Raw genomic sequence first — 54,660 nt, forward strand, 5'->3', positions numbered from 1 at the left:
GGCGGGGCAGCGCGGGAGCCCGCCCGAGGTGGGCGCCGAGCCCGCGTTCGTGGTGCAGATCCACGACGCGAGCACCATGCACTTCGACTTCCGCCTGGAGGTCGACGGCGTCCTGAGATCCTGGTCGGTCCCCAAGGGCCCCTCCACCAACCCGCAGGACAAGCGCCTCGCGCTCCCCACCGAGGACCACCCCCTGGAGTACGCGGACTTCGAGGGCGTGATCCCCGAGGGCGAGTACGGCGGGGGCACCGTCATCGTCTGGGACCGCGGCACGTACCGGCCGACCAGTCACGACGGGAAGAACCGGCCGGTGCCGTTCGCGGAGTCCCTGGAGCACGGCCACGCCACGTTCGCCCTGCACGGCGAGAAGCTCCGCAGGCAGTACGCGCTTACCCGCTTCCACGGCCGCGAGGAGAGGGGCGGCGGGTCCGGCGGGTCCGCGCGGAAGCCGACGTGGCTGCTCGTGCGGACCAAGTCCGGGCCAGGCACCCCCCTCGTACGGAACAGGTCCGGGCGCGGCCCGTCGGGCGGCGGCACACCCGACCCGCGGCGGGCCCGCTCCGCGCTCAGCGGCCGCACGCTGCGCCAGGTCGCTGAGGCCTCCGACGCCCCGACGTGGGACCCCGAGGGCGGGGGCGGGGGCAGCGAGCAGAACGGTGCGCGCAGCTGACCGGGCTTCTCGACGCACTGCGGCCCGGCCTTGAGGGGGGTGGCTCGGCGCCACCTGCCCGGAGACCGCTGCCGTCCGGCCTTGAGAGGCGGCGGCCCGACATCACCTGCCCAAAGACCACTGCCCCCCGGCCCTGACGGGCGATGGCTCGGCGCCACATGCCCAAAGACCACTGCCCCCCAACCCTGACAGGCGACGGCTCGACGCCACCTGCCCGGAGACCGCCGACCCGCTCGCCCGCGCAGCACTGCGCGGGCTCCGCGGTCGACGGCGGGACCGTACGCGTACACGGACGACCGGGGCCGCCCACGGCTCTCCCCTCCCCCGGCGTCAGCCGGCGCCCACCTCCAGGCGTGGCCAGTCGGCGAGGTCCCGCAGCAGTTGCCGGTCGTGCGTCGCGACCACGACGGCGGCGCTCGTGGCGCGGAGCGCGTCCGTCACCTCGTCGACCAGGGTCGACGACAGGTGGTTGGTCGGCTCGTCGAGCAGGACGAGACCGGGCCGCCCGGCCAGCGCGAGCGCGAGGTCGAGGCGGCGCCGCTGCCCCTGCGACATCCGCCCGACGGGGGTGCGCAGCGCCTCGGGGTCCAGGAGACCGAGCGCGCCGAGGGGTACGGCGTCGGCGTCACGGAGTGCTCCGTGGGCCACCAGGCGTCCCACGTGGCGGGCGTGGACCTCGCGGGCGGTGAGTGCGGGGTCCTGCTCGGGGGTCTCCTGGGTGACCCGGACGACCCGCGCCCCCGCAGCGTTCCTGACGTACCCCTCCGTGGGTTCGAGCGCACCGGCGAGCACCGCGAGCAGCGTGGACTTCCCCGCGCCGTTCGGGCCCGTGACGAGCAGCCGGTCACCGCCGTCGAGGGTGAGGTCGACGGGAGCGGCGAGGCGTCCGGCGACCGCGACGCCGTGGGCCCGCAGCTGCGGTGCGCCGGGCCGCACGCCGAGGTCGGGCCACCGCAGCGCGGGCGGCGGCTGCGGCACGTCGATCCGGTGCGCCTCCAGCGCGTCCTGCTGTCGCTTCAGGGCCTGCACGACGCCCGGCGCCCGGGACTGGCGCTGGTGCTTGCCGGTCCCCTTGTCGGGCCGCCACCCGGTGGACAGCCGGTCGCGGGCCCTGGACGCGGCCTCCCCGAGCCGCCGGTGCTCCGCCTGCTGTTCCTCGTGGTCCTGCTCCCAGCGCTCGCGCTCGCGGCGGCGGGCGTCCTGCCAGGCGTCGTAGCCGCCGGCGTACAGGCGCGGCGCGCCGTCGCGGGTCGGGTCCAGGTCGAGGAACTTGTCCGCGACGTCGCGCAGCAGCGCCCGGTCGTGGCTGACGAGGGCGAGGCCGCCCTCGTGTGCGCGCAGCCTGCGGGTGAGGAAGTCGAGGCCGTCTGCGTCGAGGTGGTTGGTCGGCTCGTCCAGGAGCAGGACGTCGTGGTGCGCGCCGAGCAGGCAGGCGAGCCGGACCCGGTAGCGCCGGCCGACCGAGAGGGTCGACAGCGGACGGTCGCGGTCGGTGCAGGCTCCGAGGGCCCCCAGGGCGACGTCGACGCGGCGCTCGGCGTCCCACGCGTCGAGCCGCGTCGCGGCGTCGAGCGCGGCGGCGTAGCGGTCGTCGGCGCCGGGGGCGCCCTCGGCCAGGGCGCGGGTGGCCTCGTCGAGTGCGGCGAGCGCCGCGAGGGACGCGGCGAGCGCCTCGGACGTCAGCGTGCCGACGGTCGCGCCGTCGCGCGCGGACAGTTCCTGGCGGGCCAGACCGATCGTGCCGGTCCGGTGCACGGTGCCCGCGTCGGGTTCGACGAGCCCGGCCAGGGCGTGCAGCAGTGTCGTCTTGCCCCTGCCGTTCTCGCCGACGACGGCGATCCGTGACCGCGCGGAGACGGTGACCGAGAGGTCGCTCAGGACCCGCAGGGAGCCGCGGGTGACGGTGATGCCTTCGGCGCGGACGTGGGCGCTGCCGCCCGCCTCGGCGGGCAGGGATGTGGCGTACGGGGTGGTCGGGGTGGTGTTCAACGGTGCTCCGCAGCTCGCAGTGGAGCCGGGCAGCGGCAACCGCCGCCCGGCGGGAACCGGAACGGCGAGCGCGATTCAGCAGAGAGAAGGCGCCGCCGTCAGCGGGCGGATCGGACCTTCTGCGACCAGATACCTCGTGCCATGTCGTTCATGCTACCTCCGCACGGTCGGGGGTGTCCGGTTTTATCGCGGGGGCGGGAGGGGCGCAGGAGGTGTGGGGCCCCGGCCTGTCAGCGCCCGTGTGCCCGCCGCGCAGCTCTCCCTCAGCTCGGCCAGTTCCGCGGCCGACAGGTCTCGGCGGGCGGCGCCGCGGCGGCTGCCGTCGAGCAGGGTGCTCGCGCGGTCCAGCCACCGTGGTGACGGCTCGACGCCGGCGAACGCGGCGAGGCGGGCCAGTTCCGTACGGGGGGCGTCGAGCAGGTCCTCGTAGGCGAGTGTCATGCGCTGGGGGGCGGGGAGGGTGTCGAGGAACCGGGCGCCCTGGACGACGAGTTCCGACCAGAGGGTGCCGAACCGGTGGAGGGGCATGTCCCGGTCGCGTACGAGGGCGGGGTCGAAGCGGTCGCCCAGCAGGGGCGCCAGATCCGGCGGCAGGGACCGTATGTGGTCGTCCGTCAGATCGCGGAGGCTGTCGACGCCGGTCCGTTCCTTGATCTCGCGCAGCAGGTTGATCGCCCGGAACCCGGGGTGGCGGCTCATGGACAGGGCGCAGTCCGGTCCGTCCCGGAACAGGTGCACGAACCTGGCGTAGGGGAAAGCGGTCCGCAGGCCCGGCGCCCGGCCCGTGGAGTAGCCGGAGCGCTCCACCACGGCGGTGCGCCCGAACCGGGCACGGAGCCAGGCGAAGAGCGCCTCGTGGTGCGCGGGCGCGGCATCGACGGGCCGGTCGAGGAGAGCTGTACGGATCTCGTCGAGGAGGCCGTCCGGATCGTCGCTGAGGTGGGGCAGCACCATGTGGGAGAGCGCGGGGATGCCGGTGGTCTCCGGTGTGTACCGGCCGGGGCGGCGGGTGTAGAGGAACTCCGGCAGCGGCAGACCGCTGCGGACCATGCGCTCGAAGTGCGGCGCGGGCCGGAACAGCGCGTCCCAGAACTCGGCGCCGGACAGCGGGCTTTCAGGGAAGGACGCGTCGCCGACCGAGGCCATGTACTCGTTGAGGCTCAGCACGTCGGGGTGGGTGTTCAGGATGCGGGAGAGAGCGGTGGAACCGCTGCGGCCCGTACCGATGACGAAGGTCAGGGGGCTCGGGGTCAAGGTCACCTTCCAGGGGGTTCGACGCGGTGGCGAGGTCCTCCCGGCCCCGGGGGGCCGGTGCGGCACGTCATGCCGTGGAGCCGGGGCCGTTGCGGTACCGGCTCAAGGTACGGGCGCACCAGCCGATGACGGAGGCGTTGACGAGGGCACCGACGGCGACGGAGACGATGAACATGGCGCTGTGGTCCGGCAGTACGAGGAGGACCAGGCTGGCGGGAGCGGTGGCGAGCAGCGGGATCACTCCGGCCATGGAGGCATCCGGGGTGTCCACGGAGCTGACGATCAGCGCCCAGACGAGCAGGCCCGCGCAGACGGCCAGGTAGCCGAGGGCGAAGGGGTTGGTCAGTACGGTGCGGTGCGTCCGGGGCGTCCGGGTCCTTGGCATGGTGGTCGGTTCCTTGGGTGTGGTGCGCACGGTGCGGTGGCCCTTCCGAACGGCGATCGGTGACAGGTGGGGCGGGCGGGGTCAGTCGTGGGGGCCCGGCGGATCGGCACGGGCGAGGCCGAGGTCGTAGGCGAGGATCGTGGCCTGCACGCGGTCGCGCAGGCCGAGCTTGCGCAGCAGCGCGTTGATGTGGGACTTGACGGTGCCGACGGTGATGTCGAGGTCGGCGGAGATCTCGGCGTTGTTCAGGCCGGCGGCGACCAGGGCGAGGACGTGCCGCTCCCGGGCGGTGAGCGCGTCGAGGGCGGCGGGGCCGGGGTTCGCGGGATGCGGTCCGGCGGCGTAGTGGCTGATGAGGCGGCGGGTCGCGGAGGGCGCGAGGATGCTGTCGCCCGCGGCGAGGGTGCGGATGGCCTGGAGCAGTTCGGGTGCGTGGACGTCTTTCAGGAGGAAGCCGGAGGCGCCGGCCCGCAGCGCGCCGAAGACGTAGGTGTCGAGGTCGAACGTGGTCAGGACCAGGACGCGGGGCGCGTCGGGGCGGCCGGTGAGGATGCGGGTCGCGGCGATGCCGTCGAGTTCGGGCATGCGGACGTCCATGACGACGACGTCGGGCCGGTGTTCCGCGGCGAGGCGTACCGCCGCGGCACCGTCCTCGGCCTCCGCCACGACGCTCATGTCGGGGGCGGCGTCGATGACGGCGGCGAAGGCGGCGCGGACGACGTGCTGGTCGTCGGCGACCATCACCCTGAGGGTCATCGGGGTACCTCCTTGCCGCGTGTCCCTGCGGTGTGCGGCGTCGGGTGGTGCGGCAGCCGGATCTCGACCGTGTCCGGTCGTGGCGTGGTGAGGGTGCCGCCGAGCGCGGCGGCCCGGGCGGTCAGGCGTTGGCGGGCCGGGGGCCGGGTCGCGCGGGGGACGCCGGTGGCGGTGAGGGTCAGGACGTCGTCCGTACGGTCGAGGGCGAGGGTGGCGGGCTCGTCACCACATGTTTCCAGGATGATCTCGGCGGCACGGTAGGTCGCGAGGTCGACCTCCGGTGACAGGGTCGCGGGGAAGCGGTCGGCGATGTGGACGTCGACCTGGCGGCCGGTGGCCCGGTACTGGTGCAGGAGCAGGTCGAGGGCCTGGAGGGTCGGCTGGGGCCGCAGGCTGCCGCTCGGCTCCTCGCCCTCTTCGCCGTTCCTGACGGTGTCGAGCAGGGCGCGCATGGCGGTCAGGGCGTGCCGGGCCCGCTCCGCCGTCTGCGGGAGGTGTCCGGCCTCGGCCTGCTCGACGACCTCGGCGGTACGGGCGAGCACGGTGGTCTCCAGACCGACGGTGATGCGGCGGCGCTCGGCGAAGGCGTGCCGGACGGCCTCGTGCGTCCAGGCGGTGAGGCTGTCCTCGTCCGCGGCCCGGGCCTGCCGGCGGCGGAGGCCGTGCCAGGTGCCGAGGATCCAGGCGGCGGCGGTGACGAGCGCCGTGCCCGCGCCGGCGGCGCCCACGACGACGGCGCCCGGTGCCGGTGAGGTGCGGGTGAGCAGGACGCCGGACACCGTGACGGCGTGCACGGCCGCGGCCGCCGCCGGGACGGTCCAGCGCGGGATGGCCCGTACGGTCTCGTACGCTGCTGACCCTCCCGGCGGGACGAGGGCGAGGGTGGGTCCGTCGGACGCGGTGTGTGCCGCGGCGGCGACGAGCGCCGCGCAGGTGGCGAGCATGCCGAGGGCGGCGGGCAGGACCGCGGGGCCGGTGTAGGGGGCTGCGGCCGTGGCCGCGGGCCACAGCACACCGAGGACGAGGAGCGCCGTCAGGGCGGTGCGCGGTGCGCGGCGCAGCCAGATCAGCGTGGTCGCCTGCGCGGTGGCGAGGAGGGCGAAGAGCACGCCGACGGAGACGTCCGCGCCCGCGGAGGCGGCGTGGTCGCGGATGACGACGGTGGGCAGCAGCGGTTGCAGGCACAGCCCGGCGGCGGCGACGCACTGCGCGAGGCGGTAGCCGCGGGGCACGCTCGCCGCCGGTCCCGCACCGGTCCGTCCGGGAAGCACGGCGTGGACGCGCCAGCCGCCCTCGGGGGTGGGGCCGGTGGTGAGGGTGCCGCCCGCTTCGCGGGCACGGCCGCGCAGGAGGTTCTGGCCGCGCCCGCCGCCCAGGCCCGCGGCCGGTGCCGCGGGGGTGCCCGCGGCCGTGGGCGGGGGCTCGTTGGTGACGGTGATCTCGGTGTGCGTGTCGCCGTAGACGCACGTCACGGTGGTCGGGGTGCCGAAGGCGTGGCGTACGGCGTTGGTCAGGGCCTCGCGGACGATGCCGTACGCGGCGTCGGCGGTGGTGCCGTCGGGCGGTGCCTGGATGTCGCAGGTGAGCGGCTGGCCCAGGGCGCGGAAGCCGGCCACGAGGCTCTCCAGACGCTCCTGGGGTGCGGGCTGCTCCTGCGGGGAGTGCGGGGCGGGGGTCTTCACCGCGCTCAGGGCGCGGGTGACCTCACGGCCGGTCTCCGCGGCGAACTCCGCTGCTTCGACCGCCAGTTCGGGGCGCTTCTCGCGGAGTTCGATGGCGGCCTCCACGGTCACGACGACCGCGGTGAGGTGGTGTGCGCTGATGTCGTGCAGTTCCCGTTCCATCCGGCGCCGCTCGGCCGCGGGCAGGCGGTGGCGTTCGGCCCTGGTACGGCGCAGGCGCTGCTCGGCGGCGTGCCGGGCGGCCCTGACGCGGCGCGCATACACGCCGGTGGCCGTGGCGGTCGCGTACAGCAGGACGGTGACCGCCAGGTCGAGGCCGTCGCGGTCGCTCAGTCCGTGCAGGCTGAGCTGGTGCAGGGCCTGCCACGCGGCGAGCGTCCCCGTGCACAGCAGGGCGGTGGGGGTGTCGCGCTCGGCGGCGACGGTGTGCAGGGCGAGGGCGACACCGGCGGTGCCGATGACGGCCACCGCGGGGGCGGGCAGGGCCTGGGCCACCGTCGCGCAGGCGGCCGCGACCAGGACGAGGGCGGGCACGGGGTGGGTGCGGCGGGTGGCGAGGGCAGCGGTGGCCAGACCGTCCGCGAGCGCGGCCGCGAGGAGTTCGGTGGCGGTGGGCGGCCGCCCTGCGACGAGCGCCGTGCCCGGCCACAGCGCGGCCTGGACGGCGAGCAGCAGGACCGGCACGTACCGGTCGTTCAGTCGTTCCATGGTGTGCCCAGGCTAGGGGTGTGACCTGGGCAGGAGCATCGGGCTTGAGGGGGAGGGGGACGTCTAACCAGAGATGGAGCCGACCGCCCGGCCGTGTCGCTGCCCCTGTCACGGCGCCCCGGGCCGGGGGCTCTGCGGGGAAGCCGGGTGCCGGTCACCGCAGAGCGCCGTCCGCACGGCGGCCCTCATGTCGTCGCTCTGCGCGTCCGTGCCGCCGGGGTCGACGTTCACCACGACGGTGGCCTGCCGCCGGCCGTCGGCGGTCGTCCCCGCCGCTGTCTCGTACCCGAGCATGTCGCCGGTGTGACCCCAGTAGCGGCCGCCGCACGGGAGGGGCCTGCTCTCCAGTCCGAGGCCGTAGGCCCGGCCGTCGGGGTTGCCCGTCGGCCGGGTCCGCGTCAGCTCCCGCTGCTGGGCGGGGTGCAGCAGCCTGCCGCGTACGAGTGCTCGCAGGAAGCGGTTCATGTCGGTTCCGCTGGAGATCATCGAGCCGCCGGGGCCCGCGACCGTCGGGTTGATCGCGGTGATGTCCACGAGCGGCGCGTCCTTGCCCGGCCGTGCGTATCCGCGTGGGTGCGGTCCCGGGATGTGCGGGGAGTCGCCCGGTACGTGGGTCGCGCGCAGGCCGAGGGGTTTGATGACGCGCCGGTGGATCTCCGTGCCGTAGGCGCGTCCCGTCACCTTCTCGATGACCATGCCGAGCAGCAGATAGCCGGTGTTGGAGTAGCGCCAGCCGGTGCCCGGCTCGAAGGTCGGGGGGTGGGCGAGCGCGATGTCCACGAGGTCACGGATGTCGTGGTGGGCCAGCGGGTCCTCCATGATGTCCCCCGGAGCGAGGTGGTCCAGGACGTCGGGCAGGCCGCTGGTGTGCTGGAGCAGCTGACGGACGGTGATCTTCCGGCCGTCGTTGCCGTGCCCGCGGACGACACCGGGCAGATAGCGCTCCACCGGCGCGTCCAGGACCACGCGGCGCTCCCCCACCAGTTGGAGCACGACGGTCGCCAGGAACGGCTTGGTCATGCTGCCGATCCGGAATCGGCTGTTGGGGTGCACCGGCGCTTGCGTCCGCATGTTCGCCACCCCGCTGGTCAGCACCGCGCTGCCGCGTCTCCCCCGCACTTCGAGCAGCGCTCCGGGTCCGCCGTCGACCGTCGTCAGCCGGTGCAGGAGTGCGCGCAACCGGGCGTGGTCGCCGCCGTGGGCTCGCTCCGCCGCGGCGTCGCGGTGCGCCGGGGCGCCCCCGGGCGGCGCGCCCGCCGTGAGGCCGATCACGACCGCCAGGGTGAGTGCGCCGCCCATCGCACGCCGCTTGTGCTGGGTCACGTGTGTCCCCTCGATCGTGAGGCAGGGATCTCGGGACGCGCGGTGCCCGCGGCGCGCCCCCGTGAGAGCACTCGGGCCGCGTCGCACCCGAAGGTGGACGCGGCCCGACTGCCCCCGTGCCTCCTACGATGCCGGTCGCGTGCGGGGCGGAGCGATGGGGCGGGCCCGAGGGCCGGTGGTGGGGTTGTCCCCCGTGCGGGGCGGCACCCGTGCCACCGGTTCCGCTCAGTCGGCTTCCGGTCCCCGGTACTGGTACAGCTCGGGCACCGACACCTTGATCGGCTCCTGCGTGGTGCGGGCGATCACGACGACCACCGGCTCGTCGGGGTCGGGGTTCTCCTCGCGGTGCGGGACGAACGGGGGCACGAGGACGAAGTCGCCGGGGTCCGCGGTGATCCGCACCTCTTGGGTGCCGTCGTGGAAGACGAACACGGGGTGACCGCTGACCACGAAGATCCCGGCCTCGGACGCTCCGTGGTGGTGGTTGTCCGTCGCGCTCAGCGGCGGATTCTCGACGCGGCCCATCCACAGCCTCTGCGAGCCGACCGTGGAGCCGCTGATGGCTGCGTAGCCGTCCAACTCGTCGGACCGGACGTGCCGTACCCGGTTGACCAAGGGTGGGTCACCGGCCGCGGCCGGTACGGTGCCGACGTTCTCCAGGGTGTTCATGCGTGGCCTCCTGAGTCGGTTGCGAGGGCCTCCCGGCCGCCGGACATCAGGGTGCGACGGACGCGGCCGTTCCGACAACCGAAGTTGCCGAATCGGCAACGTACGAACTGTTGGTGACCGGGCGTCAGGGCTGCTGCCGCGGGCGGCTTGGCGGCCAGGTCGGTCCGCGCCCGCGCCACCCGCCGGGGGTCACGGGATGCGGGCGACTGCCCCGTAGCCGACGTCCTCGCGGGTGGGGGTGGTGCTGCCGTCCGGGCGCCATTCGGGCATGGGCACCAGGCCGGGATCGACCAGGTGCAGGCCTTCGAAGAAGGCGGCGATCTGCTCGGTGGGACGCAGCCGGTAGCCGAGGCCGCCGGTTTCCGCGTACTGGTCTGCGGCGGCGGACAGGCGGGGGCTGGGGGCCGAGTGGCTGAGGATGAGCACGCTGCCCGGGGCCGCGTGCTCCACCAGGCGGCGGACCAGAGCGTGGGCTTCGGCGTCGTCGTGGACGTGGCCGAGGACGTCGGAGAGGACCAGGGCGACGGGCTGGTCGAAGTCGAGGACGGCGGAGGTCCGGTGCACGATGCGGTCGGTGTCGCGCATGTCCGCGTCCAGGTAGGAGGTGCGGCCCTGAGGCGTGCTGTCGAGGTAGGCGTGCTGGTACAGCAGGACCATGGGGTCGTTGTCCACGTAGACGACGCGGGCGTCGGGGTGGGCGCGCTGGGCGAGTTCGTGGACGTTGGGTTCGGCGGGCAGACCGGCGCCGAGGTCGAGGTACTGGCGCAGGCCCTCCTGCTCGGCGGCGAAGCGCACGGAGCGCCACAGGAACTCGCGGCTGGAGCGGGCCAGGTCCTGGATCTCGGGCACCATGCGGGCGAACTGGTCCGCCGCCTGCTTGTCGGCGGGATACCAGTACGGGCCGCCCTGGAGGTAGTTCCACCAGCGCGCGCTGTGCGGGACGGTGGGGTCGACGCCGGTGGGGGCGGTGCGGGGGTCAGCCATGCCGGTTCTCCTCCGGGGGCAGGTGGGGTGCGAGGGTGGTGGGCCAGGTGGCGGCGGCCGCGGTGTGGTCCAGGGCCAGGCGCCAGCGGGCGACGGTGTCCTCGTCGTCGGTGACGGTGGTGGCGGCGGGCCGGTGTTCCACGACATGGTCGGGGATGTCGGCGTCCACGCGCAGATGGCGCACCGGCGGCGCGCTCAGGAGCGGGTGCGCCCCGGCGGCCAGGGGCAGGATCTGCAAGGCGGTGCGCGGCTCGCCGAGGGCCGCTTCGAGGGCTCGGTGCTGGGCGCGGCGCACGGAGGGGCCGCCGATGGCCGGGTGCAGGGCGGCTCCGGACAGGATGGTCCACAGCCGGGCCCCGCGTTCGCGCCTGCGCCGCTGCCGCTCCTGGACGAGCTCCACGGCGAGCTCGACGTGGGCGGCGGGCGCGTCGGGGTGCAGCGCGCGGTACAGGGCCGCGGTGTAGGCGGGGATCTGCAAAAGGCCGGGCACGTGGCCAGGGGCCCACAGACGGATCGCGGACGACGCGCTCTCCAGCGCGATCCAGTGCTGGTAAGGCGCCGTCATGACCTTTTGGTACCGGAGGTGCCACCAGCCCGGCTCGGCCGCCTCCCGGGTCTGCTCGAGCAGCGCCCGGAGTTCGTTCCCGCGCAAGCCGTAGGCCCGCAGCAACCGCTCGATCCGGTCGGGGTCGATGCGGGTCGCCGCGCTCTCGATGCGGCGGATGGTCATATGGGTCGTCCCCACGAGGGCCGCGGCCTGCGCGGGGCTGAGGCGGGCCTGTTCGACGCGCACCCGCTGCATACGCCGGGCGAGCACCCGGTGCGCCACCGTCGGACTCGCGCGCGGCGCCTGTGCCACCGTCCGCCTCCCGTCCTGGTCACCGGCTGATTCTTGCCGCGGTTTCGCGGTTTTCGCTGCCACCAGATTGCCATGCGCGTGAATCACACGCATGGTGGAGAGGTGCGCGCCCCGCGCGGCGCTGCCGCCATCGGCAACCGCACGGGGCCCGCACGCCAGGAATCGGCTGCGCGTGGTGCGCGGCACCGCGCGGTGCGCGGTGCGCGGTGCGCGGTGCGCGGTGCGCAGTACGGCGACATGCGGTACGCGGTGCGCAGCGACATGCCGTACGCGGTGCGCAGTGCGCAGCACGGCAACACGCATCACCGCAACACGCATCACGGCAGCACGAGCACGGCAACACGCACAACGAGCTAGGCAGCAAGGCAGCAAGGCAGCACCAACCCTGAGGTTGATCATGCTCATCCCCTGCACCGCCCTCCCCCCACGACCGACCGCCGGCCCGCACCCACCCCGGTGTGCCGGGGGAGGCACGCGCGGATGACTTCCGGCCCTCCCCTCGACGCGGTCCTGCCGCTCGACGACGAACCCACCGCCGCCCCCTTCGCCCGCAGCTACACCATCGCCGTCCTCGACCGGTGGCTCGGCGGCGGGACCGGGCACGCCGACGTCGTCGACGCCGCCGCGCTGATCACGACAGAGCTGGTCACCAACGCCCTGCGGCACAGCACACCCGACGCCCTCCGCCTCCAGCTGCGGGACGCCTCCGTGCTGATCACCGTCACGGACACCAACACCCACCTGCCGGTACTGCGCACACCGTCACCGGGCGACGTGGGCGGTCGCGGCCTGGAACTCGTCACCGCGTTCGCGACGCGCTTCGGCTGCCGGTGCTTCACCGGCCACAAGGCGGTGTGGGCGGAGTTGAACCTCCGTCCGGGTTCCACGGCAGCCTGCGGCCGGTGAAGAGGCGCGGCGGCGGCCGTCGCGTCACCGCCGCGCCGCGTCCTGGGGCGGCCGGTTCCTGCCCCGCGGGCGGTCAGTCGCCGCCGCCACCGCCGCCGTCCCCTCCCCCGCCGTCTCCTCCGCCGCCCCCGCCGCCGTCTCCGCCCTCGCCGCCGTCGGAGCCCCAGCCGTCCCCGCCGCCGGACTCGTTGTCGTCGCTCCCCCAGCCGAGGTTGGTGAACCAGGGGTTGTCCCACTCGATCACCACCGGCTCCCCGCTGTGCCCGTCCCGGCGCGGCGGCAGGGGGCGGAAGCGACAGGTGCCCGTGGTGTCGCCGAGGCCGAAGGCGACGGCGCAGGTGTGCGCCATGACCGCGTCCAGCGGGTCGGGGCTGTCGTGGTGGACCTGGGCGAGCGGCAGCAGGACCGAACCGTCCTGCGGCCTGCGCCTGTGCCTCGGGCGGGTCAGGAGGGCGACGCGGTAGCCGTCGCGCAGCAGTTCCGACGACAGGGTGCTCGTCCGGCGCAGCTCCCAGCGGCCCTGCGCGCTGTGCACGGTCACGGAACTGCGGGACTTGCGCCAGACCTTGGTCAGGGTCAGCGTCGCCGTGACCTCGCCCACCGTCAGGACGAGTCCGCGGCTCGGTGACCGGTCGGCGGCGAAGAGGCCGTACGGCGCGCGGATGCGTACGACGGGCGCGGCAGGGCCCCACACGTCCACGCGGAACAGCCGCCGCTCGACGGCCACGGTGACCGGCCCCGCGGGCCCGGGGGCGAACCGCCGCGCCTGCCACAGCGGCACGCCCTCCGCCGCCGCCCGCGCGGCCAGCGCGGCGACCTGTTCGGGGCCGCCGCACTGCCGGACGGCCAACTCGCCGAGGCGATGCGCGAACTCGGCGGCCCTGCGGACCTTGACCGGCCTGGTCGTCCCTGTGACCCGGGTGACCGGCACGACGCCGGGCCCTTCCGGCAGCTCCGCGAGGCCGCGCTCCGTGCCACCACCGCCCAGCCAGCCGCCGCGCACGAACGCGTCCGCCATCGCGGGCAGATGCAGTTCGCTCAGCGGCGTCGTACGTCCCCTGTTGCGCAGTCCCGCGGTGCTCAACTCCACCACCTGGGCGAATGGGTTGCGGGACCTCTCGGCATAGATCACCTGGCGCACGCTTCTCCCCCGTCGTGTCCTGGATGTCATGACTCGCGTTCCGGACGTCGCGCGGCGTCGTGTCCTGGACGTCGCGCGTCGTGTCCTGAACGTCACGAAGGGCCCATTTTCGCATGGGGCCGTCGCCTGGCCCGCGCCGACGGGGCGGAGGCGGTGCGCCGCGTCGACCAGCGGTACGCGTCGGCCGACGGCAGGGCACGCGTCGCCGCGCGGTCGGCGTACGTACCGCTGGGCCGCGGAGCCTGAGCGCCCCCGCCGCCGGATCTCAGGCCGGGTCGTCGGGTGCGAGGTCGGGGCGGAGGCGGTGCCACACCGGCTGGCGCAGGAGGCCGGTGCGGGTGCGGGTGGAGTAGCGGATCTCGGCCACCAGGCGCGGAAGCACCCAGTGGGCCTCGGGGACGGGCGGGGGCGGGGTGAAGGGACAGGTGTCGTCGGCGGCCACGCCGAGGAGCCGGGCGAGGGTGACCCGTTCGTGTTCGCTCCACCCCGTGCCGACGTTGCCCAGGTAGCGCAGCGCCCCGTCGACGTGCTCGCCCACGAGGACCGCTCCCGGCAGGCCCGTGAGCCGTCCGAGGCCGGGTTGCCAGCCGCCGATGACCGCGTCCACCGTACGGACGTTCCTGATCTTCAGCCAGGAGCGGGAGCGCACCCCCGGCTCGTACACCGAGTCGAGGCGCTTGAGGACGATGCCCTCGAGGCCCCGGGCGCGGGTGAGGTCCAGGGCGGCGCGGCTGTGTCCGGGGACCGCGGTCGGCACGGACCAGCGCGGCCCGGCCGCCACCAGGTTCCTCAGGTGGTCGCGGCGCGCGGTGTACGGCAGGCCGGTGAGCTGGCGCCCGGCGAGGAACATGATGTCGAACAGGACCAGGTGCGCGGGGTCCCCGGCGGCCAGGCGGGCGGCGCGCGCCGGGGCGGCGGCCAGGCCCATGCGGGGCTGGAGCCGTGCGAAGTCCGGGCGGCCCTGCTCGTCGAGGACCACGATCTCGCCGTCCAGGACGGCGGGAGCGTGCACGTGCGCGCCGAGGGCTGCGAGTTCGGGGTAGGCGGCGGTGATGTCGGCCCCGGAGCGGGAGCGCAGCAGCATCGAGCCGTTGCCGCCCAGGTAGACGATCGCCCGCTGCCCGTCGTACTTGGTCTCCGCGCTCCACAGGGCGTCGGCACGGGCCGGCGGCAGGGGCCCCGGGGAGGCGAGTATGGGTGCGATCCGCGGCAGGACAGCCATGATCCACCCCTCACCCGCACCCCCGGGGTTCATACCCGGTCCGCGCCGCTGTCGCCCGGACAGTCCAACAGCTCACCGAACCCGCCCGGCCCCCCAGCCCTCACCCCGTCAGTCGCACCGGCCCGCCGCTTCGGGGAGCGCGTCGAGGAGCGCGTCGAGGAATTCGCCGGTCGGCGAGGCGACGCGGGGGCGCGGCGCCGCGTGCGGGCAGCCGCCGTGCGGGGCCGTCCGGTGCCGGGCGGTCACGCGGAGGCCGCGGGGGCGGGGCGCAGGCGGACGGGGAGCGTCTGGTGGCCGTTGGTGATCAGGGACGGCAGGGGTTGCAGCTCCTCGGCGGGGACGGCGAGTTCGATGCCGGGGAAGCGCGCGAACAGCGCCCGGAGCACGGCGGTGACCTCGATCCTGGCCAGTGGGGCGCCGAGGCAGAAGTGGACGCCGTACCCGAAGGAGAGGTGCTCCTTGGTGACGCGGGTGACGTCGAAGGCGTCGGCGTCCGGGCCGTGCCAGTCGGGGTGGCGGTTGGCGGCCGCGTACGAGGCGAGGATGGCCTCGCCCTTGGCGATGATGCGGCCGTCGGGCAGGGGGATGTCGGTGACGGCGTAGCGCAGCGGCAGGTGCGAGACGGGCCCTTCGCTGCGGAGGGTCTCCTCGACGGCGTCCTCCCACGTGCCGCGCCCCGCCCGGATGTGGGCGAGTTGCTCGGGGTGGCTGAGCAGGGCGGCGACGGCCTGGTCGATGACGTTCGCGGTCGTCTCGTACCCGGCGCTGAGCATGAGCAGCAGGGTGTCGCGCAGTTCGGCGTCGGTCAGGCTGCTGCCGTCGCCCTCGTCGTCGCGGACGCTGACGAGGAGCGAGGTCATGTCGTCGCCGGGCTCGGCGCGCTTGGCGGCGATGAGGCCGTCGAGCAGGACGTACAGGCGTTCGGTGTTGGCCGCCGCCTGCTCGGCGGTGAGGGTGGTGTCGAAGACCCCGTCGACGGTGGCGCCGAAGTCCGAGCGCTGTGCGGCGGGTACGCCCATGAGGTGGCTGATGACCGCGACGGGCAGCGGCCGGGCGAGCGCGGCGCGCAGGTCGACGGTCTCTCCGGCGGGGCGGGCCGCGAGGTCGTCGAGGAGCCGTCCGACGATGTCGTCGACGGTCGGCTTGAGTGCCTGTACGCGGCGCGCGCTGAAGGCGGGGGCGATCATCCGGCGCAGCCGCCGGTGCTCGGCTCCGTAGGCGGTGAACATGTTCTCCACGGCCACCCACAGGATCAGCGGCCAGCCGCCCAGGGCGTCCTGGAAGCCCGGCCAGTGCGCCCTGGCGTCCTTGGAGACGTCGGGGCTGGCGAGGAGCGTCCTGAGCAGTTCGGGGTCGGTGACGGACCAGGCCGGCACACCGAGTACGTCCACCTGGGCCGTGCTTCCCTGGGCGCGCAGCAGGCGGTGTTCCGCGTGCCGGTCGGCGCCGGTGGGGTCGAGGACTATCCGTGGAGTGGACGAGGTCATTGCAGACTCCTCCAGGCACTGTGCCACCCAGGCCCCGGGTGGCAGCGGATACGGGTCCTTGGCAGCATGCCAGCAACAACGGGCGGAAAGGGGGCTCCGCTTGTGAACGACTGCACTCCCCAATCACCCCCGCCCTGGACGCGGGCCGGTGCACAGCGCGGACCCGGCCCGTTCGGGCACCTTCACGAACTGGACACAAAGTCGACGATTGGGTGTCCGGACCGTGCGCGGAGGAGGCCGTGCGCGTCGCAGATCCCGCCCGGGGGGTCCATGGGGGCGGGCATCGCGAGGTCTCTGGCGGCAAGCACCGCCGGGTCCCTGGGGGCAGGCAGCGCGAGGTCCCTGGCGGGGGCGGCACCGCGACGCCCCCGCGGCGCCGCTCCAGCCGCACCGCCCGGGCGCCCCCGGACACCTGCCGCCGCACCTTCCGCGAACGCCGGGGCCCGCAGGCCAGGGCCCGGGCCGGACGGCGGACGGCACCGCCGGGGCCGTGGCGGGCGCGGGCCGGAGTGTGACCATCGCAAAGTTCACTCGTTTGACGGAGGGCAGCTGACGGCGTCATCAGCCTTCGGGAGGCGGCTCTCTCCATGCCCACGTCCCCACGTCGCACCTCGGGCCCCGTCGAACGGGTCTCGCTCGGCCAAGCCGAGACCGCCCTCGTCGACCAGTACACCGGTCTGGTGCGGCTCGCCTATCTGATCCTGCCCGTCACGCTCTCCCGGCACCGACGCGTCCTGGTCGCGCACGCCCTCGTACAACGTGCGCTGCCCGGCCTGTGGCGGTGCAGCGGGCGGGACACGACGGCCCGGGTACCGGCGCAGCGCGGGGGCGGTGGCGCGTCCGGTTCCGGCTGGCTGCTGCTGCGCGTGCTCCGCGCGGCCCTCGCCTACGAGCGGCGCCCGCGCGGCTGGCCGAAGCGGCTGCCGCCGCCGCGGGCGCTGCGGGTGATGCTCCCGGCGGTGTGGGGGCTGCGCCTGTTCCCGCTGGCGGGCGGCGTCGACGAGGTCACGCTCGGCCAGGCCTGCGGCCAAGCCCGCCCCGCGGCCCGCGCCGCCTTCGTGCTGCGGCGCCTCGACGGTCTGACGGACCCCCGGATCGAGGAACTCCTGACCGCCGCGGGCGCGGAGCAGCCGCAGGAAGCGGTGCGCGCCTCCCACCGGCTCGAAGCGGTGGCGGGCAAGGCGGGGCAAGCGCTGCTGCGCTCACGGGAGTTCGACGCCTGCACCGTGCAGACGCGCCCCACCGACCTGCTGCGGCGCAGGCGCCGGGTGCGGCTCGTCTGGATCGCCGTGGGTCTGATCGTCCTCAGCGCGACGGTCCTGACCGGCCTCGAAGCCAAGGGCGGGCGGTCGGCGCCCTCGACGGGACCTGCGACCACCCGAGCGGGCGACCTGGTCAGGGCCCCCGCCCAGGAGTGGTCCGACACCGCACGCGTCGACTTCACCGCCTGGCCCGCACGCGGCGCACGGACCACCGACCGCGAGCTGCTCAACCGCGCCCTGTCCGCCTGGGCCTCGCCACCGCGCGGCGTCCGCGTCACCTCGGCCCCGGCCACGAGCACCGGACCGCCGGGCCGCGCACCGCGGTTGCTGTACGCGGGCGACGTCGACGGCCGTGCCGTCGTCCTCCTCCACGACGGTGAGCGCGTCGTCCACTACGGCGAACCGCTCTCCGGGGACCGTGGCGCGCCACGCTCCGTACACTTCGCCCGTGCCGACAACGCCGGCGTGACCACCGCCGCGGCCCTGGCCCTGCGCCGTGACGACGGCCGCATCCGATATCTGACAGCTCCATGGATCGCCAGGACGCAGACGCGGGACCTGCTCCGGCCCGACGCCCCGAACCGCCCTCTGAAGGTGTCGCCCGACGGCCTCACAGCCCCCGTACGGGGTCCCGTCGCCGGTGGCAGCTGCGACACCTGGCCGGTGCTGTGGCTGCGCTCCTCGTCGCGCATCGTCGAGAAACACGCGTTCCTCGTCAGCGACCTGGGCGACCTGCTGCCCGTCCATCTGACCTACACCCCGCTGCCCGGCTCCGGCGCCCCCGCACGCCAGCCGCGCGAGGTGATCAGCCCGCGGGCACTGCGCGGTTGGGCCCGCACCGCCTGCCGGCTGCCCGAACTGGGCACCGGCGCCCGGTCCGTCAACGTCTGGGACTTCGCCGAGCAGAACCTCCCCGAGTCGGCGGGCCGGGCCGTGTGGTCCTGCGCCCGCGCCACCACCTGGCGCGGCCCCGGCCGGGTGCTTCTCCAGCTCACGGCACCGGCGACCGGGGACGGCGGGGCGACCCGCGTGGTGGCACGGGCCCGGTCCACCGCCGCGTGCGGCCGGTTCGGCCAGCACGTCGTCGCGAGCACCACCTGGCGTGCGGACTCCGGCAGGAGGTACGTCCTGGCCGCGGGGAGCCGCGAGGTCACCGGCATCGACGCCTCCGGGGACGTGAGCGCGTCGGGGTCGGGCCGGACCTTCGCGGAACCGGCGCCGCGGGGCGCCCGGGTCCAGGTGCGGGCGCGGCTCAGCGGGGGCGGGACGCTGGCTCCGGTGGGGGCGGGGCCGGGCGCGGCCCGGTGAGGGGCCCGGAGGGCACCTTCCCAGGTGACGTGCCCCACGGCCCGGACGCCGGTCCCGTGCCCCGGGCGGGCGCTGAACCCATGGCCGGGACGTCGTACACGGCCGCGGGGCGACACCCTGAGGTGTCGCCCCGCTCCCTAGTGCCGCCCTGCCGCCCGGGTACGCCCGGGACGAAGCTCCAGGCTTCTCAGGACTGCGGACGGCTGCCGTGGTTCGCGCCGTTCTTGCGGCGGGCCTTCTTCTTACGGCGTCGCTTCGAGGACATCGCTACCTCCCAGGGGTGTGCTGTCGCGTACGGTTGTCGTTCTCCCCGGATGCATGAATGTCCAGGTGAGCTCCCGGCCGCCTACCCCGCCGAGCCTACGCAATCACGTGTCGTACGTCACATTGGCCACGTACGCCACCGCGGGGCCCGGAGCCTTCCGGCGCTGCCGGTGCTTTCCGGCCCGCCCCCTCGGAACGCGGCTTGTCCGTGCCTCGATCTCGTGTGCCGACTGCTTCTAGGGTGGTCCGCCGTGTGCGTACCGGCGGTTCTTCCAGGACTTGGGCGGACAGGGGGACGATGGATCAGCGGGGCGGACGCGAGGGCGGGGAGGCCGGTCCTCCGGTCGGACGAGGTGTGCTCGAAGGGGCGTTCGACCTCCTGGAAGAGCTTGCGCGGGCGGGTGAAGCGGGACTTGCCGAGTTGACGGCGAGCACCGGCCTGCCGAAGACGACGGTCCATCGGCTGCTGCGCCAGCTCAGCGCCCTCGGCGCGGTGGAACAGCTTCGGGGCCGCTACCGGGTGGGGGTGACGGTCGCCCGCCTGGGACGGTCCTGGACGCCCCTCCACCAGTGGGAGAGGACGGCGGCGGCGCCGTTGCGGCATCTGACCGTGGAGACCCGGGCCACCGTGTGCGTCGCCGTGCCCGCGGCCGGTTGCACGACGGTCGTCACCGGCATCGCGGCGGCCGCCCGGGAGTACTTCCCGCACCTGCCGGGGCAGACCCTGCCCCCCGACAGCGCGGCCGACGTCGTCTTCGCCGCGGCGGGGCCACCGGCAGACCCGCCCTTCGACCACACCCCGAACCAGTGGGCCCGCCGGCTGCGCAGGGCCCGGGAGCACGGCGCCGACCTCCACCAGTACGAATGGGGCGGCGAGCGACTGTGCTTGGCGGTGCCCGTGCACGCCGCCTCGGGCGAGGTCGTCGCGGCGGTCGGTGTCGCCGTGCCGGACCCGCGCCGCATCGAGCAGACCACGGAAGCCGCACGGCGCAGCGCCCGGATGCTCAGCGACACCCTCCAGCACCCGCCGCGCCCCCGCCGCGCCTGACCTCGGCCGGGACGGCGCTGTCGGCAGGCGTCCGCGGGCGGTGCGCCCGACCGTGCTCACCAAGGCGGCGCGCCCGGAACGTGTGGCGACACATCGGGTGATCAACACATCCCCGCCACCCGTACGTAACCGGCGGCGCCTTGGATGGCCCGCGCCGGTGCCTGATCCAGCCGGCGCGACCCCCACCCCCCAGGGAGAACCTCCCATGCCCCACCCCACGCCGCGTACGTACACGGTCGGCGCCGCCTCCGTGGCCCTCGCCCTGACGGCCGCCCTCGCCGCGACGGCGCCCACCGCCTCTGCCGCACCCGCCGCCGAGGCGACGCCGCGCCTGGAGGTGCTGACTTACAACGCCTTTCTGTTCAGCAAGACGCTCTACCCGAACTGGGGCCAGGACCACCGCGCCAAGGCGATCCCCGCGGCCCCGTTCTTCCGGGGCCATGACGTGGCCGTCGTGCAGGAGGCCTTCGACAACTCCTCCTCCGAGGTGCTCCAGCAGCACGCCAAGGGGGACTACCCGCACCAGACCCCGGTCATGGGGCGGTCCAAGAGCGGGTGGGACGCCACCGGTGGCGCGTACTCCGCGCTCACGCCGGAGGACGGCGGTGTGACGGTGCTGAGCAAGTGGCCGATCGTGCGCAAGGAGCAGTACGTCTACAAGGACGCCTGCGGCTCCGACGTGTACTCCAACAAGGGCTTCGTGTACGCCGTCCTCGACGTACGCGGCACCAGGGTGCACGTGGTCGGGACGCACGCGCAGTCGACCGACCCCGGCTGCGGCGCGGGCGAGGCGGCCGCCACCCGGGCCGGGCAGTTCAAGGAACTCGACGCCTTCCTGGACGCCAAGAGGATCCCGGCCGGTGAACAGGTCCTGGTGGCAGGCGACTTCAACGTCGACGGGCACAGCGGCGAGTACGCCTCGATGCTCGCCGACGCGGGGCTCGCGCCCGCGGACTCCCGCACGGGGCACCCGTACTCCTTCGACACCAAGGACAACTCGATCGCCTCCGAGCGCTACCCCGACGACCCGCGCGAGGACCTCGACCACGTCCTGCACCGCAAGGGCCACGCCCGCCCCGCAGGCTGGCGCAACGACGTGGTCAAGGAGACCAGCGCCCCCTGGACGGTGTCGAGCTGGGGCAAGGAGTACACGTACACGAACCTGTCCGATCACTATCCGGTGCTCGCTCGGTAGGACACCGAGCCGGTGCCGGTGCCGGAGCCGGTGCCGGAGCCGGAGCCGGTGCCCGCGCCTCCCCGCCTCCCCGCCTCCCCGCCTCCCCGCCTCCCCGCCTCCCCGCCTCCCCGCCTCCCCGCCTCCCCGCCTCCCATTGTCAGGGTCCCTTGACACCCTCTCGGCTGTCAGGGCACCCTGACGGCATGGGAGTTGAGGAGACACCGGCCTCGCTGGCCGGGCAGGTCACCGACAAGGACCCCGAGGTCGGACTCCAGGCCGTCGTCGCTCTGCGCCGCCTGCTGGAGGAGCTGGAACGGGTCCATGTCGACAACGCCCGCGACCAGAACTGGTCGTGGCAGAGCATCGCCGCGTCGCTGAACGTCAGCCGTCAGTCGGTGCACGAGAAACATGCGGGCAGGCGCAGGGCCGAAGGCAAGGAGAAGTAGATGTTCGAGCTTTTCACCGAGCGTGCGCGGCACGCCGTGACGCTGTCCCAGGACGAGGCGATCGCCCTCGGACACGACTTCATCGGTACGGAACACCTCCTGCTCGGCCTGGTCGGCACCGAACGGAGCACGGCTGGGGACGTGTTGCGCGAGCAGGGTGTCGAGCACACACGGGCCAGGCGGGAGACCGTGCGCGTCCTGGAGGCCGCCGGAGTCGCCGCGACCGGAGGGCGGGAGGCGAAGGACGCCCTGTCCTCCCTCGGCATCGATGTCGCGGAGATCAAGCGCAAGGCCGACGACAACTTCGGCCCCGGCGCCTTCCAGTACCCGCGGCCCGCCTACGCCGAGGACGCCAAGAAGGCGCTCGAGCAGACCCTGAGCGAGGCGCGCGCCCTCGGCCGGGAGACCTTCGGCACCGAACACATCCTGCTCGGTCTGCTGGCCGCGGGAGAGGGGCGCGGCCTGGACGTGCTCGCGGCCCTCGACGTCGACGCCGCCGGGCTGCGCGAGGCGGTACTGGCCCGCGTGGCCGAGGACGCCTCGTAGCACCGGCGGCGCGTACGCGGTGCCGCCCGGCTTCCCTGCCGGGCGGCACGGCCGTTTCCGGGTCCTGCCGCGGATCGGCGCGTCGCGGGGCGGGGTGCGTACGAAGGCCCCGCGGGACACGCGCCGTCAGACGACGGTGACCCGCACCCCCACCGAGGCGATCGCCGACAGCTCGGCCTCAGGCGCCTCCCCGTCCGTGATGAGGGTGTCCACGTCGGCCACCGGGCAGATCTTCGCGAACGTCGTCCGGCCGATCTTGGAGTGGTCGGCGACCACGACGGAGCGGGTGCTGTGCAAGGCGAAGGCGCGGTCGGTGGCGGCCTCCAACTGGTCGTGGGTGGTGCAGCCGTGGGCGGCGCTGATGCCGTCCACGCCGAGGAACGCGATGTCGGTGTGGTGATCGGCGAGGGTCTTCTCGGCGATGGGCCCGACCAGTTCGTAGCTCTCGCTGCGGGCCGTGCCGCCAATCACGATCAGGGTGACGGTCGACCGCAGGACGAGGGCCGCCGCGATGTTGACGGCGTTGGTGACGATGGTGACCGGGCCCCGGTCGGCGAGCAGCCGGGCCACCTCCGTGGTGGTGGTGCCCCCGGTCAGACCGACCACCGCGCCGTCGGGGACGAGGTCGGCTGCGGCCCGGGCGATGGCCTGTTTCTGCGGGGAGCGCTGATCCGCACGGTGCTGCAACGGCAGCTCGATGCTCAGAGCGCCGACCACCGCGCCACCGTGGGTGCGCTCCAGCAACCGCTGCTCGCTCAGATGCTGGAGATCGCGGCGCACGGTGGCCTGGGAGACCCCGAGCAGCAGGGACAGCTGGGTCACGTCGGCACTGCCCCGCGCGGCGACGTGGTCGAGTATCTGCACATGGCGGTCGCTTCTCAGCACTCGGGGAGCATAACCCCAGCGAGCAGATTCACTCAGGGATCGCGCAGAGAACGCGCAATATCGTGCCTGGTTGTGCGTGAGTTGACGGATGTTCCCTCAGTTCCGAACCCTTGACATGGTCGAACGCGCTCGATTTACTCCCTGGCAACGCCGATGTCGAGCACTCGGCGCAGAGGTACGCCTAGCCGGTAGTTGGCCTCCGCCACGAGCCCGGACCGAGTCGCCAGGACCGCACCGGGTCCGAGGCGGGGACGTGCCCTCCGACAGCTGGAGCTCACCGATGAGCCTCGATCGTGTGGTGCGCGGGAGTACGGCCGCCACCGTGACCTGTACGGCCGCAGTGGCAGCCCGCCTGCTCGCACCCTCGACGGCAGCGGCAGGACCGGCCGCGCCCGCGCTGCCCCCGGCCGAGGCCGGCTTCGACCACCGGGTCGGCGGCGCCTACACCCCGCCCTCCGGGGTGAAGGTCGTCAGCGGCGACCACGGGGCCGCCCCCGCGCCCGGCCTGTACGACCTCTGCTGTGTCCACGCCTTCCTGAGCATCGTGCGCCGTGACGTCGGCGTCTCGCCCGTGGGCAGCAGCGAGTACTTCCGCCGGGCCTGCTGACGGACCGCCGGGCCTCGGTCCCCGGTGCGCCGTCGCGGCGCAGCGTGCCGCGCGTCGGCGGGGCCGGAACGCTGGTGGCGGCCGGTGGCGCGGTGGCCGCCTGCGCCCCGGGGCCAGCCCTCCCTGCGCACCACCCTCGGCGACCCCGCCCGACCCGCCCGACCCGCCTGATCCGACCGACCCGCCTGACCCCACCGACCCGCCTGATCCGTCTGACCCACCCTCACCGAACCCGTCCCAAAACCCTCACGAAGATCGGGAAGCAGCACCTCATGTCACTCACGAGCCAGGAGATCGCCAGCCAGCCGCAGTGCTGGCAGGACGTACTAGGCCAACTGCCCGCCCACTCCCCCGCGCTGCCCGCCAAGGGCGAACACGTCGCCGTGATCGGCTGCGGCACGTCGTGGTTCATGGCCCAGGCCTACGCCCAGCTGCGCGAGGACAGCGGGCACGGGCCGACCGACGCCTACCCCGCTTCGGCGGCCCGGCTGCGCCGCCGCTACGACCGGATCATCGCCCTGACCCGCTCCGGCACCACCACCGAGGTCCTCACCGCCCTCGCGTCGGCCGACCCCACCACCCGGGTCACCACGATCACCGCGGTGGCGGACTCCCCCGCCGCCCGGGCGGCCCACGACGTGATCGTGCTCGCCGGCGCGGACGAGCAGTCCGTCGTCCAGACCCGCTACCCCACCACCCAACTCGTGCTGCTCCTCGCCCACTTGGGCCACTCCGTCGAGCAGGCCCGAGCGGACCTCGGCACCGCCCTCGACGCGCCGCTCGACCCTGAGCTGCTGCGGGCGGAGCAGATCACGTTCCTCGGCGAGGGCTGGCACGCGGGGCTCGCCCACGAGGCCGCGCTCAAGGTGCGCGAGGCGGCGGCCCGGTGGACCGAGTCGTACCTGGTCATGGAGTACCGGCACGGGCCCATCGCCGTGGCGGGCCCCGGCCGGGCCGTGTGGAGCCTGTCCCCGCTGCCCGCCGAACTCGCCGACCGCATCGAGGCCACCGGCGCCCATCTGCGCCGGGCGCGGCTCGACCCGCTGGCGGAGCTGGTGCTCGCCCAGCGGGTCGCGGTGCGGCTCGCCGAGGACGCGGGGCGCGACCCGGACCGGCCCGCGCACCTGACACGGTCCGTCGTCCTCCCCTAGGACGCGTCCACCGGAGGGCCCTCGAAGACTCCCGGCCCGTCATCCTCGCCTAGGACGCCTCCACCGGACCGCCCTGGGAAAGGTCCTGGCCCGTCGTCCGCACACGACGGGCCGGGGCCCCCTGCCACCTCCCGCCGGGAACGCCCAGCGCTCACCCGGGCCGTGCCGACCCCTGGAACGCAAGCCATGCCCCTGGACACCCCGCACGACATGCTCCGCACCACGACTGCCGCGGTGGGTGCCTTCAACGGTGCTCTCATCGAGCAGTTGGAGGCCGTACTGACCGGCGCCGAGCAGGCCCGGCTGCCCGTGATCCTCCAGATCAGTGAGAACGCGGTCGCCCACCACGGCGCCCTGGCGCCGCTCGCCGCGGCCGCCCGCTCCGCCGCCACGGCCGCCGCCGTCCCCGTCGCCCTGCACCTGGACCACGCGACGCGCCCCGACCTCGTCGAGGAAGCCGTCGCGCTCGGCTTCACCTCCGTGATGTACGACGGCGCCCGTCTGCCCTGGGAGGAGAACGTCGCCCGCACCCGCGCGATCGCCGACCACTGCCGGTCCCGCGGCGTGTTCGTCGAGGCGGAACTCGGCGAGATCGGTGGCAAGAACGGCGCGCACGCCCCCGGGGTGCGCACGGACCCCGGCGAGGCGGCCCGCTTCGTGGCCGACACCGGCGTCGACGCGCTGGCCGTCGCCGTCGGCACCTCGCACCACATGACCGAACGCACCGCCCGCGTCGACCTGGACCTGGTCCGCGCCCTGCGCGCCGCCGTACGGGTGCCCCTGGTCCTGCACGGTTCGTCGGGGGCCGACGACGCCACGCTGGCCGCCGCGGCGGCCGCGGGCATCCGGAAGATCAATATCTCCACGCACCTCAACACCGTCTTCACCGCTGCCGTGCGCGCCGTCCTCGACGCCGACCCCGCCGTCGTCGACCCCCGGCGCTACGTCGGCCGGGGCCGGGAGGCGATGGCCGTCGAGGTCGCCCGGCTGCTGCGCCTGTTCGCCGCCGTCGAGCCCGCGGAGCCCGCCATGTCCGCCTCGTAGCAGCGCGTGCGCGGCGGACGGCCGAGCGTTGGACGGTTCCCGCCATCCGGGACCAGTAGGATTTCAGCCGTCCGCCGCGCAACCGGGAGGCGCCGATGTCCGCGCAGGAGAAGCCCCGCCTGCTGGTCTCCTTCGACCAGTACGTCCCCCTCGTGTCCGCCGAGCAGACCGGCGCGCTGTGGAAGCTCGCGGAGGAGCGCAGACAACTCGACGCCAACCTGCTCAGGCTGCCCCCGGGGGGCGTTGTGGCGGAGCACGAGGAGAACGCCCTGGACGTCCTCCTGGTCGTGGTCGCGGGCGACGGCTTCCTGGACAGCGAGGGCCAGGAGCTCGCGCTGTCGTCCGGGGCGGTGGTGTGGCTGCCGCGCGGGTCCCGGCGCGGGCTGCGCGCGGGTCCGCAGGGCCTGGTCCATCTGACCGTGCACGGGCGCCGCCCCGGCATGAGCATCGCTGGTTCGGCGCCGCCGCGGACAGACGTCCAGGAGGGCGGCGAGGCGGCGTGCGCGCTCGACCGGGTGTGCCCCGAGTGCGGCAAGATGCGGGCCGATGCCTCGGCGCCCTTCTGCGGTTGGTGCGGTGAGCGGCTGTCCCCGGAGGGCGGCCGATGAGGCCGATGAGTGGTGTGCCCGCACACCGGACCGTCGGCTACCAGGCCGCCTCGCTCAACCTCCCGCCCGCCGTCTGGGACCGGTTGCGTACGTGGCGGGACGCGCGAGGGAACCGTTGCGACGACCTCCTGAGCACTGCGGCACGTCCACACCGAGCGGGAGATCGACCGGATCCGCTCCGCGGCGCGCTTGTCCGACACGGCCATGGCCGCCGGTCTCGCCGCGGCCACCGCCGGCGCCCGGGAGAACGAGATCGCCGCCGCGGTGCACGACGCCATGCTGCGCGCGGGCGGCGACCTGCCCGCCTTCGCCCCCCTCGTCCGCAGCACCGAGCGGCTGCGACAGGAACACACGGACTGAGCCCCCGTCCGGCCAGGGTCCGGGTCGCTCAGGCGCCCAGGGCGTCGGCGTTCGGCACGACGGTGCCGAACAGGTCCGTCACGGTGGTCAGGGCCGCCGTGCGGAGAGCCGCGGCGGGCAGGACGGTGCCGTCCGGGGTGCCGAGTGGCCGGGTGGCGGTGGTGTCGGCGACGACGGTGGGACGGTAACCGCGGTTGAAGGCGCCCTGGGCGGTGAAGGTCACGCACATGTGCGTCATGAGTCCCGCGAGGACGAGATCGCGGCCACCGCCCGGTGCGAAGCCGCGGTCCCGCAGCACCTGCTCCAGGTCGGTGGCGTGGAAGGAGTCGGGGAACTGCTTGACCACGACCGGCTCCCCGTCCACCGGGGCCACCTCGTCGCTGATCGCCCCTATGTGGGCGCGGATGTCGTACGGAGTGCCCTCACCGCCGTCGTTGATGACGTGGACAACCGTGGTGCCGGCGGCGCGAGCGCGTTCCAGGAGGCGGGCGCCCGCCGCGACGGCCTCCTCCGCGCCCTCCAGGGCCATGACACCGGTGCGGTAGGTGTTCTGGTAGTCGATCAGGATCAGGGCGGACTCGCTCAGCCGAGGCGGCTCGTTGTCCAGGCCGATCACGTCGCGCAGGGTGGTGGAGGCGTGGTTCGTGGTCATGGTGTGCCTTTCGTGGCGATGGCTGTACGTGGATATGGCTGTGCGTGGATATGGCTGTGCGTGGATATGGCTGTGCGTGCTGCGCGCGGGCATGGCTGCACGCGGACGCGGTTGTTCGCGGACGTGGCTGTGAGTGGTCCCCGCTGTGCGTGGTCTTCGCCGTACGTGGTGACGGCTGTGCGGGAACGGGTCAGGCCGACCGGGTGCGGAAGCGGCGGCGGTAGGCCGCCGGTGTGGTGGCGAGCTGTCGTCGGAACGCCCGGTGCAGGGTCTCCACCGAGCCGAGGCCCGAGCTGCTCGCGACCTCGTCGAGCGGGCCGTCGGTGGTCTCCAGGAGGCGCCGGGCGACCTCGATCCTGGCCGCCTCGACGTAGGCGGCCGGGCTGGTGCCCGTCTCCTGCGCGAAGACGCGGGCGAAGTGCCGCTCGCTCAGGCACATCCGGGCCGCCATGGCCCCGGTGGACAGGTCGCCGTCGAGGTGGTCGGCGATCCACCGGCGCAGCTCGTCGATGTCCCTGCGGTTGGTCGCCGAGCGGCGCAGCGGTACGGAGAACTGGCTCTGGCCGCCCTGCCGTTTGAGGTAGACGACCAGCTGCCGGGCCACCGTCAGGGCGGTCTCCTCGCCCTGGTCCTCGGCGACCAGGGCGAGGGCGAGGTCCAGGCAGGCGCTGATGCCTGCCCCGGTCCACAGCCTGCCGCGGTCGGTGCGGACGAAGATGGGGTCCGGGTCGACCGTGACGCCGGGGTGGTCGGCGGCGAGCTGGGCGGCGGTCGACCAGTGCGTGGTCGCCGTCCTGCCGTCGAGGAGTCCGGCCGCCGCGAGGACGTGCGCCCCCACGCAGACCGACGCCACCCTCCGGGCGTGCGGGGCTGTCGCCTTCACCCACGCCACGACGTCGGCGTCGATCCTGGCCCGGGGCCCGTCGTCGGTCATGTCGACGGCGCCGGGCACCAGCAGGGTGTCGACCTGGTCGCCGACGTCGTCGAAGGCGACGTCGGTGAGCAGCCGCACACCGGCCGACGTCCTGACCGCGCCGGCGGCCGGTCCGGCGAGGACCACGTGGTAGCCGGCGCGGTCGGCGGTCACCCGGTTGGCGAGGGAGAAGACCTCGGCGGGTCCCGTGACGTCGAGGAGGTCGACATCGGGGAAGACCGCGATGACGACCCGGTGCGGAAGGGGCATGCCTTCATGGTGGCCGCCGCGACGAATGGCCGCAATGACGATTCCCTGTCACATCCGGACACGCCGACGCGGACGGGGAACTTGCGAGTGCAACCGCATGCGTCATCATTCTGCGCATGAGCCACCCCGACCCCGCAAAGCTCGCAGGCAAGGGCGGCCTCGCCCACAGCCGGACGCCGATGACCGGCCGCGACCCGCGGGAACACGGCCGGGTGTCCACCCCCCTCGAGCTGCTGTTCGACCTGACCTTTGTGGTCGCGGTCGGCACCGCGGCCTCCCGGTTCGCCGAGATGGTCGCGGAGGGACATCCCGGCCAGGGGGTCGTCGCGTTCGCCCTCGCGATGTTCGCGATCAGCGTCGCGTGGATCAGCTTCAGCTGGTTCGCCTCGGCGTTCGGCACGGACGACTGGCTCTACCGCGTGCTGACGATGGTGCAGATGATGGGTGTCGTCGTGTTCGCCCTCGGCCTGCCCGCGATGTTCCACTCCGTGGAGGAGGGCGGCCACCTCGAACTGCGCGCCATGGTCACCGGGTACGTGGTGATGCGGATCGCGATGGTGTCGCAGTGGCGGCGCGCGGCCAGGGAGTCCCCGTCGTTCCACGCCGTGGGCACGGCGAACATCCGCTGGACGGTGATCGCCCAGGTCGGCTGGGCCGTGGTCGGCTTCGCCGACCTGCCACCGGCAGCCGTGTTCGCCGCCTTCGTCGTCCTGGCGATCCTGGAACTGGTCCTTCCGGTCCTCACCCAGGGCAGCGCGGGCGGCACGCCCTGGCATCCGCACCATGTCGCCGAGCGGTACGGCCTGTTCGCCATCATCACGCTCGGCGAGGGGGTGGTCGGCACCGTTGCTTCGTCCGGTGACCTCCTCGGCGGAGGGGACGGGACGCACTGGACCGGGAACGCGGTCGCCGTCGTCGTCGCCGGGGTCGGGCTGACCTTCGGGATGTGGTGGGTGTACTTCGCGACGCCCTTCGGCGACATCCTCGTACACCGCCGCCGTCGCGGTTATCTCTTCGGCTACGGGCACATCCCGCTGTTCATGGGGATCGCCGCCGCGGGTGCCGGGCTGCACGTGGCAGGGCTGCATCTGGAGCACCACACGAAGATCGGCGAGGTCGCCGTGGTGCTGTCCCTCGCCCTGCCGGTCGGCGTCTACCTGCTGATGGTCTATCTGCTGCACACGCTGCTGCTGTCCGCGGTCGACCGTCCGCACCTGCTGCTCATCTCCGCCACGCTCGCGGTCCTTGCCGTCGCGGTGCTGCTGTCCGCCGCCGGTGTCGCCACCGCGGTGTGCCTGCTCGTGGTGATGCTCTCCCCCTTCGTCACGGTGATCGGTTACGAGACCGTCGGCCACCGTCACCAGCAGCGGATGCTGGCGGACCTGCGTACGGGCTGAGAGCCGCCCGCCCAACCGTGGCAGGCGGCTCGCCCCCTACTGACCCGCGTCCACGTCCCTCTCCACCGGCAGCCACAGCTCGGCGTCGGCCTCGGCACCGCCGGGCGCCGTGCGGGTGCGCAGGATCTCCGGCCCCGGCCTGCTGCGGTACGGGTTGGACGGGAACCATTCGGTGAACACGTCACGCCACAGTTCCTGGATGGCCCGCGGTACGGGACCGGAGGTGGTGAAGACCGCCCAGGTGCCGGCCGGGACCGGCAGGACGGACATGCCCTCCGGGGCCTCGCGGACGGCGGACGACGTGATCACGCCCTGGTAGTAGTCGAGTTCCGTGCCCTCGGCGCGGCTCGGGTCCAGGTCGTCGCAGACCGCGACGACGCCCCGCGGCTCCTGGTCCGACAGTTCCTCCAGGCGCTCCAGGGTCTCCGGTCCGACGGCGCGGACGAAGTCGATGATCGCCTGATTGGGGCCCGAGTGCACGAGTGGCACCCGGGTCTTGGGACCCACGACCGTGAAAGCCGTCCTGTCGACCACGCGGTAGCGCATGCTGCTGCTCCCTTCGACGGTGAGGCGGAAGGTCAGCCGGGCCTGGGACACGAGCGCCGTGCCCTTGCGGCGGGCCTCGCCGGGGCCGACGCCGTGCATGGCGCGGAAGGCCCTGGCGAACGCCTCGCCCGAGCCGTACCCGTAGCGCACCGCGATGGCCAGGAGCGACTCGCGTCCCGCGAGCACCTCGGCACCGGCGACGGTGAGCCGACGGCGTCGGACGTACTCCGACAGCGGCATCCCCGCGAGGGCGGAGAACATGCGGCGCAGGTGGTACTCCGACGTGGCCGCGCGGCGCGCCACCTCGGCCACGTCGAGGACCTGGTCGAGGTGGTCCTCGATGTGCTCCATGCTCTGGTTCAGACGGTCGAGCACGCCCGGCCTCCTTCCTCGTTGACGCTCCTCACGCTAGGCAGCGCGCACCGTGCCCGACCCGACATCCTGTGCCCGATCCGGTCGGGTGGACCGCCGTCACTCCAAGGAATCCCGACGCCGCCGCCGGCGACGGCGGTCAGGGGTGAAGGCTACGGCTCCCGCGCGGGCTCGACCTTGACGACGACGGTGTCGTCCGGGGTCACGACGCGGCCGTCCGCCGCCTGTACCCGCAGCAGCCCCAGGGGGCGTTCGTGGCGGCGGTCCACCAGGCGTGAGTGCGGTTCGCCGGGGCGGAAGGAGTGCGCCTCGCCCCACTGCCGGAGTGCGACGACGACCGGGAAGAGGTCCTGGCCCCTGGGGGTGAGGACGTACTCCCGGTAGGCGCTGCCGTCGGACGCGGGCACCTGGTCGAGGATGCCGCCCGCGACGAGGGCCCGCAGCCGGGTGGTGAGGATGTTCTTCGCGACCCCCAGGCTGCGCTGGAACTCACCGAAGCGCCGCTTGCCGTCGAAGGCGTCGCGCACGATCAGGAGGGACCACCAGTCCCCCACGGCGTCGACCGAGCGGGCCACCGGACACTCGCTGTCGTCGAAGCTGGTCCGCTTCACCATGCCGCCACCGCCTTCCTCCCCGACCTCGCCCCGACCAGGACACCCGACCAGGACCACCACATTCGGTTGCAACATGCTACCAGCCTGGCCTACGGTCACGTGGTAGCAACTTGCAACCACTTTGAGGGGCGGGGTACGGATGGCTGCGGACTGTCGTAAGGCGCGGCACGCGGACGGCGGCGGGGCCGGTGCCAGGGGTGACACCGGCACCGGTAGTGGGGTCAGCGCCGCCGCAACGTCGCGGACCGGCGCCGGGAGGGCGCCGGGGACCGGCACCGGCCGACCGGAGCCCTCGCGCGGCACGGTCCTGCTGTTCGCCCTCGCCGGCGGATCGGCCGTGGCTAACGTGTACTTCGCCCAGCCCCTCCTGGCCACCCTCGGCCGGAGCTTCGGGGTCGGGCAGGGTGCCGTCGGCGCCGTGGTGACGGTCACGCAGATCGGTTACGGCCTCGGCCTGTTCCTGCTCGTGCCGCTCGGCGACAGGCTGGACCGCAGAAGGCTCATCACCACGCAGTCGGCACTGCTCGCGGCCGCTCTCGTGGCGCTGGGGACGGCGAGCGGCATCCCCACGCTGCTCGCGTCGGCCGCCGCGGTCGGCTTCCTCGCCGTGGTCACCCAGTCCCTGGTCGCCTACGCCGCGGCCCTCGCCGGTCCCGACCGGCGCGGTACGGTCGTGGGCCAGGTCACGAGCGGCGTCGTCCTCGGCATCCTGCTCGCCCGCACCGTCTCGGGGCTGCTGTCCGACCTCGCGGGCTGGCGCTCCGTCTACCTGGGCTCGGCCGCGGTGACCCTGCTCCTGACCACGGCCCTGCACCGCGCGCTGCCGCGGGACGGCGCGCCGCGCGCCCGCGTGCCCTACCGCGATCTCCTGCGTTCCACGGTCACGCTGTTCCTGCGCGAACCGGTCCCGCGCACCCGGGCGCTGTACGCCTTCCTCGTCTTCGCCGCGTTCAGCACGCTGTGGAGCTGCGTGGCCCTGCCGCTGAGCGAGGCACCGTACGCGTTGTCGCACACGGCCATCGGCGCCTTCGGCCTCGTCGGCGCGGCGGGCGCGCTCGCGGCGGCGCCCGCCGGCCGGCTGCACGACCGCGGACACGCCCGCGCGACCACGGGCGCCGCCCTCGCCCTCCTCGTCCTGTCCTGGATACCCCTCGCCCTCACCGGCCGCTCCCTGTGGGCGCTGGCCGCGGGCGCGATCGTGCTCGACCTGGCCGTGCAGGCCGTCCACGTCACCAACCAGAGCGTCATCTACGCCCACAGGCCCGACGCGGGAAGCCGGGTGATCGGCGGCTACATGATGTTCTACTCCACGGGCAGCGCCCTCGGAGCACTCGCCTCGACGAGCCTGTACGCGGCGGCGGGCTGGGGCGCGGTGTGTGTGCTCGGCGCGGGCTTCAGCGCGCTGGCGCTCGCACTGTGGGGCCTGACGGCGGCGTGACCCCGCGGCGGGCGGACGCCACCGGGGCCGGGACGGCCGCGCCGCACGCACCGCCACCGCCCACTAACGCTGGGCGCCGAGCCAGTCCTCGTAGCGGGTGGGAGCCAGGCGGGCACCGGGGCTCGCGATCAGGACGTCGCCCTCGACCGCCGCGAACATGCCCGCCGTGGCGTCGGTGACGACGGCGCGGTCGTCCTTGCGGGCCGCCAGCGTGCGGCGGCCCAGCTCGTCGAGGGGGAGGACGTCGGGCCCCGCGACCTCCAGGGTGCCGTTGAGGGGCTGGCCGGTGGCGACGTCGGCGAGGGCCTCGACCACCTCGGCCGCCGCGACGGGCTGGACGGGGGTGGCCGGGAGCCGGACGGTGCTTTCGTCCGCGGTCCAGGACATGACGGCGTCCATGAACTCGAAGAACTGAGTGGCGCGCACGATCGAGTACGGCGTCGCCCCCCGCTTCAGGAGGTCTTCCTGAAGGGTCTTGGCACGGTAGTAGTCCAGTTGCGGCACCCGGTCGACCCCGACGATGGAGAGGACGACCTGGTGGCGGACGCCCGCGTGCTCCCCCGCGGACAGCAGGTTCCCCGAGGTGACGCGGAAGAAGTCGAGGGACGCCTCGTCGAAGGTGGGCGAGTTGGTGACGTTGACGACCGCGTCCGCGCCGGTGAGTACGCCGTCGAGCCCCGCGCCGCTGAGCAGGTCGACCCCGCTCGACAGGGAAGCGGGGACCACCTCGTGCCCCGCGGCGCCGAGGCGCGTGACGAGCTGGGAACCGATGAGTCCGGTGGCTCCGATGACCGTGATCTTCATGATCGTGCCCTTCCGTCCGTAACCGAGTGGCGCTTCCGTACCTGAATGGCGCTTCCGTATCCGAGCAGCGCTTCCGTGCCTGGATGGCGCTGCCATATCCGAGTGCCGCTTCGCCGCTCCCTCTGTTGTTGCCACACCGTCGCCCCGGGTGCCACTGGGCGGCCACGGACACGGTCCTGGTGCGGGCCGTCCAGGGCAAGACTCCACTTTGCGCAGAAAATCGAACATACGATCTACTGGCGTCATGGACCGGCACACCTTCCCCTCCGACCTGCTGGCATACCAGACGGCCTGGTACGTCACCTACGGACAACTGGCAGCGGCGCCCGCCGAGAGCGGTGGCGCCGCGCGGCGGCGCCGGCTGCTGCGCCTCTCGCGGGTCATCGCCGCCCATCCCTACTGGCAGACGCGCGCGGGGACGCCCGCCGCCCGGGTCGCACTGAAGGAAGCGGCGTACGCGCGGGCCGCCGGGGGCGGGGTGGACGGGGCGACGCCTCCGGCGGAGCCGGGCGGCGAAAACCGCTTCGGCGGCCCCCCGGCCCTCCAGTAGCGTGTCGCCATGATCACTGACTCAGCGGCCGACGAGGGCGGCTTCGTCGGGCGTGTCCTTGCATGGGCCAGGAACCAGCCGGACGTCGAGGCCGTGCCCACGGCTCCGGCGAGGCCCGCGGCTCCGGCGGCCCCCTGAGGGCGGGCGGAGGGAGACCGCTCAGGGGCGACCCGGGGAAACTACTACCCGCCAGTAACCACGGCGGCGGAGGTGCGGTATAACCTCCGGTAACCCCTCGGGTCCCGCCCGTACCGCAGAAGGAGTCCCCATGGCCCTCAACCCCGCCCGGTCCCTCGCCCGCGTCCTCGGCGGCATGGGGGCGCTGCACTTCCTCGCGCCCAAGCCCTTCGACGCGATCGTGCCGCGGCAGCTGCCGGGCGGCGCCCGCGCCTACACGTACGCGAGCGGCGTCGCCGAGCTCGCCGTGGCCGCCGCCCTGGCCTGCCCCCGCACGCGCCGCGTCGGCGGCTTCGCCGCTGCCGGCCTCGTCGCGGCGGTGTTCCCCGCGAACGTGCAGATGGCGTACGACTGGCGGCACCGCCCGGCGCCGCTCAAGGCCCTCGCCTACGGGCGCCTTCCGCTGCAAGTCCCGCTCCTCGCGTGGGCGTTGCTCGCGGCACGGCAGGGCGCCAGGGAGCAGTCGGCGGCCCCGGCGCCCGGGACCGCCGGGCCCGGCCCTCGCGCCTGACGGGGCCCGGGCCTTCCCCGCCGCCGCGCCCGCGCCCGCGACCGGGGATAATTTCGGCAGGCCGGGGAACCGGTGTGCGAACTGCCGACGACGGGGCCGAGGAGGCGTACGCCATGGGGACTGGACCCGAGAATCCGCAGCGCGGGCGACGGGGGGAGGTCCGCGGGGACGCCCGGCGGGCCTCCGACGACCTGGGGCTCCTCGACGATCTGTCCGTGGACTGGTCGAGACCCGAGCAGCCCATACTCCTCGATCAGGACGGCCACCCCCTCGACACCTGGCGGGAGAACTACCCGTACGACCACAAGCTGCGCCGCAAGGAGTACGAACGCGCCAAGCGCGTGCTACAGATCGAGCTGCTCAAGCTCCAGAAGTGGGTCAGGGAGACGGGGCAGCGGGTCGTCGTGATCTGCGAGGGCCGGGACGCGGCCGGCAAGGGCGGCACGATCAAGCGCTTCACCGAGCGCCTCAATCCGCGCGGGGCGCGGGTCGTGGCCCTGGACAAGCCGACCGAGCGGGAGAGCGGCCAGTGGTACTTCCAGCGCTATGTGACCCAGCTGCCGTCGGCCGGTGAGATCGTCTTCTTCGACCGCTCCTGGTACAACCGCGCCGGTGTCGAACGCGTCATGGGCTTCTGCACGCCCGAGCAGCACCGGCACTTCCTGGCCCAGGCCCCGGTGTTCGAGGAGATGCTGGTGCAGGACGGCGTGCTCCTGGTGAAGTTCTGGTTCTCGGTGTCCCGCAGCGAGCAGCGCACCCGGTTCGCCATCCGCCAGGTGGATCCGGTGCGGCAGTGGAAGCTGTCGCCGACGGACATCGCCTCCCTGGACCTGTGGGACGCGTACACCGCCGCGAAGGTCGACATGTTCCGTGCGACCGACACGGTGTCCGCGCCCTGGACGGTGGTGAAGTCCAACGACAAGCGGCGCGGACGTCTCGAGGCGATGCGGCACCTGCTGGCGCGCTGCGACTACCCCGCCAAGGACAAGGACAGCGCGGGCAGCCCCGACCCGCTCATCGTCGGAGCCGCGGACACCCTCCTCGAACCGGGCGAGGAACTCACCGACCTCTCCCCCACGCCGCTGGCCGACCGTTCCGAAGGACCCGGGATCCACCCGACCGACGCGGCGTAGCCGTGTACCGGCGCCCGCCCCGGGCGGGCGCCGGTCACCGCGTCACCTGCTCCGGGGGTGTTGGTGGGCGGCGAAGTGCCGTGCCACGGCGTGGAAGGACTCCTTCGGCTCCCAGTGCCACGCGGCCGTGGGGTCGTCATCCGCCCGCCACAGGGGCTTGACCAGGCCGTAGCTCGCGATGTCGTAGTCGTATCGGCGTTCACCGCGGTGCGGCGCGTCCGGCGTGACGAACTGGTACACCATCGCCGCGTGCAGATCCATCCGCTCGAACACGTCCAGGACCTCGGTCAGATACCGGGCCTGAACGTGCTCGCTGCGCCGCACGCCGGGGCGCACCTCCGGCCTGGGCTTGTCGTAGTCGACGGCGTCCCAGCCCATGCCGCCCGCCTCGGGGGCACCCTCGAAGGTGCAGGTGCCGCACTCCGTGATCGCGACGGGCTTGCCCCACTTGCGGTAGGGGCTCAGCTCCTCCACGTATCCCCGGGGGTCGGCGAAGTACGAGTAGTAGTTGACGCTGACGAGGTCGAACAGGTCCCAGTCCACCTTGTCGCCGAACGCGGCACCATAGGTCAGCGGCCCGCGGAACACCCGGCGGCCCGTCTCCGCGGCCAGAGCGACGAACCGGTCGAGCTTGCGCTGCGCCCGCTCGGGGTCCCAGTTCCCGGCCAGCATGTTCTGTACGCGCTCCACCGCGTTGTCGCCGGGGACGATGCCGGGCACGAACAGGATGAACTCGCACCCCACGCTCAGGTACACCCGTGCGCCCTGCGCGCGCAGCCGCTCCGCCTCGCGGCCCGTCTCCGCCAGGTGGTCGAGGATCTGCCGCTCGGGGAGGTCGGCGAGGCGCGGCTGGAGCCATACGTGCAGTCCGCGCCCGGCGGCCTCGCTCGCGGTGGCGGCGAGGCGCTCCACGCCGGTGCCGAAGGCGACGACGGAGTTCGCGTGCAGATCGCACGCGACGGCCCGCAGGTCGGACCGCATCCGTGTACGGTCCCAGCCCGTGTGCGGTGTCTCCCCGTCCTGGCACTCGTACATCACACCGCGGTACGTGAGCCCGCGCGCGGCCCGACCGGCCCGCCCGACCCGTTCACCCACCACCGGCACCGCCGCCACCGCCCGCCCCGCACCCACCAGCGCCCCGACCCCCGCCGCCGCGGCCCCGGCCACGAAACTCCCTCGCGTCATCGACGTCTTCCACATCCACCGCTCCCACCGTTGTCGATCGCCAACCGGACTCCTCCAGGGTCGACGCCGGGCGGGGGCAGGTTCATCGGCCATCGGTCGCGGCGACGGTAACCAAAGTCGCGGGCGTCCCGTTCGCGCGACCACTCGGGACGGGTCGAAGGACACGGCGTCCGTGGGTGTGTGCCCTGCCTCATTCGTGACGCCGCGCTCGGGTCTTCGCGGTTTCTGGTCGTGGCGTGCGCGCCCATGTGGTTGCGTGCCGTGGAGCGGTCGTTCTCAAGGGATGTGTGTGATGTCTGATGTGTGTCTGGATGCTGCGCGCCGTGTGTGCGAGGTGGCTGCTGGTGGCTCGTTGCTGCCCGGCACTTCGGAGGTCGAGGTGGAGGCTCGGGGTGTCGAGGCCGTACTGGCCGTCCGACTTGACGTCGCGGAGGTGGAGCGTCGAGCGGGAGAGGATGTGCCGCCGCTGCTGGACATGGGTGTTCTGGAGAGCCTGTTGCACCTGCCGGCCGGCTTGCCGGTGCCGGTTGCGTCTCTCACGGCGCGGGAGCGTGCGCGGCTGCGCCGGTGCCCGAAAGGTGTGCTGGAGCGGAGCGACGGGCACGTGATGCGACGCCTGGTGCGGCCACTCGACGTGGATGTGGTGGTGGTGCGGACGGCGAGACCTGTGCGGAGCGCGCTGCTGCGGGCAGGCCGGTTCGGCGCGTATGCCGCGTCGGTGGTGTGGCTGGACGACTGCGCGGACAGCACGGAGCTGTTGGTGATGGAGGCCGGCGTGTACGGTCTCGGCGTGGTGCGGACCCGCGCGGATGAGGCGCCGCAGTTGCTGGTGGCGCCTCGGCCGTCGTCGCGGTTCGGACACACGTCCGCCGGGTGGCTGTTCGCCGAGCAGGTGTACGCACAGCTGCTGGGAGCTAGTCGGGGCCTCCTGCCCACTCGTTGAGCCAGCGCGGGACTTCGAGAGCTCCGGGGTCGGAGATCTCCTCGCGGAGCCGCTGATGGGCTTCGCGGGCGTCGTGACAGAGCTGTTCCCACACAGAGCGCCGGTCGGAGCCCGCCGTGGTGCGCTGGAGATCGTCGGCCCAGGGCAGCCAGGTGGCGATGTTGTGGCGGTTGGCTTCCTCCTGGTCGCTGTGGTTGTGGTCGAAACGGACCAGGCTGCGGCCTCGGCAGACGGAGCAGTGGCAGAGCGGGGCGGGCACCCTGCCGTAGAGGTCTCGCAGCTTGTCGGCCTTGAAGTAGCCCATGAGCTGCGGGTGCAGGACCATCGTCGTGACGTTGCTGCCTTTGGGCAACGGTGGCGGCACGCTGCCGGGCTGCCGGACGTGCCTCATTGCGGTTTGCATGCCGATCGAGGCGAAGAGGGCTCCGTGCGCGTAGGCGTCGAGTCCGGCGAGGTCGGTGCGGATGAGGGCGACTCGTTCCAGGCTGGTGATCAGGTGGCGCAGCGCGGTGACGGTGCCCTTGGCGGCGAGGGGATTCTTTGCGGCGCCGAGAGCGATGCCCTTGATGTGCGGCAGGTCGGCCAGCCGGCTGATCAGGTACTCGAGGTCGTCGGGCTCGCGCAGCCATCTGTGGTCGAGTGGCAGGGTGAGGATGGTCGTGTGCGCCTCGAGGCTTCGGGCGGCCTGAACTGCGGCGGTCACCGCTCGCCGATCCCCGGCGCGGATGTATCGGGTGGGGGTGAGGCCTGCGGCGGCGCCGTTGCTCAGCTGTCCTTGTTGGAGGGCACGGAGCTCTTGTGTGTCGTCTTCTTCGAACAGGGACTGTTGGCCGTTCCTGTTGTGGCTTGCGAGCCTGAAGGGTTCCTCGGCGGTGGCGAAGTCGCCGTAGCTGTCCGGGTCGACGAGTTGGAGTTGTCTGCCTGGCGCCTGACGGTGGAAGGTGCCGGCCGCCGGGAGCGCGTCAGCACCGCAGAGGATGATTCCGTCGTGGTCCTTCGCGGACAGTGCTGGGCTCGTACCGTTCCTGGTACTGGCCCTGGTATGTACGAGGATCCTGTCTTGCAGGACTTTCCAGGCGGGTTCTGTTCGGCGTAAATGATCGCCGGGTCGCTCTGTCATCCGGCCCTCCCCCGGTCACGGATCCCGATGTCCCCACTTCAAAGAGTGCAAGCGCCAAGAAGGGGCGACAAGGGGGCGTACCCGCGGCGCGCGCCGGTCGACGTGCCTGTAGCGCGCCCCTTTGGACCGCGCAGTGCACCGCTCGGCAGAATGGTGACCGTCACGGCGCCGTTCGTCGTCGGGCAGGGTGGGTGGTCGTGACTGCTGACTGGGAGTGGGACGAGACGTTGTTCGCGGGGAGCGCCGCGTACTACCGGCGGGGGCGTCTGCCGTATGCCCCCGGGCTCGCGGAGGTGCTGGGCGCGGCCCTCGGGCTCGACGGGTGCGGGCGTCTTGTCGACGTGGGGTGCGGTCCGGGGACGCTCGCTCTGCTGCTCGTGGAGTTGTTCGGCGAGGTCGTCGGCGTCGATCCGGACGGTGGGATGATCGCCGAGGCCGAGCGTGCGGCCGCCGCCCAGGGGGTTTCCGGGAAGGCGCGCTGGGTGCGGGCGCGGGCCGAGGAACTGCCCAGGGGTCTGGGCACGTTCACGGTCGCCGCTTTCGCGCAGTCCTTCCACTGGATGGACCGTGACCTGGTGGCGACGACGGTGCGGGGCATGCTGCGGCCCGGCGGGGCACTGGTGCACGTGTCGGATCTGAAGTCGCGGACGCCCACCGCGGAGGGGCTCCCACACCCCGTGGTCCCCGACGCGGCGGTCGGGGACCTGGTGCGGCGCTACCTGGGGGAGGTGCGGCGGGCGGGAGCCGGGACGCTGCGGCACGGTACCCCGGGCGGGGAGGCGGCGGTGCTGCTGCGGGCGGGGTTCGTCGGGCCCGAGCGTCATGTCGTGCCCGGTGGGCGGGTCCTTGAGCGGTCGGAGGACGACGTCGTCGCCGGGGTGTTCTCGATGTCGTTCTCCGCACCGCACCTGTTCGGCGCCCGGCGGGACGCCTTCGAGGCGGAGTTGCGGGGCCTGCTGCGTACGGTCTCGCCGTCCGGATTGTTCTCCGCGCGGCAGCCGGGCACGGAGGTGTGCGTGTGGCGGGCGGGGCGGCCGGACTGAGCCGCTCCGCCGGTCCGCACCGCGCCCGCGCCCGCGGCGACGATGAGGGCGACGGCCAGGCACTGCGGACCCGAGAGTGTCTGGCCGAGTACCAGGAACCCGGCCAGGGCCGCGATCGCCGGGGCCAGGCTCGTCAGCACGGCGAAGGTCGCCGCGGGCAGTCTGCGCAGGGCGAGGAGCTCCAGCGCGTACGGGACCCCCGACGAAAGGAGCGCCACGCCGAGGCCGAGCGCGAGCACCTCGGGCTCCAGGAGTGCGCTGCCCGCCGAGGCCCAGCCGAGGGGCAGGCTCACCAGCGCGGCCACCGCCATCGCCACGGCGAGGCCGTCGAGGCGCGGGAAGCGGGCCCCCGCCCGGGAGCTGAGGACGATGTACGCGGCCCACATGGCGCCCGCGCCGAGCGCGAACCCGGCGCCCGTCCAGTTGAGCGCGCCGAGGCTGCCACGGCCGAGCAGGAACACCCCCGCGAACGCCAGCCCGGCCCACGCCAGGCTGGCCGCCCGGCGAGCGACGGCGACGGAGAGCAGCAGCGGCCCGAGGACTTCCAACGTCACCGCCGGGCCCAGCGGGATACGGTCGATCGCCTGGTAGAAGAGGATGTTCATGCCGCCGAGCGCCAGCCCGTACGCGACGGCTACGGCCCAGTCCCTACGGTTGTGGCCGCGCAGCCGGGGGCGGCAGACGAGGAGCAGCAGCACGGCTGCGAGCGTCACGCGCAGCGCCACCACGCCGAGGGCGCCCGCGCGGGGGAAGAGCAGCGCCGCGACGGCGGAGCCGAACTGCACGGACAGCGCGCCTGCCAGCACCAGGCCGACGCCCCGGAGGCTGCCGCCCCCGGCGGACCCGGCCACAGCCCTCGCCCTTGCGGGTGCCGCGCCCGGCCCGGGGGCGGACGTTCCCGGCCTTGCGGTCAGCGCTGCTGGGCCTGTGGCGGACGTTTCCGACTCGGCGGCCAAGACTCCCGGCCCTGTGACAGGCGTTCCCGACCCGGCAGCCAGCCCCACCGGCCCTGCGGCGGACGTTCCCGACCCGGCAGCCAGCCCTACCAGCCCTACGGCAGGCATTCCCGACCTGGCCGCCAAGGCCCCCGACCCTGCGGCCGACGCCCCCGCCCCCGCGCCGACCGCGCCCACCTCGTCCCCGGTGTATGTCATGCCCCCACGCTAGGAAGCGGTGCGCGCCGTGTGAAATGCCTGTCGGGCGGTGGTTATGCTCGCTGGGCATGACCATGGAACTGCGCCATCTGCGGGCCTTCCTCGCCATCGCCGAGGAGGGCGCGATCACGCGCGCCGCAACCCGGCTGCACATCGGTCAGCCCGCGCTCTCCCGCACGTTGCGCCAGCTGGAGACCCATCTCGGCGTCCGCCTGGTCGACCGCTCCACGCACCACCTCGAACTCACGGCGGCGGGCCGTACGTTCCGTGACCGGGCCGCCGCGGCCCTCGCGGCCGTGGATAGGGCGTTCGACCCCGGGTCGCTCGCCGCGCTGCCGCTGCGTCTCGGGCACTCCTGGGCCGCGCTCGGGGATCTGACCCTGCCGCTGCTGCGCCGTTGGGACGAGGAGCATCCCGACGTGCCCCTGGAGCTGCGCCGCGTGGACGACCGTACGGCAGGACTCGCCAGGGGCGTCGTCGATGTGGCGCTGCTGCGCGGGGAGGTGGCCGAGCCGGGCCTGGTCACGGAGTTGCTGCTCGAGGAGGAGCGGGTGGCGGTGGTGCCCGCGGGCAGCGGCCTGGCCGCGCGCGACACCCTGACCCTCGCCGACCTCGCGTCGTGGCCGGTCGCCCTCAACACGGTGGCGGGGACGACCACGTTGGACCTGTGGCCCGCCTCCGGCCGCCCCACCGGGACGGTCGAGGTCGCCAACACGGACGAGTGGCTCACGGCCGTCGCGGTGGGCCGCGCGGTGGGCATCTCGACGTCGGCGACACCCCGTCTGCACACGCACCCCGCGATCGTCTACCGCCCGCTGACGGACGCGCCGCCGGTGCCCCTGGTCCTGGCCTGGCGCTCCGGCACCCCCACCCATCCGGCGATCGGGGCCTTGGTCCGGCTGGCCAGGGACCTGGTCGCCGGGCACTGAAACCCGAACGGTGCACGGCGGGCCGCGCGGACGTGGCAACCGCGCGAACGGGCGGAACCCCGTCGGACGCCCGAGCGGACGCCCTCTCAGATCTGCTCGGGCCTTGCTCCGGCATGCTCGGGCATGCGCAACGACGAAGCCCCGCACATCTGTCAGATGTGCGGGGCTTCGCTCCTGGAGCGCCCGGCAGGCCTTGCACCTACATTTCCCATCGGATGATGGACGTCTTTCCTTGGACCACAGACGCGTGACTCCCGTGTCCTGCACCGGAGTTGCACCCTGAGCCTACACCAGCTCCGACCTCACCCCGACCACCACGAGCCACCCCGGCGCCGTTCCCCGTTCACATGGCGGCAGTCGCGCCCCCGCACCCGCAGCTCCGCCGCTGGATCAGCTCGGACTCGGGCTCGGGCAGCGACCAGGGGGCAAACGCTGATCGAAGCGGCCGCTCGGCTCAAACGCGTCCCAGCGCGTAAGCCACCCCCTCGTCCAGCACCTCCGTCCGGCCCCTCTCGAACGCCGTCTCGAAGGCGCGGTCGCCCAGGGCGCCCCGTGCCTGGCGCTCGCACTGCCCGCAGGCGGCGATCAACTCCGCCACCCCGGCCTGTGGTGCGCCGACGGTCGCCCAGACCTGGTCGGCGAGGCCCAGCAGGCGGGCCACCCGTTCGGCCTGGCCCGCGGCCGACGCCACCCGGGCGAGGACGGCGACCGTCAGGCCGACGCCCAGGGAGTCGTGCATGCGGTGCTTCACCTCCAGGGCGTCGCGGGCGTGGCGGCGTGCGGCCCGGGGGCGGTGCCGCCTCAGCTCCGCCTGCGCGAGGAAGAAGTCGGCGTAGGCGCGCATCCAGCGCTCGCCCCTGCGGTCGCAGGCCGCGCGCATCCGGCCCATCAGGACGACGGCCCGGCCGACCTCCCCGCGGACGAGGTGCACATGGCACTGGGAGCACCAGGCCAGGAGGACGGCCAGCGGCAGTCCGCCGCCGAGCGCGTCCGCCGTGCCCGGGTACCCGGACAGCACCTTCCCTGCCGCCGCCTCCGCCGCGTCCAGGTCGCCGTCACTGCTCTTCGCGGCCGCGTAGGCGCTGAGGGCGGTGCGGGCCTCGTACACGTCGCCGTCCCGCTCGGCGGCGGCGAGGGACTCGGCGGCGCGGACCGCGCCGCCCTCCTTGTCACCCCGGCACACGAGCACGAGGGCGAGCGCCCACAGGGCTCTGCTCCGTGCGCGGCCCGGCCTCGCGTCGGCGGCCAGGGCCCGCTCCAGGAACGCCTGCCCCTCGCGGGTGAGACCGCACGCGGACCAGAAGAACCACAGCGAGCCCGCCAGGTCGAGAGCCGTCCCGTCCTTCTCCACGAGGCTGAACTCCAGAGCCGCCCGCAGGTTGTCGTGCTCGGCGTGCATCCGGTCGTACCAGCGGTACTGATCGGGTCCGAGCCACGCGGCGCCGCCCCGCCGGGCCAGGTCGAGGCAGCCGTCCCGGTGCCTGCGCCGCAGCGCGGGCTCCTCGCCGAGGTCGTGCAGCCAGTGGACGCCGTACTCGCGGATGGTGTCCAGCATCCGGTACCGCTCGCCGCCGCCCGTGGGCAGCCAGGTCAGAACCGACTTGTCGACGAGTGCGGCCAGGAGCGCAGGGACGTCCGCGCGCGGGAGCCGTTCGTCGGTGCAGACCCGCCGCACCGCCGCGGCGTCGAAGGAGCCCGCGAAGACCGAGAGGCGGGCCCACAGGAGCCGTTCGGGAGGGGTGCACAGTTCGTGGCTCCAGCCGACCGCGGTGCGCAGCGCGCGGTGCCAGGGAGGCTCGGTCGGCCCGGTCCCGTACCGCGTACCCGCGATGTCGTCGAGGACGGCGAAGCGGTCGTCCATCCGCTCCGTCAGTTCGGCGAGGGGCAGTTCCCGCAGCCGGGCCGCGGCCAGCTCGATGGCGAGGGGCAGGCCCTCCAGCCTGGCGCAGAGCCTCAGCAGATCACCGCGGTTGGTGTCGGTCACGGTGAATCCGGGGACCGCCTCCGCGGCCCGGACGGTCAGCAGGGTCAGCGCGTCGGACTCCGGCGCGGTCCGGGCCGTGCGGACCGGCAGGGTGAGGGGTTCGACGGTCACGACCTGTTCGATGGGCAGGCCGAGCGGGCTCCGGCTGGTGGCGAGGACCCTCAGGCCCGGGGAGAGCGCGAGCAGGGCCTCGGTGACGGTCCGGCAGTCGTCGATGAGGTGCTCGCAGGTGTCGAGTACGAGGAGCAGCTCACGCCCCGCCAGATATGCGGCCACCGACTCGATCACCGGCCGGGCCGGCCTGCCGGGCACGCGGAACGACTCGGCGATGGCGTGCGCCAGGAGCGCGCCCTCGTGCAGGGGGGACAGTTCCACCAGCCAGACGCCGTGCCGGAAGCGTGCGGCCAGCAGTCCCGCGGCCTTCAGGGCGAGCCGGGTCTTGCCCACTCCCCCGGCGCCGGTGAGGGTCACCAGCTGCGACCGCGCGCACATCCGGCACACCCGTTCCACCTCACCGTGCCGCCCGACCCAGCTCGACGTCTCCGCTGGCAGGTTGCCCGGTTGCGCGTCCTCGACCACCGTGGCGGCCCCCTCTCCCGTCGTGCCGGTCCCGTGACCGCGCGGCGGCCGGTGCACGTTCCGCGACGCCGCACACTGCCCGAGGTCACCGTGCCGCGTCTCGGGAAGGGCGCAAGTGACTCCGCACGGGGACCGCGGGGACCGCGGGGAGTGCGGTGAGTGCGGGGAGCGCGATGAGCACGAGCAGCACGGCAAGTACGGGGAGCACGAGGACGCGGAAGCAGGCCGTCCGCCGCGGGGCGCCTCAGACCCGGTCGGCGACGATCAGCAGATACTGGAAGCTGCCGTTGGCATAGGCGGCGAGGAACGTTTCCTCGATGCCGGTCGTCAGGTGTTCAGCCTGTCTGCGCAGCTCCCAGTAGGGCACGGCGGCGGCGGTCAGGTCCTGGACGTGCACGGGTACGAGCCGGTTGCGGGCCAGGGCGCGGAAGTACTCCGAGCGCGGGTGGATGTCGCAGATGTAGTGGGCGTTGATGAGGGACACCTCGCGGGAGGCCCGTCCGTAGGCGTCGTCGTGGCAGCCGGTGATCGTCACATAGCGGCCGCCGCGGCGCAGCAGCCGGGCGTGCTCGGCGAACAGCAGCTCCAGTTCGACGTACATCGTGGACTCGTTGTTCCACGAAGCCGCGTACGCGCCGGAGGGGAACCCGGTGTCGAGCATGTTCCGGTGGTGGTAGCGCACCTTGTGGTCGATGCGCCGCCTGCGGGCCTGCTCCGTGGCGAAGTCGGCCTGCTTGGCGGAGATCGTGACGCCGTCGGCGAAGCAGCCGTACCGCAGATGTGCCACGACCGAGCCGCCGCCGCGCCCGCAGCCGGCGTCGAAGACGCGGTCCTCGGGGGTGAGGGGGCCGAGGTGGGTGGCGAGCAGCTCGGCCTGCGCCTGTTCTAGCCGGTGCAGTTCGGCGGTGATGCGCGCCCGCCGGTGATCGGCTGCGGAAGGGGACTCGGGGGCGCCCTCGGAGTCGGGGGCGCCCTCGGGGTCGGGGGCGCCGGAGGAGCCGGTGGCGCTTCCGGGACCGGGGGCGCTCTCGGGGTCGGGGGCGCCCCGGGCGCCGGTGTCGAGCACCGACCAGTCGACTTCCCCGATGCCGTAGTGGTGGTGGTAGAGGTCGTCGAGCTTCCCGAGTTCGAGGTTGACCGGGTTCTCCTCGGCGTTCCAGTAGTCCGCGACGCGGTGCTGGTACGTGGACTGGGGCGGGATCTGCGCTGCCGTGGAATCGGCGTCGGCGATGGTCAACGGGGGGCTCCTCGTGGCGCGGGGTGAGCGGTTGGGTCACCGGTGGCCGGGCGGGCGGCGGACGGGTCCGAGGGCTCCGCGACGCCTGGCGGTGGCCTGGCGACGGCACTCCGCACAGCCTGGGGTGAGTTCCATGGGCATGCCAGGCAAGCCAACAGCCCCGGCGGGGAGCGCGGAACCGCGTGCGGCACGTCACCGGACGCGTTGGGATGTTCCTGAAGCACACCCCGCTCCCGGCGGCGTACCCGGGCCGGGAGCGTGCTGCCGCTTCCGGGGCCCGACTCCGCGCGCCGGGCGCGGCACGCGCACGGGAGCCGCCTTCGCAGGCGACCGGCGCACTTGCCGCGCCCCTGGTCAGCGAGCGCGCCCGTACGAGAGAACGGGCGGCACGCCCGTGGAGAGCGTGCCGCCCGCTCGGCGGTCACCGGGGAGACCGGGTGCGGCCCTGACGGTTACGTGCCGTCAGGTGCGCGCCCCCGCGGTCTCCTTGCACTCGGCCGCTTCGGCCCCCGCCGACCGCTGTGTACGGGCCGGTCCGGCGTCGTCCCGCTGGGTACGGGCCGCGGCGTCGTCGGCCGTGCGGTCCGCGGCGTCGTCGGGGACGGGCGTGTCGCTGGCGCCCTCCGACCCGTCCTTGGACGGCGTGACCGTGACGCCGAGCGCCCGGGCCTCGGCGCCGACCGCCGCGTCGTGCCGTTCGGCCCAGCCCGTGAGCTCCATGGCACAGGCGTGGTCCATGTGCCGCAGTCCCGACAGGTCCAGTTCCGTCCTGCGGTCGTGCGGAAGCGCCTCGAGCCGGTCGAGGATCTTGGGCAGCCGCAGGAACGTGGCGTTGCCGACCACGCGGACCCGGATCGTGCCGCTGCCCTCGAGTCCTTCGACCTCCAGGTGGACGTGCGAGGTCTCCCAGGCGGTCTTGGCGATGGCGAGCCCCATGCCGATGAGGACGCCCTCGAACATGTTGGTGACGACGATCGCCAGAGCCGTGACGGCGAGGACGACGGCCTCACCGCGGTGCGTGCGCCACAGCGGCCCGAAGTCCTTGACCGGCATCAGCTTCCAGCCCGCGTGCACGAGGACGCCCGCCAGGGCGGCCACCGGGATGATCCCGAGCGCCGCGGGGAACGCGGCGGCGAACGCGAGCAGCCAGACGCCGTGCAGCACCCGGGAAGCCTTGGTCTTCGCACCGGCCGAGACATTCGCGGAGCTGCGTACGATCACCGCGGTCATCGGGAGCGCGCCGAGCACCCCGCACAGGGTGTTGCCCGCGCCCTGCGCCATCAGCTCCTTGTCGTAGTCGGTACGGGGGCCGTCGTGCATGCGGTCCACGGCCGCCGCGCTGAACAGCGACTCCGCGGACGCGATCAGGGTGAAGGCGATGACGGTGCCGATGGCACCCATGAGGGCGCCGCCCTCCACCAGGGCGGAGAAGGTGTCGCCGCCCGGCAGTTGCACCGAGTCGACGAGTCCGTGCACCTCGACCTTCGCCACCGGCAGGTCGAGGAGGAACACGGCGAGCGTCGCGAGGACGACCGCCGCGAGCGGTGCGGGCAGCACCCGGGCGGCCCGTCGCCACCGCGGCCACAGCACCAGGACGGCGATGGTGCAGGCACCGAGGGCGAACGCGCTCAGGGCGTCACCGGAACCGGCCGTGTCGGCGGCGAGGCGCGGCAGTTCAGCGAGCTTGTCGAGGCCGGACGCGGGGGCCTTCGCGTCGACGAGGGCGTACAGCTGTCCGGCTATGAGGACCAGGCCGATACCGGCGAGCATGCCCTGGACCACGGCCACGGAGATCGCACGGAACCAGCGGCCGAGGCCGAGGGCCCCCATGGCCAGTTGGAGGAGCCCGGCGGTGAGGACCAGGGCGCCGAGGGCGGCGAGGCCGTACTCCTGCACGGCTTCGTAGACCAGCACGGTCAGGCCGGCGGCGGGGCCGCTGACCTGGAGGCTGCTGCCGGGCAGCAGACCGGTCAGGAGACCGCCGACGATGCCGGTGACCAGGCCGAGTTCGGCGGGCACGCCGGAGGCGACGGCCACTCCGACGCACAGGGGGACGGCGACGAGGAAGACCACGATCGACGCGGTGAAGTCCGCTCGCAGTGTGGAGAAGTCACGCACTGGGGGCCTTTTCATAGGGGTTTCGTCTGCCTTCGCAGGGGTCGCGGGGCGCACGGGAGTCACAGGGGCAGGAAGACGTCGGTCTCGGGGTCGTGCGCCATGACCAGGCCGGTGTGGACCTCGTAGTACCAGCCGTGGAGGCGTACGGCGCCGGTGTCGAGGCGCTCGCCGACACAGGGGTGGCCACGCAGCCGCTCCAGCTGTTCGCGCACATGGCGCTGGACGGCGCCGGCGACCGTGGGGCCGTCGTCGCAGGGCAGTCCGCCGGAGACCTGGCGGTCCAGCCAGTCCCGTACGACGGGCAGCCCGGTGAGGTCGTCGCCGCGGGCCCGCGCGCCGACGGCACCGCAGTGCGAGTGGCCGCAGACCACGATGTCGGCGACGCCGAGCACCCGCATCGCGTACTCGATCGTCGCGGCTTCGGCTCCGGCGGGGCGGTCGGGCTCGTAGGGCGGCACCGCGTTGCCCGCGGTGCGCAGTTCGAAGAGTTCACCGGGGCGCGCACCGGTGATCAGCGACGGTACGACCCGGGAGTCGGAGCAGGTGATGAAGAGGGCGAGCGGGGACTGACCGGCGGCGAGCCTGCCGAACGTCTCCTGTTCTTCGCGCCGTTCGGCGATGCGGGCGGTGAACCCTCGGGCATGGGCGATGAAGGTCTCCATGGCGGAGACACCTCCTGGGGTGTCGGTGTCGGTGTGGGTGGGGGTGTGCGGGCCGTGGGCCCGTGGGGCACCCCTCAGGAGCGCGACACGCAGAGGAGGATCAGCAGCCCGGCGCCCGCTCTGCGGGGATCGGCGGGGCCGGAGCGGGAACAGCCGGGCCCCGGGTCGATGCGCGGGTCGGGGCGGCAGTGCGTCAGGGACCACGCCCAGAAGGGGGCGGCGCAGCTGCGGGCGACGGGTACGTGGGGGCGGTTGCGCGGGAGGTGCCGGGGCTGATGCAGGACTTCGCCGTCCCGGAGGGCTCGTTCCTTCGTCTCCTCGGCCGCCGGGTAGGTGTCCGGCGCGGCGGACGGCAGGGCGGACGCGGCGGCGGGGGTCGCGGCGGCGGCCGGGGCCGCGCCGCCGAGGAGGAGCGTCAGCAGGGCGATCACCGCTGCCGTCGCCCACTGGCGCGCCCGTGCCGGGACGGTCGTCAGGGGGCGGCGCGGTGTCGCTCCCGGGTCCGGCCTGGTGTCCGCGGGCGTGACCGGGTGCGCGTCCGGGCGGCCGGTGGCGAAGTGCGTCATCGGTTCAGGGTGTTCGGTGTGCTGGGGGCGGGCTCACGGCCGGTGCCGCGCACGGGTCCGGTCGGCCGCGGCCGGCTGCTTCGCCGGTACGGGACCACCCGCGCCCTCGTCGAACTTCTCCACGTCGTACCTCCTGGGAAGGGGGTTGCGCGGCGGGCTCGATGCGCATTCACCGCTGCAATTCAAAGTAAAAGCGATGCCAAGTCAAAGTCAAAGGTGAGCAATCCCGCACTGGCTCAAAAACCCTCTGTCGGCGCCACTTTGGCCTGATCCCTTTTGAATCACCGCGCGTCGTTCACGATCTCTTCACCTGCGCGGCGCCGTGATGTCCCACGAGAGCGCTGCCGCAACCCCGCTCGTCACACAACTCCCTTGACCAGCAGATACCAGACAGGGGTGGCGCGTTCGCACCCGTGGGGAGCTTGACCGCCCGCCGCCGCGAAGGGCGGAAACGCAGGTGAGCGAGCTCCCCCACGGCAAAAGGCCCCCTCCGTCGGTCACATGAGAAGGCCTTCATGTTTCCTGCGTGTTTCATGCCGCTCTCCCTTTAACTCGAACACAGGGCGGGCATGTCGGAAGAATTTGCTACAGGCTGGCGGGGCGGTCGGGAACGGGTGAAATCGGCCGCGTGGCCGACGGAGCCGGTGTGCGCCGCGGAGCGGCGTACGGCGGGATGGCCGCCTCGCCCGCAGCCCGCCGCAGGACGTCCTTGAGCATGTCCGGGGTCAGGCGGCCGGTGAAGGTGTTGCGCTGGCTGACGTGGAAGCAGCCGTACAGGGTGACAGGGCCCGGGGCGTCGGGACCCGCGCCCGTCTCCGGGGGCACCGCGCGCTCCAGCGTCACGCGCGCACCGTGCGCGAACTTCGGCCGCGGCCTGGGCAGCCGCCAGCCCGCCTCGGCGAACGCCGGCAGCGCCGCCTGCCAGCCGAACGCCCCGAGGACCACCACCGAGCGCAGCCCCGGCGCGAGGATGCCGAGCTCCCGCACGAGCCAGGGCCTGCACGTGTCCCGCTCGCCCGGCGTGGGCTTGTTCTCCGGCGGCGCGCAGTGCACCGGCGACGTCACCCGCACCCCGCGCAGCGTCAGGCCGTCGTCCAGGGACACCGCCACCGGCCCGGAGGCGAGCCCGACCTCGTACAGCGCGCCGTAGAGCACCTCTCCGGAGCGGTCGCCCGTGAACATCCGGCCCGTCCTGTTGCCGCCGTGTGCCGCGGGAGCGAGCCCGATGACCAGCAGCGAAGCGTCCGCCGGGCCGAATCCGGGCACGGGTCGCGACCAGTACGTCCAGTCGGCGAAAGCGGCCCTCTTGACCCGCCCCACCTCCTCCCGCCACGCGACCAGGCGCGGACAGGCGGCACATTCCGTGACGCGTGCGTCCAACTCGGCAAGCGGGAGATCCATGCGTCCACGCTAGATCGTGCGCCAGGGGAGCACTCCGGCGGCCCACCGCCGCGATTGATCGGGAGCGGCCTGGGCACCCGGGTCGATGTTGCTCATGTTGCCCAAGTTTGTGGAGGGACCGCCGGATGGTGGACAGCACCTTGCCCCTGCTCAGCCGGGGATACGCCTGGCTCCCCGATCTGAGCCGCCGCAAGGGCCCCGGGCCTGTCCGCACCAGGCTGCTCGGCAAGCCCGCGGTGGCGCTGCGGGGCCCGGCCGCCGTCACGTTCTTCTACGACGAGCAGCACGTACGGCGCCGGACGGCGCTGCCGGAACCGGTCCTCAGCACGCTCTTCGGCCAGGGCGCCGTGCACACCCTCGACGGGCAGGAGCACCGGACGCGCAAGGCCCTGTTCATGTCGCTCCTCAAGGACGCGGCGGGTGTCGCTGCACTCGCCGAGCAGGTGGGCGAGGAGTGGGACCGGTCGGCCAAGGAGTGGTCGGGCCGGTCCGGCGTCTCGCTGTTCGACGAGGTCAGCGTCCTGATCACCCGTGCCGTGTGCGCGTGGGCGGGGGTACCGCTCGGTGCGGGGGGTAAAGGGGGTGCAGGGGCGGCAGGGTCGCGTGGGGCTGCCGCTGCGCGGGGCTTGGCGGACCCCGACGACCCCGCCCCCGAGGAGTCGGAGGCGCGCGGGACCGCCCGCGACCTGGTGACCATGGTCGACGGTTTCGCGACGGCGGGGCCCCGGCACTGGCGGGCCCGGCGCTCCCGGCGGCGGCAGGAGCAGCGGCTGGCCCTGCTCGTCGAGGAGCTCCGCTCGGCCGACGGCGAGCGCTCCCGTACCGGTCGCCCCGCCACCGCGGTCGAGGCCGTGGCGGCGCACCGCGACGCGGACGGCGAGCTGCTCGACCCGCGCACCGCCGCCGTGGAGATCCTCAACATCATCAGGCCCACCGTCGCCGTCACCTGGTACACCGTGTTCGGCGCCCACGCGCTGCACCGGCACCCGGCACTCCGGGAGCCGTTGGCCAGCGACCGTTCGGGGTACGCCCGCGCGTTCGCGCACGAGCTGCGGCGCTTCTACCCCTTCGCGCCGTTCGTCGCCGGGCACGCCCCCGCGGACGTGGAGTGGCACGGCGAGCCCATCGAGGAGGGCACCCTCGTCCTGCTGGACCTCTACGGGCAGAACCACGACCCAGAGCTGTGGAACGAGCCGTACGTGTTCGACCCGGAGCGGTTCACCGGCCGCGAGCCCGGCCGTGACGAGCTGGTCCCGCAGGGCGGCGGGGAGGCGTCCGAAGGCCACCGCTGCCCGGGCGAGGACATCACGCTGGCCGTCCTGGGCACCCTGCTCCCCCGCCTCGCGCGGCTCGACTACCGCGTGCCCGAGCAGGATCTGCGCATCCCCCTGAACCGGATGCCGACCAGGCCGCGCAGCGGCTTCCAGATCACCGACATCTCGACGAAGTGAGGACAAACATGCATCACGAGCGCGATCACGAGCACAAGGGCGGACAGGCGTCCGCGGCCGGGCGCACGTCGCACGAGCACGCCGAGACAGCGGCCGAGGAGGTCTTCGACGAGGTCGAGGACGCGGAAACGCGGCCGGCCGGTACCGAGCGCGACAAGAAGAAGCGCGAGCGGAAGGACGGCGAGGCGGGAGACGCGCTCACGCCGAGCCCCACCGCGCAAGAAGACGCCCGGCACGACCACTGAAGGTGCGGCCCGGGCCGGGGCACGGGACGATCGTACGGAAGGATGTGAGGCCATGGCGCGCGCGGCGCTGTTCGACGTCGACGGGACACTCGCCGACACGAACCATCTCCATGTCGTCTGCTGGTGGGAGGCGTTCCGTCAAGCGGGACACCACGTGCCGACGCACGACATCCACCGCTCCATCGGGCTCGGTTCGAACGACCTCATCGACCATCTGCTCGGTGACGACCGCGACCGGTCCGCGGACGAGGACATCAGCACCGCGCACAAGGTCCTGTACGCCACCTGCTTCGAGCGGCTGCCCGCACTCGACGGCGCCAAGGAACTCCTGCACGCCTTCGACGCCCGCGGCTGGCGCGTCGTCCTCGCGACCTCGGCGGGCGGCGCGGAGCTGAAGGCCCTGCGCCGCGCCATCGACGCGGACGACGTCATCGCGGGCGTCGCGAGCGCGGACGACGTCTCCTCGGGCAAACCGGCTCCCGACCCCGTGCGGCAGGCCCTGGACATCGCCGGGTGCGAGCCGCACGAGGCGCTGTTCGTCGGCGACACGGTGTGGGACATGCAGGCGGCGCGCCGCGCCGGCGTACGCGCTGTCGCGGTCCTCTCGGGAGGCATCCCGCGCCGGGACCTGGAGGCGGAGGGCGCCGCGGCCGTCTACGCCACGCCCGCGGAGCTCCTCGACGACCTGGACGACCTGGAAGCGTCCCTCACGGACAGAACCGGCTGAGGGCACCCCGGCCCCGCCCGTACCCGCGGCGCCACTCCCCCTTCCCCCGACCTTCCCCCGACCCCTCCACCGGCCACACCCCCTGGCTTGCACCCCCCTGGCCTTCACCCCCGAAGAATCAGAAAGGTCCATCCCCGCCATGCACGTTCTGTCCTTGGTGTGCACCCTCAACGCATCGCCCACCCCCTCCAGCAGCCACGTGCTCTCGGACCAGGTCCTGCGCGAGTTCGAGAATCTGGGCGCCACGAGCGAGACGATCCGTGTCGCCGACCACCAGGTGTCACCGGGCGTCGATATCGACATGGGCGGGGGCGACGAGTGGCCCGCCCTGCGCGAGAAGGTCATGCGGGCCGACATCCTGCTGCTCACCACGCCCATCTGGCTCGGCCACCCCTCCAGCATCTGCCAACGCGTCCTCGAACGCCTCGACGCCGAGCTGTCGGAGACGGACGACGAGGGGCGGCTGTCCACGTACGGCAAGGTCGCCGCCGTCGCGGTCGTCGGCAACGAGGACGGCGCCCACAAGGTGAGCGCCGACCTGTTCCAGGGCCTGAACGACGTCGGTTTCTCGCTCGCCCCCAACGCGGTCACGTACTGGGTCGGCGAGGCGATGCAGGGCACCGACTACAAGGACCTCGACTCCACCCCCGACGAGGTGGCTTCCGCCACCCGCGCCCTGGCCGTCAACGCCCATCACCTGGCCGGACTCCTGTCCGCCAAGCCCTACCCGCCCTCGTGAACCTTCCACCCCGCCCGGCTCCCCCGTCAGCCGCCGCACGCATGATGTCGGCGCGGCGGGAGACCCGGGGCCATGACAGTCCACCGCACCGCAGGAGGCACCCATGCGCGCACTGACGTGGCACGGAAAGCGAGACGTCCGTGTCGACACCGTGCCCGATCCCGTGATCAAAGAGCCGACGGACATCATCGTACGGACGACGTCCAGCGGCATCTGCGGCTCCGATCTGCATCTGTACGAGGTGCTCGGGCCCTATCTGGACGTCGGCGACATCCTCGGACACGAGCCGATGGGCATCGTGGAGGAGGTCGGTGCCGATGTCACGGAGCTGGCGGTCGGCGACCGGGTCGTGGTGCCCTTCAACGTGTCCTGCGGGCACTGCTACATGTGCGACCTCGGCCTGCACTCCCAGTGCGAGACCACCCAGGTCAAGGAGCGCGGCACGGGCGCCGCACTGTT

55 protein-coding genes and 1 pseudogene (2 of these 56 cut by a window edge) are annotated in these 54,660 nt (G+C 73.6%); 27 read left to right on the forward strand and 29 right to left on the reverse strand.

Translation table 11 applies throughout. From position 1 onward, the window contains the following. Positions 1–670, forward strand: partial view of a DNA polymerase ligase N-terminal domain-containing protein gene (locus ACH4DX_RS15650; RefSeq protein WP_398155463.1) — the 3' portion only. Its footprint begins 77 nt before the window's first position; only the last 670 of its 747 coding nucleotides appear in the window; its start codon lies off the left edge, out of view; it ends in the stop codon at positions 668–670. 330 nt (positions 671–1,000) lie between these two features. On the opposite strand, the gene ACH4DX_RS15655 is transcribed toward ACH4DX_RS15650, so the two are convergent. From ACH4DX_RS15655 to ACH4DX_RS15695, 9 genes are all read right to left on the reverse strand, one after another. Next, on the reverse strand, positions 1,001–2,659 hold the full coding sequence (locus ACH4DX_RS15655) for an ABC-F family ATP-binding cassette domain-containing protein (RefSeq protein ID WP_398155464.1): 1,659 nt from the start codon (positions 2,657–2,659) through the stop codon (positions 1,001–1,003). Positions 2,660–2,842: 183 nt separating this feature from the next. Further along, positions 2,843–3,913 carry a sulfotransferase gene (locus ACH4DX_RS15660; RefSeq protein ID WP_398118976.1) on the reverse strand — a complete coding sequence of 357 codons (1,071 nt, stop codon included), beginning with the start codon at positions 3,911–3,913 and terminating at the stop codon, positions 2,843–2,845. 67 nt (positions 3,914–3,980) lie between these two features. Then, the gene (locus tag ACH4DX_RS15665; protein ID WP_398118974.1) at positions 3,981–4,298 is read right to left on the reverse strand and encodes an SCO4225 family membrane protein; all 318 of its coding nucleotides are present in this window, start codon (positions 4,296–4,298) and stop codon (positions 3,981–3,983) included. A gap of 81 nt (positions 4,299–4,379) precedes the next feature. Further along, positions 4,380–5,054 (reverse strand): response regulator, encoded by a 675-nt coding sequence (locus ACH4DX_RS15670; RefSeq protein ID WP_398118972.1) that lies wholly within the window; start codon positions 5,052–5,054, stop codon positions 4,380–4,382. Then, positions 5,051–7,444, reverse strand: a complete 2,394-nt coding sequence (locus ACH4DX_RS15675) for a histidine kinase (protein WP_398118970.1) — start codon at positions 7,442–7,444, stop codon at positions 5,051–5,053. Before ACH4DX_RS15675 ends, ACH4DX_RS15670 begins: the two co-directional genes overlap by 4 nt. A 108-nt stretch (positions 7,445–7,552) precedes the next feature. After that, complete coding sequence (locus ACH4DX_RS15680; RefSeq protein WP_398118968.1) at positions 7,553–8,767, reverse strand: serine hydrolase domain-containing protein; 1,215 nt, start codon at positions 8,765–8,767, stop codon at positions 7,553–7,555. Positions 8,768–8,992: 225 nt separating this feature from the next. Continuing rightward, the gene (locus ACH4DX_RS15685) at positions 8,993–9,436 is read right to left on the reverse strand and encodes a cupin domain-containing protein (RefSeq protein WP_398118966.1); all 444 of its coding nucleotides are present in this window, start codon (positions 9,434–9,436) and stop codon (positions 8,993–8,995) included. A 189-nt stretch (positions 9,437–9,625) separates the two neighbouring features. Next, positions 9,626–10,420, reverse strand: coding sequence for an SAM-dependent methyltransferase (locus ACH4DX_RS15690; RefSeq protein WP_398118964.1), 795 nt, complete (start codon positions 10,418–10,420; stop codon positions 9,626–9,628). After that, positions 10,413–11,279 carry a helix-turn-helix transcriptional regulator gene (locus ACH4DX_RS15695; protein ID WP_398155465.1) on the reverse strand — a complete coding sequence of 289 codons (867 nt, stop codon included), beginning with the start codon at positions 11,277–11,279 and terminating at the stop codon, positions 10,413–10,415. Before ACH4DX_RS15695 ends, ACH4DX_RS15690 begins: the two co-directional genes overlap by 8 nt. Positions 11,280–11,351: 72 nt before the next feature. On the opposite strand from ACH4DX_RS15695, the gene ACH4DX_RS15700 reads away from it, so the two are divergent. Continuing rightward, positions 11,352–11,636 carry a hypothetical protein gene (locus ACH4DX_RS15700; protein ID WP_398155466.1) on the forward strand — a complete coding sequence of 95 codons (285 nt, stop codon included), beginning with the start codon at positions 11,352–11,354 and terminating at the stop codon, positions 11,634–11,636. A gap of 123 nt (positions 11,637–11,759) precedes the next feature. Further along, a complete protein-coding gene (locus ACH4DX_RS15705; protein ID WP_398155467.1) occupies positions 11,760–12,185 on the forward strand; it encodes an ATP-binding protein in 426 nt (141 codons plus the stop codon). A 73-nt stretch (positions 12,186–12,258) separates the two neighbouring features. Here ACH4DX_RS15705 and ACH4DX_RS15710 read toward each other — a convergent pair whose 3' ends face one another. The 4 genes from ACH4DX_RS15710 to ACH4DX_RS15725 form a co-directional block, all read right to left on the reverse strand. Next, complete coding sequence (locus ACH4DX_RS15710; RefSeq protein ID WP_398155468.1) at positions 12,259–13,326, reverse strand: hypothetical protein; 1,068 nt, start codon at positions 13,324–13,326, stop codon at positions 12,259–12,261. A gap of 265 nt (positions 13,327–13,591) precedes the next feature. Further along, positions 13,592–14,548 carry an ATP-dependent DNA ligase gene (locus ACH4DX_RS15715; protein WP_398155469.1) on the reverse strand — a complete coding sequence of 319 codons (957 nt, stop codon included), beginning with the start codon at positions 14,546–14,548 and terminating at the stop codon, positions 13,592–13,594. 108 nt (positions 14,549–14,656) lie between these two features. Then, the gene (locus ACH4DX_RS15720; protein ID WP_398118952.1) at positions 14,657–14,794 is read right to left on the reverse strand and encodes a hypothetical protein; all 138 of its coding nucleotides are present in this window, start codon (positions 14,792–14,794) and stop codon (positions 14,657–14,659) included. Continuing rightward, positions 14,791–16,035 carry a cytochrome P450 gene (locus tag ACH4DX_RS15725; protein WP_398155470.1) on the reverse strand — a complete coding sequence of 415 codons (1,245 nt, stop codon included), beginning with the start codon at positions 16,033–16,035 and terminating at the stop codon, positions 14,791–14,793. The genes ACH4DX_RS15720 and ACH4DX_RS15725 overlap by 4 nt, the downstream gene beginning before the upstream one ends. A 587-nt stretch (positions 16,036–16,622) precedes the next feature. Here ACH4DX_RS15725 and ACH4DX_RS15730 point away from each other — a divergent pair. After that, entirely contained in the window at positions 16,623–18,605 is a 1,983-nt protein-coding gene (locus ACH4DX_RS15730; RefSeq protein WP_398155471.1) for a hypothetical protein, read from the forward strand. A 187-nt stretch (positions 18,606–18,792) separates the two neighbouring features. Here the strand turns inward: ACH4DX_RS15730 and ACH4DX_RS15735 are convergent, their stop codons facing one another. After that, positions 18,793–18,870 carry a 50S ribosomal protein bL37 gene (locus ACH4DX_RS15735; RefSeq protein ID WP_370443954.1) on the reverse strand — a complete coding sequence of 26 codons (78 nt, stop codon included), beginning with the start codon at positions 18,868–18,870 and terminating at the stop codon, positions 18,793–18,795. Between the two features lie 297 nt (positions 18,871–19,167). Here ACH4DX_RS15735 and ACH4DX_RS15740 point away from each other — a divergent pair, with 297 nt between their 5' ends. The 4 genes from ACH4DX_RS15740 (at position 19,168) to ACH4DX_RS15755 (ending at position 22,086) form a co-directional block, all read left to right on the forward strand. Further along, the gene (locus tag ACH4DX_RS15740; protein WP_398155472.1) at positions 19,168–19,917 is read left to right on the forward strand and encodes a helix-turn-helix domain-containing protein; all 750 of its coding nucleotides are present in this window, start codon (positions 19,168–19,170) and stop codon (positions 19,915–19,917) included. 205 nt (positions 19,918–20,122) lie between these two features. Then, on the forward strand, positions 20,123–21,112 hold the full coding sequence (gene sph, locus ACH4DX_RS15745) for a sphingomyelin phosphodiesterase (RefSeq protein WP_398155473.1): 990 nt from the start codon (positions 20,123–20,125) through the stop codon (positions 21,110–21,112). A gap of 185 nt (positions 21,113–21,297) precedes the next feature. Beyond that, positions 21,298–21,540 (forward strand): hypothetical protein, encoded by a 243-nt coding sequence (locus tag ACH4DX_RS15750; protein ID WP_398118943.1) that lies wholly within the window; start codon positions 21,298–21,300, stop codon positions 21,538–21,540. Beyond that, positions 21,541–22,086 carry a Clp protease N-terminal domain-containing protein gene (locus ACH4DX_RS15755; RefSeq protein WP_398155474.1) on the forward strand — a complete coding sequence of 182 codons (546 nt, stop codon included), beginning with the start codon at positions 21,541–21,543 and terminating at the stop codon, positions 22,084–22,086. Between the two features lie 126 nt (positions 22,087–22,212). Here the strand turns inward: ACH4DX_RS15755 and ACH4DX_RS15760 are convergent, their stop codons facing one another. Next, on the reverse strand, positions 22,213–22,971 hold the full coding sequence (locus ACH4DX_RS15760; RefSeq protein WP_398155475.1) for a DeoR/GlpR family DNA-binding transcription regulator: 759 nt from the start codon (positions 22,969–22,971) through the stop codon (positions 22,213–22,215). A 280-nt stretch (positions 22,972–23,251) separates the two neighbouring features. On the opposite strand from ACH4DX_RS15760, the gene ACH4DX_RS15765 reads away from it, so the two are divergent. The 5 genes from ACH4DX_RS15765 to ACH4DX_RS15785 all read left to right on the forward strand — a co-directional run bounded on the left by ACH4DX_RS15765 (position 23,252) and on the right by ACH4DX_RS15785 (position 26,741). Continuing rightward, on the forward strand, positions 23,252–23,578 hold the full coding sequence (locus tag ACH4DX_RS15765; protein ID WP_398155476.1) for a hypothetical protein: 327 nt from the start codon (positions 23,252–23,254) through the stop codon (positions 23,576–23,578). 272 nt (positions 23,579–23,850) lie between these two features. Then, on the forward strand, positions 23,851–24,729 hold the full coding sequence (locus tag ACH4DX_RS15770) for an SIS domain-containing protein (RefSeq protein ID WP_398155477.1): 879 nt from the start codon (positions 23,851–23,853) through the stop codon (positions 24,727–24,729). Positions 24,730–24,915: 186 nt separating this feature from the next. Then, positions 24,916–25,773 (forward strand): class II fructose-bisphosphate aldolase, encoded by an 858-nt coding sequence (locus ACH4DX_RS15775; RefSeq protein WP_398118933.1) that lies wholly within the window; start codon positions 24,916–24,918, stop codon positions 25,771–25,773. 95 nt (positions 25,774–25,868) lie between these two features. Next, positions 25,869–26,381: a hypothetical protein gene (locus ACH4DX_RS15780; protein ID WP_398155478.1), complete on the forward strand. Its 513-nt coding sequence runs from the start codon at positions 25,869–25,871 to the stop codon at positions 26,379–26,381. A 171-nt stretch (positions 26,382–26,552) separates the two neighbouring features. After that, a complete protein-coding gene (locus tag ACH4DX_RS15785) occupies positions 26,553–26,741 on the forward strand; it encodes a M24 family metallopeptidase (protein ID WP_398155807.1) in 189 nt (62 codons plus the stop codon). Positions 26,742–26,769: 28 nt separating this feature from the next. Here ACH4DX_RS15785 and ACH4DX_RS15790 read toward each other — a convergent pair whose 3' ends face one another. Together ACH4DX_RS15790 and ACH4DX_RS15795 are read right to left on the reverse strand one after the other, a co-directional pair. Further along, positions 26,770–27,393, reverse strand: a complete 624-nt coding sequence (locus ACH4DX_RS15790; protein WP_398155479.1) for an isochorismatase family protein — start codon at positions 27,391–27,393, stop codon at positions 26,770–26,772. Positions 27,394–27,583: 190 nt separating this feature from the next. Beyond that, a complete protein-coding gene (locus tag ACH4DX_RS15795) occupies positions 27,584–28,576 on the reverse strand; it encodes a GlxA family transcriptional regulator (RefSeq protein ID WP_398155480.1) in 993 nt (330 codons plus the stop codon). Between the two features lie 116 nt (positions 28,577–28,692). On the opposite strand from ACH4DX_RS15795, the gene ACH4DX_RS15800 reads away from it, so the two are divergent. Further along, entirely contained in the window at positions 28,693–29,973 is a 1,281-nt protein-coding gene (locus ACH4DX_RS15800; RefSeq protein WP_398155481.1) for a low temperature requirement protein A, read from the forward strand. 36 nt (positions 29,974–30,009) lie between these two features. On the opposite strand, the gene ACH4DX_RS15805 is transcribed toward ACH4DX_RS15800, so the two are convergent. Together ACH4DX_RS15805 and ACH4DX_RS15810 are read right to left on the reverse strand one after the other, a co-directional pair. Beyond that, positions 30,010–30,894, reverse strand: coding sequence for a GyrI-like domain-containing protein (locus tag ACH4DX_RS15805; RefSeq protein WP_398155482.1), 885 nt, complete (start codon positions 30,892–30,894; stop codon positions 30,010–30,012). A 149-nt stretch (positions 30,895–31,043) separates the two neighbouring features. Further along, a complete protein-coding gene (locus ACH4DX_RS15810; protein ID WP_398155808.1) occupies positions 31,044–31,505 on the reverse strand; it encodes a winged helix-turn-helix transcriptional regulator in 462 nt (153 codons plus the stop codon). Positions 31,506–31,644: 139 nt separating this feature from the next. Between ACH4DX_RS15810 and ACH4DX_RS15815 the strand changes: the two genes are divergently transcribed. Continuing rightward, the gene (locus tag ACH4DX_RS15815) at positions 31,645–32,943 is read left to right on the forward strand and encodes an MFS transporter (RefSeq protein ID WP_398155483.1); all 1,299 of its coding nucleotides are present in this window, start codon (positions 31,645–31,647) and stop codon (positions 32,941–32,943) included. A gap of 63 nt (positions 32,944–33,006) precedes the next feature. Here the strand turns inward: ACH4DX_RS15815 and ACH4DX_RS15820 are convergent, their stop codons facing one another. Further along, on the reverse strand, positions 33,007–33,747 hold the full coding sequence (locus ACH4DX_RS15820; RefSeq protein ID WP_398155484.1) for an SDR family oxidoreductase: 741 nt from the start codon (positions 33,745–33,747) through the stop codon (positions 33,007–33,009). A gap of 244 nt (positions 33,748–33,991) precedes the next feature. On the opposite strand from ACH4DX_RS15820, the gene ACH4DX_RS15825 reads away from it, so the two are divergent. The 4 genes from ACH4DX_RS15825 (at position 33,992) to ppk2 (ending at position 36,118) form a co-directional block, all read left to right on the forward strand. Next, positions 33,992–34,297: a hypothetical protein gene (locus ACH4DX_RS15825; protein WP_398118913.1), complete on the forward strand. Its 306-nt coding sequence runs from the start codon at positions 33,992–33,994 to the stop codon at positions 34,295–34,297. Between the two features lie 9 nt (positions 34,298–34,306). Further along, complete coding sequence (locus ACH4DX_RS15830; RefSeq protein WP_398155485.1) at positions 34,307–34,435, forward strand: hypothetical protein; 129 nt, start codon at positions 34,307–34,309, stop codon at positions 34,433–34,435. A gap of 130 nt (positions 34,436–34,565) precedes the next feature. Beyond that, on the forward strand, positions 34,566–34,985 hold the full coding sequence (locus ACH4DX_RS15835) for a hypothetical protein (RefSeq protein ID WP_398155486.1): 420 nt from the start codon (positions 34,566–34,568) through the stop codon (positions 34,983–34,985). A gap of 113 nt (positions 34,986–35,098) precedes the next feature. Continuing rightward, positions 35,099–36,118: a polyphosphate kinase 2 gene (ppk2, locus tag ACH4DX_RS15840; protein ID WP_398118907.1), complete on the forward strand. Its 1,020-nt coding sequence runs from the start codon at positions 35,099–35,101 to the stop codon at positions 36,116–36,118. A 42-nt stretch (positions 36,119–36,160) separates the two neighbouring features. Here the strand turns inward: ppk2 and ACH4DX_RS15845 are convergent, their stop codons facing one another. Beyond that, a complete protein-coding gene (locus tag ACH4DX_RS15845; RefSeq protein WP_398155487.1) occupies positions 36,161–37,303 on the reverse strand; it encodes an abortive phage infection protein in 1,143 nt (380 codons plus the stop codon). 292 nt (positions 37,304–37,595) lie between these two features. Here ACH4DX_RS15845 and ACH4DX_RS15850 point away from each other — a divergent pair, with 292 nt between their 5' ends. Further along, a complete protein-coding gene (locus ACH4DX_RS15850; RefSeq protein WP_398155488.1) occupies positions 37,596–38,246 on the forward strand; it encodes a hypothetical protein in 651 nt (216 codons plus the stop codon). Here ACH4DX_RS15850 and ACH4DX_RS15855 read toward each other — a convergent pair. Continuing rightward, positions 38,218–38,949, reverse strand: a complete 732-nt coding sequence (locus tag ACH4DX_RS15855) for a hypothetical protein (RefSeq protein ID WP_398155489.1) — start codon at positions 38,947–38,949, stop codon at positions 38,218–38,220. The two genes, ACH4DX_RS15850 and ACH4DX_RS15855, sit on opposite strands and share 29 nt — an antisense overlap. 614 nt (positions 38,950–39,563) lie before the next feature. Between ACH4DX_RS15855 and ACH4DX_RS15860 the strand changes: the two genes are divergently transcribed. Further along, positions 39,564–40,409 carry a class I SAM-dependent methyltransferase gene (locus tag ACH4DX_RS15860; RefSeq protein ID WP_398155490.1) on the forward strand — a complete coding sequence of 282 codons (846 nt, stop codon included), beginning with the start codon at positions 39,564–39,566 and terminating at the stop codon, positions 40,407–40,409. Positions 40,410–40,417: 8 nt separating this feature from the next. On the opposite strand, the pseudogene ACH4DX_RS15865 reads toward ACH4DX_RS15860, so the two are convergent. Then, positions 40,418–41,365: pseudogene (locus ACH4DX_RS15865) on the reverse strand (EamA family transporter); the annotation flags it as partial. A gap of 266 nt (positions 41,366–41,631) precedes the next feature. On the opposite strand from ACH4DX_RS15865, the gene ACH4DX_RS15870 reads away from it, so the two are divergent. Then, positions 41,632–42,492: a LysR family transcriptional regulator gene (locus ACH4DX_RS15870; protein ID WP_398155491.1), complete on the forward strand. Its 861-nt coding sequence runs from the start codon at positions 41,632–41,634 to the stop codon at positions 42,490–42,492. A gap of 454 nt (positions 42,493–42,946) precedes the next feature. On the opposite strand, the gene ACH4DX_RS15875 is transcribed toward ACH4DX_RS15870, so the two are convergent. The 6 genes from ACH4DX_RS15875 to ACH4DX_RS15900 all read right to left on the reverse strand — a co-directional run bounded on the left by ACH4DX_RS15875 (position 42,947) and on the right by ACH4DX_RS15900 (position 51,039). Next, positions 42,947–45,055, reverse strand: coding sequence for an ATP-binding protein (locus tag ACH4DX_RS15875; protein ID WP_398155492.1), 2,109 nt, complete (start codon positions 45,053–45,055; stop codon positions 42,947–42,949). 244 nt (positions 45,056–45,299) lie between these two features. Continuing rightward, positions 45,300–46,292: a methyltransferase domain-containing protein gene (locus tag ACH4DX_RS15880; protein WP_398155493.1), complete on the reverse strand. Its 993-nt coding sequence runs from the start codon at positions 46,290–46,292 to the stop codon at positions 45,300–45,302. Positions 46,293–46,754: 462 nt separating this feature from the next. Further along, a complete protein-coding gene (locus ACH4DX_RS15885) occupies positions 46,755–48,425 on the reverse strand; it encodes a SulP family inorganic anion transporter (RefSeq protein WP_398155494.1) in 1,671 nt (556 codons plus the stop codon). 44 nt (positions 48,426–48,469) lie between these two features. Continuing rightward, positions 48,470–49,072: a carbonic anhydrase gene (locus ACH4DX_RS15890; protein WP_398118890.1), complete on the reverse strand. Its 603-nt coding sequence runs from the start codon at positions 49,070–49,072 to the stop codon at positions 48,470–48,472. Positions 49,073–49,146: 74 nt separating this feature from the next. Further along, positions 49,147–49,638 (reverse strand): hypothetical protein, encoded by a 492-nt coding sequence (locus tag ACH4DX_RS15895; RefSeq protein ID WP_398155495.1) that lies wholly within the window; start codon positions 49,636–49,638, stop codon positions 49,147–49,149. Positions 49,639–50,223: 585 nt separating this feature from the next. After that, entirely contained in the window at positions 50,224–51,039 is an 816-nt protein-coding gene (locus ACH4DX_RS15900) for a uracil-DNA glycosylase (protein ID WP_398155496.1), read from the reverse strand. Between the two features lie 125 nt (positions 51,040–51,164). On the opposite strand from ACH4DX_RS15900, the gene ACH4DX_RS15905 reads away from it, so the two are divergent. The 5 genes from ACH4DX_RS15905 to ACH4DX_RS15925 all read left to right on the forward strand — a co-directional run. Then, the gene (locus ACH4DX_RS15905) at positions 51,165–52,490 is read left to right on the forward strand and encodes a cytochrome P450 (RefSeq protein ID WP_398155497.1); all 1,326 of its coding nucleotides are present in this window, start codon (positions 51,165–51,167) and stop codon (positions 52,488–52,490) included. A gap of 8 nt (positions 52,491–52,498) precedes the next feature. Next, on the forward strand, positions 52,499–52,735 hold the full coding sequence (locus ACH4DX_RS15910) for a hypothetical protein (RefSeq protein WP_398118882.1): 237 nt from the start codon (positions 52,499–52,501) through the stop codon (positions 52,733–52,735). A gap of 52 nt (positions 52,736–52,787) precedes the next feature. Next, entirely contained in the window at positions 52,788–53,462 is a 675-nt protein-coding gene (locus ACH4DX_RS15915) for an HAD family hydrolase (RefSeq protein ID WP_398155498.1), read from the forward strand. Between the two features lie 139 nt (positions 53,463–53,601). Continuing rightward, complete coding sequence (locus ACH4DX_RS15920; protein WP_398118878.1) at positions 53,602–54,201, forward strand: flavodoxin family protein; 600 nt, start codon at positions 53,602–53,604, stop codon at positions 54,199–54,201. A 103-nt stretch (positions 54,202–54,304) separates the two neighbouring features. Beyond that, positions 54,305–54,660: the 5' end (the start) of an alcohol dehydrogenase catalytic domain-containing protein gene (locus ACH4DX_RS15925; protein WP_398118876.1), read on the forward strand. The gene runs 829 nt beyond the window's last position; only the first 356 of its 1,185 coding nucleotides appear in the window; the start codon lies at positions 54,305–54,307; its stop codon lies off the right edge, out of view.

This window comes from Streptomyces sp. NPDC017940, assembly GCF_044328435.1.
Classification (GTDB): Bacteria; Actinomycetota; Actinomycetes; order Streptomycetales; family Streptomycetaceae; genus Streptomyces.

Excerpts from the sequence above, each read along its gene's own strand:
- ACH4DX_RS15825 (WP_398118913.1), top strand. The coding sequence starts at position 33,992 with ATGGACCGGCACACCTTCCCCTCCGACCTGCTGGCATACCAGACGGCC.
- ACH4DX_RS15895 (WP_398155495.1), bottom strand. The coding sequence starts at position 49,638 with ATGACGCACTTCGCCACCGGCCGCCCGGACGCGCACCCGGTCACGCCC.
- ACH4DX_RS15765 (WP_398155476.1), top strand. The coding sequence starts at position 23,252 with ATGAGCCTCGATCGTGTGGTGCGCGGGAGTACGGCCGCCACCGTGACC.
- ACH4DX_RS15795 (WP_398155480.1), bottom strand. The coding sequence starts at position 28,576 with ATGCCCCTTCCGCACCGGGTCGTCATCGCGGTCTTCCCCGATGTCGAC.
- ACH4DX_RS15755 (WP_398155474.1), top strand. The coding sequence starts at position 21,541 with ATGTTCGAGCTTTTCACCGAGCGTGCGCGGCACGCCGTGACGCTGTCC.
- ACH4DX_RS15835 (WP_398155486.1), top strand. The coding sequence starts at position 34,566 with ATGGCCCTCAACCCCGCCCGGTCCCTCGCCCGCGTCCTCGGCGGCATG.
- ACH4DX_RS15685 (WP_398118966.1), bottom strand. The coding sequence starts at position 9,436 with ATGAACACCCTGGAGAACGTCGGCACCGTACCGGCCGCGGCCGGTGAC.
- ACH4DX_RS15820 (WP_398155484.1), bottom strand. The coding sequence starts at position 33,747 with ATGAAGATCACGGTCATCGGAGCCACCGGACTCATCGGTTCCCAGCTC.
- ACH4DX_RS15815 (WP_398155483.1), top strand. The coding sequence starts at position 31,645 with ATGGCTGCGGACTGTCGTAAGGCGCGGCACGCGGACGGCGGCGGGGCC.
- ACH4DX_RS15775 (WP_398118933.1), top strand. The coding sequence starts at position 24,916 with ATGCCCCTGGACACCCCGCACGACATGCTCCGCACCACGACTGCCGCG.
- ACH4DX_RS15890 (WP_398118890.1), bottom strand. The coding sequence starts at position 49,072 with ATGGAGACCTTCATCGCCCATGCCCGAGGGTTCACCGCCCGCATCGCC.
- ACH4DX_RS15675 (WP_398118970.1), bottom strand. The coding sequence starts at position 7,444 with ATGGAACGACTGAACGACCGGTACGTGCCGGTCCTGCTGCTCGCCGTC.
- ACH4DX_RS15770 (WP_398155477.1), top strand. The coding sequence starts at position 23,851 with ATGTCACTCACGAGCCAGGAGATCGCCAGCCAGCCGCAGTGCTGGCAG.
- ACH4DX_RS15910 (WP_398118882.1), top strand. The coding sequence starts at position 52,499 with ATGCATCACGAGCGCGATCACGAGCACAAGGGCGGACAGGCGTCCGCG.
- ACH4DX_RS15920 (WP_398118878.1), top strand. The coding sequence starts at position 53,602 with ATGCACGTTCTGTCCTTGGTGTGCACCCTCAACGCATCGCCCACCCCC.
- ACH4DX_RS15665 (WP_398118974.1), bottom strand. The coding sequence starts at position 4,298 with ATGCCAAGGACCCGGACGCCCCGGACGCACCGCACCGTACTGACCAAC.
- sph (WP_398155473.1), top strand. The coding sequence starts at position 20,123 with ATGCCCCACCCCACGCCGCGTACGTACACGGTCGGCGCCGCCTCCGTG.
- ACH4DX_RS15740 (WP_398155472.1), top strand. The coding sequence starts at position 19,168 with ATGGATCAGCGGGGCGGACGCGAGGGCGGGGAGGCCGGTCCTCCGGTC.
- ACH4DX_RS15715 (WP_398155469.1), bottom strand. The coding sequence starts at position 14,548 with ATGGCTGTCCTGCCGCGGATCGCACCCATACTCGCCTCCCCGGGGCCC.
- ACH4DX_RS15705 (WP_398155467.1), top strand. The coding sequence starts at position 11,760 with ATGACTTCCGGCCCTCCCCTCGACGCGGTCCTGCCGCTCGACGACGAA.
- ACH4DX_RS15670 (WP_398118972.1), bottom strand. The coding sequence starts at position 5,054 with ATGACCCTCAGGGTGATGGTCGCCGACGACCAGCACGTCGTCCGCGCC.
- ACH4DX_RS15830 (WP_398155485.1), top strand. The coding sequence starts at position 34,307 with ATGATCACTGACTCAGCGGCCGACGAGGGCGGCTTCGTCGGGCGTGTC.
- ACH4DX_RS15780 (WP_398155478.1), top strand. The coding sequence starts at position 25,869 with ATGTCCGCGCAGGAGAAGCCCCGCCTGCTGGTCTCCTTCGACCAGTAC.
- ACH4DX_RS15735 (WP_370443954.1), bottom strand. The coding sequence starts at position 18,870 with ATGTCCTCGAAGCGACGCCGTAAGAAGAAGGCCCGCCGCAAGAACGGC.
- ACH4DX_RS15845 (WP_398155487.1), bottom strand. The coding sequence starts at position 37,303 with ATGACGCGAGGGAGTTTCGTGGCCGGGGCCGCGGCGGCGGGGGTCGGG.
- ACH4DX_RS15905 (WP_398155497.1), top strand. The coding sequence starts at position 51,165 with ATGGTGGACAGCACCTTGCCCCTGCTCAGCCGGGGATACGCCTGGCTC.
- ACH4DX_RS15850 (WP_398155488.1), top strand. The coding sequence starts at position 37,596 with ATGTCTGATGTGTGTCTGGATGCTGCGCGCCGTGTGTGCGAGGTGGCT.
- ACH4DX_RS15690 (WP_398118964.1), bottom strand. The coding sequence starts at position 10,420 with ATGGCTGACCCCCGCACCGCCCCCACCGGCGTCGACCCCACCGTCCCG.
- ACH4DX_RS15810 (WP_398155808.1), bottom strand. The coding sequence starts at position 31,505 with ATGGTGAAGCGGACCAGCTTCGACGACAGCGAGTGTCCGGTGGCCCGC.
- ACH4DX_RS15885 (WP_398155494.1), bottom strand. The coding sequence starts at position 48,425 with ATGAAAAGGCCCCCAGTGCGTGACTTCTCCACACTGCGAGCGGACTTC.
- ACH4DX_RS15900 (WP_398155496.1), bottom strand. The coding sequence starts at position 51,039 with ATGGATCTCCCGCTTGCCGAGTTGGACGCACGCGTCACGGAATGTGCC.
- ACH4DX_RS15730 (WP_398155471.1), top strand. The coding sequence starts at position 16,623 with ATGCCCACGTCCCCACGTCGCACCTCGGGCCCCGTCGAACGGGTCTCG.
- ACH4DX_RS15915 (WP_398155498.1), top strand. The coding sequence starts at position 52,788 with ATGGCGCGCGCGGCGCTGTTCGACGTCGACGGGACACTCGCCGACACG.
- ACH4DX_RS15700 (WP_398155466.1), top strand. The coding sequence starts at position 11,352 with ATGCGCGTGAATCACACGCATGGTGGAGAGGTGCGCGCCCCGCGCGGC.
- ACH4DX_RS15790 (WP_398155479.1), bottom strand. The coding sequence starts at position 27,393 with ATGACCACGAACCACGCCTCCACCACCCTGCGCGACGTGATCGGCCTG.
- ACH4DX_RS15800 (WP_398155481.1), top strand. The coding sequence starts at position 28,693 with ATGAGCCACCCCGACCCCGCAAAGCTCGCAGGCAAGGGCGGCCTCGCC.
- ACH4DX_RS15725 (WP_398155470.1), bottom strand. The coding sequence starts at position 16,035 with ATGACCTCGTCCACTCCACGGATAGTCCTCGACCCCACCGGCGCCGAC.
- ACH4DX_RS15870 (WP_398155491.1), top strand. The coding sequence starts at position 41,632 with ATGACCATGGAACTGCGCCATCTGCGGGCCTTCCTCGCCATCGCCGAG.
- ACH4DX_RS15750 (WP_398118943.1), top strand. The coding sequence starts at position 21,298 with ATGGGAGTTGAGGAGACACCGGCCTCGCTGGCCGGGCAGGTCACCGAC.
- ppk2 (WP_398118907.1), top strand. The coding sequence starts at position 35,099 with ATGGGGACTGGACCCGAGAATCCGCAGCGCGGGCGACGGGGGGAGGTC.